Origin of the sequence: Limnobacter sp., from assembly GCF_036846585.1 — a bacterium.
GTDB lineage: Bacteria > Pseudomonadota > Gammaproteobacteria > Burkholderiales > Burkholderiaceae_B > Limnobacter.
This window is the reverse complement of the sequence record NZ_DAIUBR010000015.1, coordinates 1-57,671: the sequence shown is the minus strand read 5'-3', so window position 1 is coordinate 57,671 and position 57,671 is coordinate 1. Positions and strand designations below refer to the sequence as shown.

General features: G+C 53.9%; 55 protein-coding genes (1 of these 55 running past the window's edge). 31 read left to right on the top strand and 24 right to left on the bottom strand.

The genetic code is table 11. From position 1 onward, the window contains the following. Both V7028_RS08775 and V7028_RS08770 read right to left on the bottom strand, forming a co-directional pair. On the bottom strand, positions 1–836 hold the 5' portion of the coding sequence (locus tag V7028_RS08775) for a PepSY-associated TM helix domain-containing protein (RefSeq protein ID WP_334119704.1). 757 nt of this gene lie to the left of the window's left edge; only the first 836 of its 1,593 coding nucleotides appear in the window; the start codon lies at positions 834–836; its stop codon lies off the left edge, out of view. After that, the gene (locus V7028_RS08770; RefSeq protein WP_334119703.1) at positions 833–1,114 is read right to left on the bottom strand and encodes a hypothetical protein; all 282 of its coding nucleotides are present in this window, start codon (positions 1,112–1,114) and stop codon (positions 833–835) included. Before V7028_RS08770 ends, V7028_RS08775 begins: the two co-directional genes overlap by 4 nt. 128 nt (positions 1,115–1,242) lie before the next feature. On the opposite strand from V7028_RS08770, the gene V7028_RS08765 reads away from it, so the two are divergent. From V7028_RS08765 to V7028_RS08750, 4 genes are read left to right on the top strand one after another with little or no spacing between them, the layout of a single operon-like run. After that, on the top strand, positions 1,243–2,412 hold the full coding sequence (locus V7028_RS08765) for an imelysin family protein (RefSeq protein WP_334119702.1): 1,170 nt from the start codon (positions 1,243–1,245) through the stop codon (positions 2,410–2,412). A gap of 13 nt (positions 2,413–2,425) precedes the next feature. Next, positions 2,426–3,841, top strand: coding sequence for a di-heme oxidoreductase family protein (locus tag V7028_RS08760; RefSeq protein WP_442918716.1), 1,416 nt, complete (start codon positions 2,426–2,428; stop codon positions 3,839–3,841). After that, positions 3,841–4,881: an imelysin family protein gene (locus V7028_RS08755; protein WP_334119701.1), complete on the top strand. Its 1,041-nt coding sequence runs from the start codon at positions 3,841–3,843 to the stop codon at positions 4,879–4,881. Before V7028_RS08760 ends, V7028_RS08755 begins: the two co-directional genes overlap by 1 nt. Position 4,882: 1 nt before the next feature. Further along, the gene (locus V7028_RS08750) at positions 4,883–5,962 is read left to right on the top strand and encodes a DUF1513 domain-containing protein (RefSeq protein WP_334119700.1); all 1,080 of its coding nucleotides are present in this window, start codon (positions 4,883–4,885) and stop codon (positions 5,960–5,962) included. Here the strand turns inward: V7028_RS08750 and V7028_RS08745 are convergent. Then, a complete protein-coding gene (locus V7028_RS08745) occupies positions 5,955–7,739 on the bottom strand; it encodes a pyrroloquinoline quinone-dependent dehydrogenase (RefSeq protein ID WP_334119699.1) in 1,785 nt (594 codons plus the stop codon). The two genes, V7028_RS08750 and V7028_RS08745, sit on opposite strands and share 8 nt — an antisense overlap. Positions 7,740–7,900: 161 nt before the next feature. On the opposite strand from V7028_RS08745, the gene V7028_RS08740 reads away from it, so the two are divergent. After that, on the top strand, positions 7,901–8,056 hold the full coding sequence (locus tag V7028_RS08740; protein WP_334119698.1) for a hypothetical protein: 156 nt from the start codon (positions 7,901–7,903) through the stop codon (positions 8,054–8,056). 14 nt (positions 8,057–8,070) lie between these two features. On the opposite strand, the gene V7028_RS08735 is transcribed toward V7028_RS08740, so the two are convergent. The 3 genes from V7028_RS08735 to V7028_RS08725 all read right to left on the bottom strand — a co-directional run bounded on the left by V7028_RS08735 (position 8,071) and on the right by V7028_RS08725 (position 11,470). After that, the gene (locus V7028_RS08735) at positions 8,071–9,291 is read right to left on the bottom strand and encodes an MFS transporter (RefSeq protein ID WP_334119697.1); all 1,221 of its coding nucleotides are present in this window, start codon (positions 9,289–9,291) and stop codon (positions 8,071–8,073) included. Positions 9,292–9,350: 59 nt separating this feature from the next. After that, positions 9,351–10,295: an AEC family transporter gene (locus V7028_RS08730; RefSeq protein ID WP_334119696.1), complete on the bottom strand. Its 945-nt coding sequence runs from the start codon at positions 10,293–10,295 to the stop codon at positions 9,351–9,353. 95 nt (positions 10,296–10,390) lie between these two features. Then, positions 10,391–11,470 (bottom strand): tartrate dehydrogenase, encoded by a 1,080-nt coding sequence (locus V7028_RS08725; RefSeq protein ID WP_334119695.1) that lies wholly within the window; start codon positions 11,468–11,470, stop codon positions 10,391–10,393. 106 nt (positions 11,471–11,576) lie between these two features. Here V7028_RS08725 and V7028_RS08720 point away from each other — a divergent pair, with 106 nt between their 5' ends. The 3 genes from V7028_RS08720 (at position 11,577) to V7028_RS08710 (ending at position 14,114) form a co-directional block, all read left to right on the top strand. After that, positions 11,577–12,473 (top strand): LysR family transcriptional regulator, encoded by an 897-nt coding sequence (locus tag V7028_RS08720; protein WP_334119694.1) that lies wholly within the window; start codon positions 11,577–11,579, stop codon positions 12,471–12,473. Positions 12,474–12,535: 62 nt separating this feature from the next. Beyond that, a complete protein-coding gene (locus V7028_RS08715) occupies positions 12,536–13,696 on the top strand; it encodes an NAD(P)-dependent oxidoreductase (protein WP_334119693.1) in 1,161 nt (386 codons plus the stop codon). Beyond that, positions 13,689–14,114 (top strand): hypothetical protein, encoded by a 426-nt coding sequence (locus V7028_RS08710; RefSeq protein ID WP_334119692.1) that lies wholly within the window; start codon positions 13,689–13,691, stop codon positions 14,112–14,114. The genes V7028_RS08715 and V7028_RS08710 overlap by 8 nt, the downstream gene beginning before the upstream one ends. A gap of 71 nt (positions 14,115–14,185) precedes the next feature. Here V7028_RS08710 and V7028_RS08705 read toward each other — a convergent pair whose 3' ends face one another. Then, entirely contained in the window at positions 14,186–15,262 is a 1,077-nt protein-coding gene (locus V7028_RS08705) for a substrate-binding domain-containing protein (RefSeq protein ID WP_334119691.1), read from the bottom strand. Between the two features lie 93 nt (positions 15,263–15,355). Between V7028_RS08705 and V7028_RS08700 the strand changes: the two genes are divergently transcribed. The 5 genes from V7028_RS08700 to V7028_RS08680 all read left to right on the top strand — a co-directional run bounded on the left by V7028_RS08700 (position 15,356) and on the right by V7028_RS08680 (position 21,710). Continuing rightward, positions 15,356–16,180, top strand: coding sequence for a quinoprotein dehydrogenase-associated SoxYZ-like carrier (locus tag V7028_RS08700; protein WP_334119690.1), 825 nt, complete (start codon positions 15,356–15,358; stop codon positions 16,178–16,180). After that, positions 16,177–17,154 (top strand): quinoprotein relay system zinc metallohydrolase 1, encoded by a 978-nt coding sequence (locus V7028_RS08695; RefSeq protein WP_334119689.1) that lies wholly within the window; start codon positions 16,177–16,179, stop codon positions 17,152–17,154. The genes V7028_RS08700 and V7028_RS08695 overlap by 4 nt, the downstream gene beginning before the upstream one ends. A gap of 301 nt (positions 17,155–17,455) precedes the next feature. Beyond that, positions 17,456–19,207, top strand: a complete 1,752-nt coding sequence (locus V7028_RS08690; protein WP_334119688.1) for a PQQ-dependent methanol/ethanol family dehydrogenase — start codon at positions 17,456–17,458, stop codon at positions 19,205–19,207. 443 nt (positions 19,208–19,650) lie between these two features. After that, positions 19,651–20,388: a hypothetical protein gene (locus V7028_RS08685; protein WP_334119687.1), complete on the top strand. Its 738-nt coding sequence runs from the start codon at positions 19,651–19,653 to the stop codon at positions 20,386–20,388. Positions 20,389–20,888: 500 nt separating this feature from the next. Next, positions 20,889–21,710: a hypothetical protein gene (locus V7028_RS08680; RefSeq protein WP_334119686.1), complete on the top strand. Its 822-nt coding sequence runs from the start codon at positions 20,889–20,891 to the stop codon at positions 21,708–21,710. A gap of 415 nt (positions 21,711–22,125) precedes the next feature. Here the strand turns inward: V7028_RS08680 and V7028_RS08675 are convergent, their stop codons facing one another. From V7028_RS08675 to V7028_RS08630, 10 genes are all read right to left on the bottom strand, one after another. Further along, positions 22,126–23,433 (bottom strand): OmpP1/FadL family transporter, encoded by a 1,308-nt coding sequence (locus V7028_RS08675; RefSeq protein ID WP_334119685.1) that lies wholly within the window; start codon positions 23,431–23,433, stop codon positions 22,126–22,128. Positions 23,434–23,562: 129 nt separating this feature from the next. Further along, complete coding sequence (locus V7028_RS08670; RefSeq protein WP_334119684.1) at positions 23,563–24,378, bottom strand: ABC transporter permease; 816 nt, start codon at positions 24,376–24,378, stop codon at positions 23,563–23,565. Continuing rightward, entirely contained in the window at positions 24,372–25,157 is a 786-nt protein-coding gene (locus V7028_RS08665; protein WP_334119683.1) for an ABC transporter ATP-binding protein, read from the bottom strand. The genes V7028_RS08670 and V7028_RS08665 overlap by 7 nt, the downstream gene beginning before the upstream one ends. After that, positions 25,154–26,350 carry a pyrroloquinoline quinone biosynthesis protein PqqE gene (gene pqqE, locus V7028_RS08660; RefSeq protein WP_334119682.1) on the bottom strand — a complete coding sequence of 399 codons (1,197 nt, stop codon included), beginning with the start codon at positions 26,348–26,350 and terminating at the stop codon, positions 25,154–25,156. Before pqqE ends, V7028_RS08665 begins: the two co-directional genes overlap by 4 nt. Further along, positions 26,347–26,631, bottom strand: a complete 285-nt coding sequence (gene pqqD, locus V7028_RS08655) for a pyrroloquinoline quinone biosynthesis peptide chaperone PqqD (protein ID WP_334119681.1) — start codon at positions 26,629–26,631, stop codon at positions 26,347–26,349. Before pqqD ends, pqqE begins: the two co-directional genes overlap by 4 nt. Continuing rightward, on the bottom strand, positions 26,628–27,344 hold the full coding sequence (gene pqqC, locus V7028_RS08650) for a pyrroloquinoline-quinone synthase PqqC (RefSeq protein WP_334119680.1): 717 nt from the start codon (positions 27,342–27,344) through the stop codon (positions 26,628–26,630). Before pqqC ends, pqqD begins: the two co-directional genes overlap by 4 nt. After that, positions 27,341–28,273 (bottom strand): pyrroloquinoline quinone biosynthesis protein PqqB, encoded by a 933-nt coding sequence (pqqB, locus tag V7028_RS08645; RefSeq protein ID WP_334119679.1) that lies wholly within the window; start codon positions 28,271–28,273, stop codon positions 27,341–27,343. Before pqqB ends, pqqC begins: the two co-directional genes overlap by 4 nt. A 72-nt stretch (positions 28,274–28,345) precedes the next feature. Beyond that, on the bottom strand, positions 28,346–28,420 hold the full coding sequence (pqqA, locus tag V7028_RS08640) for a pyrroloquinoline quinone precursor peptide PqqA (protein ID WP_083797182.1): 75 nt from the start codon (positions 28,418–28,420) through the stop codon (positions 28,346–28,348). 263 nt (positions 28,421–28,683) lie between these two features. Beyond that, entirely contained in the window at positions 28,684–29,874 is a 1,191-nt protein-coding gene (locus V7028_RS08635; RefSeq protein ID WP_334119678.1) for a porin, read from the bottom strand. A 358-nt stretch (positions 29,875–30,232) separates the two neighbouring features. Then, positions 30,233–32,650: a sigma-54-dependent Fis family transcriptional regulator gene (locus V7028_RS08630; RefSeq protein ID WP_334119677.1), complete on the bottom strand. Its 2,418-nt coding sequence runs from the start codon at positions 32,648–32,650 to the stop codon at positions 30,233–30,235. A 323-nt stretch (positions 32,651–32,973) separates the two neighbouring features. On the opposite strand from V7028_RS08630, the gene pedF reads away from it, so the two are divergent. From pedF to V7028_RS08595, 7 genes are all read left to right on the top strand, one after another. Beyond that, positions 32,974–33,429, top strand: coding sequence for a cytochrome c-550 PedF (gene pedF / locus V7028_RS08625; RefSeq protein WP_334119676.1), 456 nt, complete (start codon positions 32,974–32,976; stop codon positions 33,427–33,429). 24 nt (positions 33,430–33,453) lie between these two features. After that, positions 33,454–34,326 (top strand): substrate-binding periplasmic protein, encoded by an 873-nt coding sequence (locus V7028_RS08620; protein WP_334119675.1) that lies wholly within the window; start codon positions 33,454–33,456, stop codon positions 34,324–34,326. 237 nt (positions 34,327–34,563) lie between these two features. Continuing rightward, positions 34,564–35,037, top strand: a complete 474-nt coding sequence (locus tag V7028_RS08615; RefSeq protein ID WP_334119674.1) for a 4Fe-4S dicluster domain-containing protein — start codon at positions 34,564–34,566, stop codon at positions 35,035–35,037. A gap of 18 nt (positions 35,038–35,055) precedes the next feature. Beyond that, positions 35,056–36,903: an aldehyde ferredoxin oxidoreductase family protein gene (locus V7028_RS08610; RefSeq protein WP_334119673.1), complete on the top strand. Its 1,848-nt coding sequence runs from the start codon at positions 35,056–35,058 to the stop codon at positions 36,901–36,903. Further along, the gene (locus tag V7028_RS08605; protein ID WP_334119672.1) at positions 36,900–38,273 is read left to right on the top strand and encodes an NAD(P)/FAD-dependent oxidoreductase; all 1,374 of its coding nucleotides are present in this window, start codon (positions 36,900–36,902) and stop codon (positions 38,271–38,273) included. Before V7028_RS08610 ends, V7028_RS08605 begins: the two co-directional genes overlap by 4 nt. Continuing rightward, a complete protein-coding gene (locus V7028_RS08600) occupies positions 38,240–38,491 on the top strand; it encodes a MoaD/ThiS family protein (protein ID WP_334119719.1) in 252 nt (83 codons plus the stop codon). Before V7028_RS08605 ends, V7028_RS08600 begins: the two co-directional genes overlap by 34 nt. 4 nt (positions 38,492–38,495) lie before the next feature. Beyond that, positions 38,496–38,798, top strand: coding sequence for a hypothetical protein (locus V7028_RS08595; protein ID WP_334119671.1), 303 nt, complete (start codon positions 38,496–38,498; stop codon positions 38,796–38,798). A gap of 417 nt (positions 38,799–39,215) precedes the next feature. Here V7028_RS08595 and V7028_RS08590 read toward each other — a convergent pair whose 3' ends face one another. From V7028_RS08590 to V7028_RS08570, 5 genes are all read right to left on the bottom strand, one after another. After that, complete coding sequence (locus V7028_RS08590; protein WP_334119670.1) at positions 39,216–39,611, bottom strand: DUF1850 domain-containing protein; 396 nt, start codon at positions 39,609–39,611, stop codon at positions 39,216–39,218. Then, complete coding sequence (locus V7028_RS08585; protein ID WP_334119669.1) at positions 39,608–41,707, bottom strand: TRAP transporter permease; 2,100 nt, start codon at positions 41,705–41,707, stop codon at positions 39,608–39,610. Before V7028_RS08585 ends, V7028_RS08590 begins: the two co-directional genes overlap by 4 nt. Positions 41,708–41,793: 86 nt before the next feature. Continuing rightward, positions 41,794–42,750 carry a TAXI family TRAP transporter solute-binding subunit gene (locus tag V7028_RS08580; RefSeq protein ID WP_334119668.1) on the bottom strand — a complete coding sequence of 319 codons (957 nt, stop codon included), beginning with the start codon at positions 42,748–42,750 and terminating at the stop codon, positions 41,794–41,796. A 139-nt stretch (positions 42,751–42,889) separates the two neighbouring features. Beyond that, positions 42,890–43,513, bottom strand: a complete 624-nt coding sequence (locus tag V7028_RS08575) for a response regulator transcription factor (protein WP_334119667.1) — start codon at positions 43,511–43,513, stop codon at positions 42,890–42,892. Then, a complete protein-coding gene (locus V7028_RS08570; protein ID WP_334119666.1) occupies positions 43,503–44,675 on the bottom strand; it encodes a sensor histidine kinase in 1,173 nt (390 codons plus the stop codon). Before V7028_RS08570 ends, V7028_RS08575 begins: the two co-directional genes overlap by 11 nt. A 208-nt stretch (positions 44,676–44,883) precedes the next feature. Here V7028_RS08570 and V7028_RS08565 point away from each other — a divergent pair, with 208 nt between their 5' ends. The 6 genes from V7028_RS08565 to V7028_RS08540 all read left to right on the top strand — a co-directional run bounded on the left by V7028_RS08565 (position 44,884) and on the right by V7028_RS08540 (position 51,061). Continuing rightward, a complete protein-coding gene (locus tag V7028_RS08565; RefSeq protein WP_334119665.1) occupies positions 44,884–47,367 on the top strand; it encodes a TonB-dependent receptor in 2,484 nt (827 codons plus the stop codon). A 109-nt stretch (positions 47,368–47,476) separates the two neighbouring features. Continuing rightward, positions 47,477–48,451: a hypothetical protein gene (locus V7028_RS08560; protein ID WP_334119664.1), complete on the top strand. Its 975-nt coding sequence runs from the start codon at positions 47,477–47,479 to the stop codon at positions 48,449–48,451. A gap of 116 nt (positions 48,452–48,567) precedes the next feature. Further along, positions 48,568–49,218, top strand: coding sequence for a MotA/TolQ/ExbB proton channel family protein (locus V7028_RS08555; protein WP_334119663.1), 651 nt, complete (start codon positions 48,568–48,570; stop codon positions 49,216–49,218). 5 nt (positions 49,219–49,223) lie between these two features. Continuing rightward, positions 49,224–49,832, top strand: coding sequence for a hypothetical protein (locus tag V7028_RS08550; protein ID WP_334119662.1), 609 nt, complete (start codon positions 49,224–49,226; stop codon positions 49,830–49,832). Further along, entirely contained in the window at positions 49,829–50,344 is a 516-nt protein-coding gene (locus V7028_RS08545; RefSeq protein WP_334119661.1) for a hypothetical protein, read from the top strand. Before V7028_RS08550 ends, V7028_RS08545 begins: the two co-directional genes overlap by 4 nt. A gap of 3 nt (positions 50,345–50,347) precedes the next feature. After that, positions 50,348–51,061, top strand: coding sequence for a hypothetical protein (locus V7028_RS08540; RefSeq protein ID WP_334119660.1), 714 nt, complete (start codon positions 50,348–50,350; stop codon positions 51,059–51,061). 19 nt (positions 51,062–51,080) lie between these two features. Here V7028_RS08540 and V7028_RS08535 read toward each other — a convergent pair whose 3' ends face one another. After that, positions 51,081–51,617 carry a hypothetical protein gene (locus tag V7028_RS08535; protein ID WP_334119659.1) on the bottom strand — a complete coding sequence of 179 codons (537 nt, stop codon included), beginning with the start codon at positions 51,615–51,617 and terminating at the stop codon, positions 51,081–51,083. A gap of 61 nt (positions 51,618–51,678) precedes the next feature. Then, entirely contained in the window at positions 51,679–52,287 is a 609-nt protein-coding gene (locus V7028_RS08530; protein ID WP_334119658.1) for a TetR/AcrR family transcriptional regulator, read from the bottom strand. A 93-nt stretch (positions 52,288–52,380) separates the two neighbouring features. On the opposite strand from V7028_RS08530, the gene V7028_RS08525 reads away from it, so the two are divergent. From V7028_RS08525 to V7028_RS08505, 5 genes are read left to right on the top strand one after another with little or no spacing between them, the layout of a single operon-like run. Further along, positions 52,381–53,280, top strand: a complete 900-nt coding sequence (locus tag V7028_RS08525) for an SDR family NAD(P)-dependent oxidoreductase (protein WP_334119657.1) — start codon at positions 52,381–52,383, stop codon at positions 53,278–53,280. Positions 53,281–53,292: 12 nt separating this feature from the next. After that, on the top strand, positions 53,293–54,219 hold the full coding sequence (locus V7028_RS08520) for a hypothetical protein (RefSeq protein ID WP_334119656.1): 927 nt from the start codon (positions 53,293–53,295) through the stop codon (positions 54,217–54,219). Between the two features lie 17 nt (positions 54,220–54,236). Further along, positions 54,237–55,718, top strand: a complete 1,482-nt coding sequence (locus tag V7028_RS08515; protein WP_334119655.1) for a flavin-containing monooxygenase — start codon at positions 54,237–54,239, stop codon at positions 55,716–55,718. Positions 55,719–55,752: 34 nt separating this feature from the next. Then, a complete protein-coding gene (gene chrA, locus V7028_RS08510; RefSeq protein WP_334119654.1) occupies positions 55,753–57,123 on the top strand; it encodes a chromate efflux transporter in 1,371 nt (456 codons plus the stop codon). Between the two features lie 25 nt (positions 57,124–57,148). Beyond that, a complete protein-coding gene (locus V7028_RS08505) occupies positions 57,149–57,559 on the top strand; it encodes a PaaI family thioesterase (RefSeq protein ID WP_334119653.1) in 411 nt (136 codons plus the stop codon). Positions 57,560–57,671: the final 112 nt, after the last annotated feature.

The window sequence follows — 57,671 nt, the reverse complement described above, 5'->3', positions numbered from 1 at the left end:
GCGGGTTCGCCCAGTGCGGCACTCCATGCGGCTTCGCGTGCCTGAACCAGTGCGGGAATGCTTTTAAGTGCTGCCAATTGTTGACTTTTGTTTTCGACAAAGCCGCTGGGGGGCAAGTTGATGAAACCGCTCATCGCTTTTTGTGAGGCGGCTTTGTTCCCATCAAAGGCGGTTAGTGTGGCCCACTGAAAATAAATTGAGAATAAAATGAGCAGACCCGAGAAGGTCATGACGATGTAGAAGGGCAAGGCCACAACGCTGCTCAGGTTGTGTAAATCCAGCAGGCTTCGCACCTTGTGTTTTTTTGGGCGAAACAGAAAAAACTCGGCCAGCAGTTTGCGGTGCAACACCGCGCCGCTGACCAGCAAGGTCAACATGGCCAGCCCCGCGATCCCCAGCATGTAGTAACCCACATTCATCCATGCAATGTTGAATTTGTAGTGGAATGGAAAGAAAAATCCGGTGCCGCCCAGTGTGTGTTCGCCCGGCACTGCCTTGCCGGTGTCGGGGTCGATGTGATAAGTCGTCAGGTTGTTGTTGGGTTCGGTGATTCGTACCGACGGCATGGGCGTGCGTGCGGTGGGCAAGCGCACGCGAAGGTTGGCAGATTCGGGTGCCAGTGCATGCACTTTCAGCAACACGGTTTCAAGTTGGGCGGGTGTCAGGCTGCAGCATGGGCTTTGAACACTGCGGCTTTCAGGGTGCATCCAGCGATCAAATTCCTTGTCGAAAACTGTCAGTGTTCCCGTCCAGAATACGGAGAACAAAAGAAAACCAATGACAAGACCAAACCAAGTGTGAAACCAGGCCATGTGTTGCCGAATGGAGGGTGTCATGGAAAGTAGATCACGATTGCGCACAACAGGCCCAGCAACAAGCCTTTGGCGCCCAGCCAGGCCAGGTTGGCCGTGCAATAAATCCACAGCATCCAGGCGGGCATTGCCAGGTAAGCAGCCAGCAAGCCGAGGGTCATGGCTTCGCTTTGCTCCATGCCGAACCTGAACAGCCCGATGGCCAAGGCGGCAGCCAGCAGGTTGGCCAGGGCCAGGCCTGCAGGAAAAGCCAGTATCAGGCGATAAACGTTCACGGTGAAGCGTTGGGCGGTGGGAGTCACTTGCGCGGATGCTGCTGTTTTGAATGTTTTGAAGTGTAATTCAATCACTTATTAATTGCAAATCATTCTCATTAAGATTAACATGTTGCCTTGATTTGATTTGATTTGTTAAAAGGTTTTATTTATCCATGAAACTTGTGCAGTTCCGATTCAAAAAGCAGTGTCTTGCCGCTGTGGTGTTGTTTTCCGCAACTTCCCTTGCCTGGTCGGCACCAGCCACAGATGATGTGGTGAAGGGCTACAGCAAGTTGGTTTACGCCAATTACACCGACGCACTGACTGCAGCAAAAAAAATGCAGACCGAAGTGGATGCGTTTTTGAATGCACCTTCCGAAGCGGGCTTGGATGCTGCGAAAAAAGCGTGGCTTGATGCGCGCGAGTTTTATGGACAAACCGAGGCATTCCGATTTTATGGCGGCCCGATCGATGATGAACATGGACCCGAAGGGCAGATCAACGCCTGGCCCATGGACGAATCGTATGTGGATTATGTGCAAGGCAACAGCAACAGTGGTTTTGTCAACAATGTGAAGTTCAATATCACGCGCGCCGCCTTGGTGGAACAAAACGAACGTGGTGGTGAAGAGAACATTGCAACAGGCTGGCACGCCATTGAGTTTTTGCTGTGGGGTCAGGATTTGAATGACGGTGGCCCTGGCAATCGCCCCTACACAGACTATGTGAAAGGCAAGGGCAAGCATGCCGAGCGCCGCGCAGCTTATCTGCGTGAAGTGACTGCTTTGTTGATCCATGACCTTGAACATGTTCAGTCTGCCTGGTTGCCGGGCAAATCCGATAACTTCCGCGCTGCTTTCGAGAAAGACGGCAAAGAATCCATTCGCAAAATACTGGTGGGTCTGGGGTCGTTGTCGCGCGGTGAATTGGCCGGTGAGCGCCTGGAAGTGGCTTTGTTCAGTCAGGATCAGGAAGATGAGCATTCCTGTTTTTCCGACAACACCCATCGCGATGCAGTGACCAATGCGCAAGGCATTTTGAATGTGTGGACAGGCACCTACAAACAGGCCGGTGGCGCTGTGCTGAAAGTACCATCCCTTGCGGAATTGGTGACATCGAAATCTCCGGATGTGGCCAAGCGCACCACTGCACAGATCCAGAATTCGGTGAGTGCAGCCACAGCCATTCAAGCGCCTTTTGACCGGGAAATTATTGGCGGCGCTGATGCACCTGGCCCCCGGCGCATCAAGGCCACCGTGGCCAGCCTGGTGGAACAGAGCAGCCTGCTTGTCGAGTCAGCCAATGCCTTGGGTATTACCCGGCTTACATTGACCCAGCCATAAGGTGACAGACACAGTGAGTATCAAGAAACTTACCTTGGTTTGCCTGGCCACGCTGCTTGCAGGCGGTGGGGCGTGGGCTGCTGCGCAAAGTATGACGGCCCGCACAGCGGGCGACGCAACGGTGTTTGCCGATGGGCGCAACGCGTTTTCATTTCCGGCTGCCAATTTGCCCAACGAAGAACGCACCCGCTTTGCAATTGGCAATTCGTTTTTCAAACGCAACTGGGTTCAAGCCCCGGCATCCACCACAGCGCGCGATGGTTTGGGTCCCCACTTCATTGCCCGTTCATGTGGTGGTTGCCACGTGCAGGATGGTCGCGGCAAGCCACCGGAAATTCTGAACCGCTTGAACACCGGGCAACCAGTTGATTTGCTGTTCCGGATTTCCATTCCTGGCACAGGGCCACACCATGGCGTGGTGCCCGAACCCACCTACGGGGACCAGTTGAACAATGCGGCCGTAGACGGTGTAAAGCCTGAAGGGAAAATCAATATTGAAACGACGCCATTGCATGGCAAATATCCCGACGGCACGCCTTATGTGCTGCAAAAACCAAGGTATACATTCACGAATTTGGCCTATGGCCCCATGCACCCCGAGGTGATGATCAGCCCGCGCATTGCGCCGCAGGTTATTGGTTTGGGTTTGCTGGAAGCGGTTGAAGAACAGGATGTACTGGCCAATGCCAAGCAACAGGCCGTGCGGCCCGATGCCATCAAAGGCATGCCCAACCGGGTGTGGGATGCGTACGCACAACGTGAAATGCTGGGGCGTTTTGGCTGGAAGGCCAATGTGGCCAGCCTGGCCCACCAAACTGCTGGGGCATTTCTGGGTGACATTGGGATTACTTCCAGTTTGTTTCCGGTTGAAAACTGCACCAAGGCACAAACGGATTGTTTGAATGCGCCCCACGGTTCCGGCAAAAGCGAACCCGAGTTAAGCGACAAACTGTTCAATGAAATTGTGTTTTATCAAGCGGTGCTGGCGCCACCGGCGCGCCGCAATGTAGACGATGCACGTGTGTTGAAGGGCCAGAAGTTGTTTGATCAGGCGCAGTGTGCCGTGTGTCACCGGTCTTCCTACACCACAGGCAAAGTACCGTTTCCTGCCTTAAGCAGCAAGGCCCTTGAAGGGCAGGAAATTTGGCCCTACACGGACTTGTTGTTGCATGACATGGGCGAGGGCCTGGCCGACAATCGACCTGATTTCAAAGCCAATGGCCGTCAATGGAAAACGCCACCCCTGTGGGGAATCGGTTTGATTCCCGATGTGAACAACCACATGCGCCTGCTGCACGATGGTCGAGCCAACGGCGTTGAAGAGGCCATCCTTTGGCACGGTGGTGAAGCGGAGCAAAGCAAAAAAACATTCATGAATTATTCAGCGCAAGACCGTGTTTCACTGATCCGTTTTGTGGAGTCCCTGTAATGAAAAGTGGTTTGTTTCGCGCATTGGGCTCGATAGTGATTGGTGGTGGGGTGTTGCTGTTCAACACTTCAGCCGTGGCTGCCAAGCCCGTGGACAGAAGCACCATGCTGTTTCCGTATTACGAAGTGCCCGAGGTGCTTGGCAGTGCGGTGAATCACCATTACCGAAAAGACACGGCAGCCTTGCTGCAAGGTTTGAAGCAACTGGACAATTCAACTGCCCGGTATTGCAAGGGCGGTGTGGGCCTGAACGCGCTGAAGAAACATTATTCGGAAGCCTACCTGGCGTGGCTGGAATTGTCGGCCGTGGTGATCGGCCCCTTGCTTGACAACAACACGGTGCGACAAATTGATTTTCGCCCCCTGCGCGAGAAGCTGCTGGAGCGTGCCATCAAAAAGCAACCCAAAGGGGCGCAGGCAATGGCCCTGGTGGGCAGCCCGGCAAAAGGCTTTCCGGCTTTTGAACATTTGATGGCACATTCTTCTTTCAGGCCGGGGTCTGCTGAATGTGACTACGCGCAAGAAGTGGTGAAAGACATTCAGCGCACTGTGGGCGATCTGCAGTGGAACAAATTGCCTGACAGCATGCAACTGTATTTCAACCAGATGGTGGGCGCTTTGCACAACCTGGGCTGGGAGCGAATGGAAAAACCGTTGTTGAAAAACAAGGATTCGCGGGCTCAACAAGGCGCAAGTGAATGGCCTTTTTCTGCCATGGGTTTGACCACGCAGGCTTGGGCAGCGCAGTGGCGGGGCATTGAACATGTGCTGGTTTTAAACAGCGCAACGGTTCCACAAGCGAACCGGCATGTTGTGCCCCTGGAGGCTTATTTGCGCGGGCTGGGCCAAATCGAATTGGCCGATACTTTGGTCAAGCACAGTGATGCAGTAGACAAGGCGCTGCAAGCCAATGACATTGCCAAGCCCGCCACCATTGAACGATCGGTGAAAGCATTGAAGGTGTTGAAAGGTTTTATGGAACAGGATGTTGCCAAAGGCTTGAAAGTGTCGATCCAGTTTTCTTCCTCGGACGGTGATTGAATTGCAGGCGCAACGTCGGCATTTTCTGCGAACCTTGAGTGCGGCCAGTGTGTTGCTGGCCATGCCGTCCATGGTTGCGGCAGTGAATACCCCCCATCTTTCCCTTAATTCGACATCGGCCAATTTGCTGGCTGCATGGCAATTACCGAGTGGCGGGTTTCAGGCCGGCGTGTTGAATGTGGACCCTGCACAGCCGAACTTGTTCACGGTGCAACAGGCGGTTGATTTGCCCACGCGCCCCCACGGGCTGATGCATTTGCAAGGCGACGACTATTTGGTGATTGCGCGCCGACCTGGTGACTGGATGATGCGCTTGAACATTCGCACAGGCGATGCATCCCGAACCTGGCAAGATGCCGACCGCCAGCTCAATGGCCACAGCGCAGTACATGGCATGCATGTTTACACCACGGAAACCGACATGCTGGGCGGCAGCGGGGTTCTGGCAATGCGCGACAAAACCACACTTGAATTGCTGGACGTGTGGCCCACGCACGGGCACGATCCTCATGAAATGCTGGTGTTGCCCAATGGCGGCCTGGGCATTGCAGAACCCTTTTTGCTGGTGGCCAATGGTGGTATTCAAACCCATGCGGACATGGGGCGCACGCAGCTGAATTTGAATCAAATGGATTCGTCGCTTGTGGCTTTAAAACCGGCGACAGGCAAGTTGTTAAAGCAGTGGGTGATTGACGACACGCAACTCAGCTTGCGGCACATGGCCTTGCACACGGATGGTGTGGTGGGCATTGCCATGCAGGCACACCATGGCAGTGCTTCAAGAAAAAATGAAGCACCCGTGCTGGCATTGCTCAGTGAACAGGGTTTGCGCACTGTGCCCGAATCAGCAGGCATGAAGGGTTACGCGGGTGACATTGTTGCAACGCCCCAAGGCTTCGTGATCAGTTGCACCAATAGCAACGCAGCACTGCATGTCAGTGTGCAGGGGCAACGCCTGGCCGAATTCGCAGCAAGCTCAGCTTGTGCGCTGGCTGCAAAGGCCGACCGTGTGTGGCTGGGGCACCTGCCCGCCGGTTTGGCTGACACACTGGAACTGGACAATCACTGGCTGCTTATTTAGTTGTCAGCGCCCAGGCCTTGATGGTTTGCCCCTGCTTGAAACCAAACAATTTGTTGCCGCCCACGGTCACGGCCAGGTACTGTTTGCCCTTGACTTCATAGCTGATGGGTGGCGCATTCACGCCCGCTGAATTGCCCTGTTGCCACAGCCGTTTGCCGGTGTTTGCATCCAGCGCAAAAAATTCACCGCTGCCTTCACCAGAAAACACCAAACCTGTTTGTGTGCTTAACACGCCGCCGATCAAGGGTGCTTTTACCTTGTGTTGCCACAGCAGTTTGCCTGTGTCCAGGTGAAGGGCAGACAACAGACCATACTTCTCGCCGTCTTCAATTGGCGACATGGATGAATACTTCAGGGCGGGTTTGTTGCCCTTGGCTTTCAATTCATGCAACTGGTATTTCACAGGCCAGTGAATGCCGGCGATAAATACCATGCGGCGTTGTTCATCCACGGAAACTGGCGACCAGTTCGAGCCGCCAATCACACCGGGGTAAATCACATTGCCTTGTTCAGTGGGCAAGGTGAACATGTTGTTCTGCGGCACAAAGGCTTCGCTTTTGAACAGCAGTTCGCCGGTGGTGCGGTTGTGCACATAAAACCAGCCTGTTTTTCCGGCCTGCCCAACAGCCTGAACCTGCTTGCCTTTCACTTTGGTGCCGAACAACACGGGTGGGCTGGCCACGTCGTAGCCCCACATGTCGTGCGGCACTTGCTGGTAGTGCCATTTCAACTGGCCAGTGCGTACATCAAGGGCCACCAGCGAGGCCGTGTACAGGTTGTCGCCGGGCCGTGAAGAGCCTTCCATTTGCGGTGACGGGTTGCCCGTACCGAAATAGAGAATGCCGTTTTCCCGGTCAATTGCGGGTGTGCTCCAGGCCGAGCCGCCGCCGAACTGCCATGCATCGGGGTACTTCGCTGCTGCCGCTTTTTCCTGTTCAATGTCTCGGGGCAGTACCATGCCGTCCGGGGTTGTCTGGGTGAACTTGCCTTCCCAGCCCGAGTCGGGAACCGTGTCGAATTTCCAGGCCTGCGCCCCAGTGTTGACATCGTAAGCGGCCATGAAACCACGGCGCCCGTAGTTGCCGGCAATGCCCACCACAGCACCCAGGGGTGCATCCGGGTCGGGGGAATCCAGGTGCAAACCGTAGCCCACGCCGGTAATGCCCACAATCACTTTGCCATCAAACACCATGGGTGCCATGTTGATGCCTGCACCTGAGGCACCAGACACCTCGAGCTTGCCACCCTGCGTGTCCAGTTGCGAACCCAGGCTGGCAGCGTCTTCCTGCACACCTTGTTCGCCTTGGGTTACATCAATGTCCCACAGCTTTTTGCCCGTGCGTGCATCCAGTGCCAGCAGGCGTGAATCAACTGTGCCCATGAACACCTTGCCACCACTGACTGCCACACCACGGTTGGCCGGGCCGCAACACATTTTGCGGCTTTTCAAGCGGTCGTGTGTGTAACGCCAGATCAATTTGCCGGTGTCGGCGTGTAGCGCCACCACGTGGTTAAAGGGCAGAGAAACATACATCACCCCTTCCACCACAATTGGTGTGGCCTGAAAGCTGGACGACACACCCGTGTCAAATTCCCAGGCTGTGTCCAGTTGCGCAACGTTGGCTGGCGTAATTTGTGAAGATGCTGTGTGCCGCTGGTGATCCCAGTTGCCGCCGAATACGGGCCAATCCCCGGCCATGGCCTGCGTGCAGGACAGGCCGATGCCCACCAGCAGTGGGTTGATAAAAGTGCGGTTCAGGCTGTGGCGCAGGTTCATTGGGTACTTCCTTGTTGCTTGATAACCCAACGACGCAAGCAAAGATCAAACCACTCGCACTGTTGCAATCTGGGGCAGTGTTGTGGTGTCACAAAACTGTCATCCAAAGTGCATGCGCCAGCGTGTATATTGCGCGTACGCGATTCTATTAGTAAGTGATCATGAAACAACAACTTGAATTGTTGAAAGAAATTGAAAGCAAGCTTGAAGAGCTGAGTAAAGACAAAGACCTCAAAGACAAGCGCCCACTGGAAGTGAAAGAAATCAAGGGCCTTCGCATGGTGGTGTCGTCAATTATTCGCCGCATGGCAAGCTGAATATTCAGGCAAACCTATCGGTACACCTTGATTTGCCGGGCGATCAGCACTGCAATCACGTTGAATACAATGGCTATCACACTGCACAGCCAGTAGTTTTCAATCAGCCCTTCCGCATTTCTTTCGATCAGATGCCCGCCAACAAGGGCTGCCAGTCCCATGGCGGCCGACTGCATGGACGAATTCAGCGTCATGAATGTGCCCCGGTTTTTCGGGTTGCCCGCGGCGCTGACCATGGCCATGCCCGGAATCATTCTTCCGCTGACAAATACGAAAAAGCAGGTGGTGATGATCAGGATTGCGATCTTGCCCATGCCCTCTGTTTGTGTGATCAAGGCCATGGGAATGATTGCAATGGTGGCGATGATCTGCAGCATTTTGAGTTTGCCGATTTTGTCGCTCAGTTTGCCGATGATCTGCGCGCTGAACAGGGTGGCTGCGCCACCGGCCAGATAAATCAGCGGAATTTCGGAAGGGGAAAGCCCGGCGTTTGTCTGCATGTAAATCGTGATGTACGGGATGATTGAAAACCCGGCGAAGATCATGCAAAACGAGAAGCAGAATGCAATCAGGTGGTTGGGGTCGCGCAGCACTTGCGCAATGCCTTGCAACGGGCCAGTTTCACCCCGCGCATGCAAGTGGCCCTGCAAAGTCGGAATGACGTACACGGCCGCCACCACCAGCACGAAGCTGATGCCTGCAATGCCGAAAAAAGGTGTGTGCCAGCTTGAATTGGCCGCCACAAACAAACCCAGTGGCACACCCATGACGGTGGACACGGAGAACGACGTCATGATGACGCCCATCGCCTTGCCCCGGCGGGCGAAGGGCACCACGTCGGCCACAATGGTCTGGATCATGGCCGACAAGATGCCCCCGAACAAACCTGCTGCAACACGCGCACCCATGAGCGTTTCGTAGGTGGGCGCCAGGCCGCAGGCCAGCGTTGCAACAGCGAACAGGAAATACAAAACAAGCAGCAGGCGGCGGCGCTCGAACCGATCAATGTAAAGCGATGCAAACAGGCCCGATGCACCGGCCGCGAAGGTGTAAGCCGACACCAGCAAGCCGAACTTCGCATCGGAAATGGCAAAGGCCTGCGTCAGCTGCGGACCCAGCGGCATCATGATCATGAAGTCGAGGATGTGCGTGAACTGAATCCCTGCGAGAATCAGCAACAGCGCCCATTCCCGGCCTGTGCTGATATTGATGTCCCATGTTTTGTCCGCGTCCATGTACTGCTACCTGCTGATTGAATTCATGTTGTGCTGATCAGGCAGTTTAACGCGCGCTCCTAGTGCCCCAAGGCGATGAGCGCATAAATACCGATTGTCATGGTGGCAATTGACACCAGTGTGGTCAGTGCAATGATGTTGGCTGCAAGTTTGCCATCACCACCCGCAGCCACGGCCATGGCAAAGCTTGCCGCGGCGGTGGGGCTGGAAAAAAACATCCACAGGATAACCAGTTCGCGGCCTTCAATGCCCACTACCCAGGCGGCCATGCAGGCCAGCATGGGCAGTATTGCGACTTTGATTGTGCTGGATTGAATGGCTGCCACACCCGAGGCCTTCACCCCGGCCAAGGACAAGGTGCCACCCACGCAGATCAGTGCCAGGGGCAAGGTAAGACCTGCGAAATATTGTCCGGATTTCAACAGCCAGTCGGGAATGTACAGTTTGATCGCGCTGGCAGCCATACCCAACACCACCGCAATGATCAAGGGGTTCTTCAGCAATTCCCTGCCCACCATGGCGGGGCTGAATTTCAAGGTGGGGCTGTAAATGGACAGGATGAGCACCGACAGCACGTTGAACAGCAGAATGGTGAAGCCCACCAGTACGCCACCGACTGACAGGCCATAGTCGCCGTAATAGCTGGCCACCAGTGCGAAGCTGACCACGCCACAGTTGCCGCGAAACGAGCCCTGTACAAACACCCCGCGCTGGCTGTAGGGCGTGAATTTGCTCGCCCACCACCAACTGGCCAAAAAGCCGGCGAGCGTGGCGGCGCACAAAAAGAAAACCAGCTTTGCATTGAATGCGCTTTGCAAGTCTGCCTGCCAAATTGACAGAAAGAACAGCGTGGGCATGGTGGCTTTGTAGGTCAGCGTGGAGGCTGTTTGAATAAAAGAATCGTTAATCAGTTTGACTTTGCGCAACACCAACCCCATGAAAACCATGGCAAACACGGGTGCGGTGACTCCCAGAATTTCCGAGAGCACATTGAATTGGTTCATGGGGACAACATGTGTTGAGTTGCCCCCATTATTTCACCGATGAATTCAGGGTCAATTGTGGATGACCCTTGGCAAGCGGCAGTAAAACTGCGACTTTATTGAACGCACTCTGCGATTGCTTTGCCCACATCGGATGTGGTGGCATTGCCGCCCATGTCGGGTGTGCGGGGTCCTTCCACCAACACCGTTTCGATTGCTTTCAGAATGGAATCGTGGGCTGCCTTGTATTTGGGGTCGCCCTTGCCGATGGAGTCAAGCATCATCGCGCCCGACCAGATCATGGCAATCGGATTGGAGATGTTCTTGCCGTAAATGTCGGGTGCGGAACCGTGTACTGGTTCGAACAGAGAGGGAAATTTTCCTTCCGGATTCAGGTTGGCCGAAGGGGCAATGCCAATGGTGCCAGTGCAGGCGGGTCCCAGATCGGAGAGGATATCGCCGAACAGGTTGGACGCAACCACCACATCAAAACGTTCCGGGCTTAGTACAAAGCGTGCCGCAAGAATGTCCACGTGGTACTTGTCCCAATGCACGTCGGGATACTGTTTGCCCATGGCTTCCACACGTTCGTCCCAGTAAGGCATGCTGATGGCAATGCCATTGGATTTTGTAGCCGAGGTCAGGTGCTTTTTGGGGCGGCTTTGCGCCAGGTCAAAGGCGTATTTCAGAATTCGGTCGGTGCCCTGGCGTGTGAACACAGCCTCCTGAAGAACCACTTCGCGTTCGGTGCCTTCAAACATGCGGCCACCGACTGATGAATATTCGCCTTCCGTGTTTTCACGAACCACGTAGAAATCAATGTCGCCCACTTTTTTGTTGGCCAGCGGGCATGGAACGCCAGGCATCAACCGCACGGGGCGCAGGTTTACATATTGATCGAATTCGCGGCGGAATTTCAGCAGTGAACCCCACAGGGAAATGTGATCTGGCACTTTGTCGGGCCAACCTGCAGCGCCGAAGTACAAGGCATCGAAGGACACGAGCTGGTCAAACCAGTCGCTTGGCATCATTTGGCCGTGTTTCAGGTAGTAATCGCAGTGTGCCCAGTCAAACTGGGTGAATTGAAGGTCCAGATCGTAGCGACGCGCAGCCGCTTCCAGCACTCGCAGGCCTTCCGGGGTTACTTCGTTGCCAATGCCATCGCCGGCCAGTACTGCAATTTTTCGGGAGTTCATGAGCATTCCTGATTGAATATTAGGTTGAAGCCTAAAGTATATTGATTAACTTGATGGTTGATAATACTGTTATAAGTTAAATAATTGTCAAGTGATAGGTTAATTAATGAAGTCAAAACCACCCTCCCTAGAAGAACTGGATCTGATGCTTGCCTTGTGCCGGCATGGCTCCCTGTCTGCATGCGCGCGGGAAATGGGGGTGTCAACAGCCTACATCAGCAAGCGCCTGGCACAGCTTGAGCAGCGGTTGGGACTGAAGTTGTTTCACCGAACAACCCGTCGTTTGTCCTTGACTGAAGTGGGCGAAACCTGTGTGGAATGGGGGCAGCGTGTGCTGGATACTTCCCAGGATTTGATGGATGCCCTGTCGGCTGAACGTTCTATTCCGAGGGGTTTGTTGCGGGTGTGTTCGAGCACGGGATATGGTCGGTCGCGCTTGGCGCCAGCTTTGTCGGAACTGGCCCGGCAATATGCCGAGCTGGAAGTACAGCTGGAGTTGATTGACCGCCCGATTGATTTACTCACTGAAGGCTTTCACCTTGACATTCGGCTTGGGGAAATTACGGACTCTGGTTTGATTCGCCGACGCATTGCGGGCAACCAGCGCATTCTGTGCGCCAGCCCGGCCTATTTGAAACAGGTGCCTGTGCTGCAAGAATTGGCTGATTTGCAGAATCACCAATGCCTTGTGATTCGCGAGCGCGATCAGCAGCCGGGGCGCTGGGTGCTACAAGGGCCACATGGGGAGGAAACAGTGCGCGTGCGTGGTGCCCTGTCGTCGAACAACGGCGAGTCTGTTCGGCAATGGATCCTGGATGGCCATGGCGTGGGCTTGCGCAGCGCGTGGGATGTTGCACCTTACCTGCGTAACAAAAAGCTGGTTCGCGTGTTGCCGCAGTATTGCCAGGAAGCCAATGTGTATGCCGTGTACCCATCGCGTTTGGCCAGTTCGGCGCGTTTGCGGGTGTGTGTTGAATTTTTGGCAGACCGACTGCGGAAGTGAACTTACTGTTCCTCCAGTGTTACTAAAGCGACCTGTTCAAAATTACATACAAAGAGATCTCCATGCATCCCATTTCAAACAACGCCGGTTATATTTCCCCTCTCGTGAACGCACCCGGCACCGCGCTGCGTTCCGGCACGCCTTCCCAAAACAACGCTGGTCAAATGTTGCCTTTTGGCAATGCCTTGCTGCATGTCGGGGCCCGCGATGACGTCGCACCCATTCATGTATTGTTGGCCGAAGCCATGGGGCCCGTGGCCTCGGGCCGTATACAGGGTCTTTCACCCACGCAGGCTCAGGTTACGTCGGTGCCCCAGAGCAATCCGGATGCTTTGACTGACACTGTGCTCGATACCATGAAAGGTCGCAGTACCGACCTGTTGGTGGTGCGCGGCAATTGCAAGGTTGATCAGGCGTTTCTTGACCAGTTGGCGCCGCAAGAACGGCCCTCGTTTGTACTGAGGGCGGGTACCGGCATGGACAATCTGGACATGGATTGTCTCGATGCGCTGGGTATTGCCTACAGCAACACACCCGATGTAAACACGCAAAGCACGGCTGAACTTGCTTTGGGTTTGATGCTCGCGGTAAAACGCAAAATTCCGCAGGCCGATTCACAGATGAAGGCTGGGCAGTGGAACCGTGCCGCCTTGACTGGTTCTGAGCTGGGTGGCAAAACGCTGGGCATTATTGGCGTAGGCCGCATTGGTGGTGTGGTCGGCGCGGCAGCGAAGGCATTGGGCATGGAAGTGATTGGGCTGGCGTCAGCTCGCCGACAGCAAAGCGATGCCGATCGCCCTGCTTATTTGAAAGCATATGTTTCGCTGGATGATTTGTGCACGCAATCGGACGTGCTCACCGTACATGTACCTTTGAACAATTCAACCCGTGGCATGATCGGAAAACCACAACTTGAGCAGCTTTCAGGCCGCAATGCCGTGGTGATCAATGTGGCACGAGGCGGTGTGGTGAATGAAGAAGCATTGCTTGATGCGCTGGATAAGGGTCTTATTGCTGGTGCAGGTCTTGACGTATTTGTTGAGGACCCTGCACCGCGCGGCAGTGTGAGTGATCGCCTGGCGCAACATCCTCGTGTGGTGGCGACCCCGCACGTGGGTGGGCAAACGCTTGAGGCCAGTGAAAAAATGGGCGATGCAGTGGTTCAGCAGGCACAAAAAATGTTCTTGCAACGCAGTGTGTCTCAAGGTGGCTTGAATGGTTGAAAGGGGCAGTAGTGCGCAAGCCCTGTTTCGCGAACTGGTCGGGCGCGTTGGCAATGCAACAGGCAAAGCTGTGGGGAAAAATCAATCGGTTTTTGAATGGGAGGATGCCAGCCTTGAGTTGGTTCCCATTGCCTGGAACAACAGCAGCCCCGCAGTGCTGTTTGTTTTCACGCTGACCGGGTTCAGGGTGGGCAGTGCAGCCACCTTGGCCCAACTTTTACACCTTAACCGTCAGTTGCTGCATGATTGTGAATTGCCCGCCTGTTTTTGTCTGGATGAGTCGGGTTTGCATGTGCAGTTTCAACAGCGCATGCGGCTGGATGAAATGCCATTGTGGGCTTTGCAACGGTACGTTGAAGACTCTCTTTCGCGGCTGCGGGATTTATTCGTCGTGGTGGTGACACCCGGAAATGGTTAAATTATGCAAAACCTTGCATAACTTTGTTGCGCTGCACAGTTTTGGCACACCAAAATGAGGGAGGAAGTGGCTTATTTCTCCTGAATTTCATTCAGGAACACTTCCAGTGCCTGAGTTCTGCCCAAGTGCGTTGCCCTGTAGCCCGCCGCTTGCTCGACCTGGGCCAACACTTCCGGGCTGGTCAGCCAGGGCAACATGATTTCCATGGCAGGGTAGTTCAGGTCGCTGTTGTGCAGCACCAAAAAGTACCTTTCTTTGGACACTGAGCGGAACTGCAAGCCATAGTGCTCCGCTGCTGCCCGAATGCCCAAACCCAAATCACCATGCCCGGCCGCAATGGTGCAGGCCACGGCCAAGTGTGAGTTTTCTTCATGATAATAGCCCGGTAGTTCTTCCGGGTTCAGGCTTGCTTTCGTAATCATGGCATTTAGCTGGTGGTGTGTAGAGGAAGCCGAGTTTCGGTTCACCAGCAGCGCCCGCCGCATGGCAACATCGTCCAGCGTGGGTGGACTTGCAACGGGGCGGCTCATCCAGCCGATGTCGCGTTCAAACAGTTCAACAACCGACAGGTTGGACCCGCGCAACCAGCGCCGCATGATCTGGTGCACGTGGGAATGCTCTTCCTGCCCTACCGGCAAGTGGCAGCCTGCCACACGCACTTCACCGCGGTGCAGGGCAGACAATGCGGCAATGCTGCCAGACCATCGAAGCGACACTTGCAGCTTTTTGTACAAGGCGGTGTTTTGAAACAAGCCCTGCAGCACCATGTCGTCGCTTAAAGCCAGGCTGATCCACGGTTTGTTCTGGTCAACGTCCAGCCACTCGGCGTTCAGCTGTTCGCCAACCGTGCCAAGGTCGGGTGCAACGCGCACATTGCCTTGTTCAACCATCCAGATCAGTTTGTGCCCAAACCGCGTAAGGCAGGCACCGGCGCGCCCGTGTGTTGCCACCAGGTCTTCACCCAGCATTTCGTTGTATTGTTGAATTTGTGACCACAGGGTGCGGTAAGAAACACCGAGCGATTTGCAGGCCAGCGAAATCGAGCCTTTCTCGTCGATTGTTTTTAATGTCGACAGCAGGCGTTGATCCAGTTCAACGGTTTGACCATCGTCTTTTTTCCAGCGGGCGGATACTTTTAAGTTGAGCATTTGCGAATATAGGCACATCGATTGCTTGCATTCTGACAGATTGCATATGGCAGGAGACAGGTAATCATGAAGTACGGTTGTTCCATTACAAGAATGAATTCAAATTGGGCCTGCGCACTTTGCGCAGGTATTGCTTTGCTGGCAGGCAATTTCTTTGCCACCCCCGTGCAGGCAGCACCGTCAGAAATGGGTTCGGTAAAAGGAGATTTAACGGGTGGGGACCCGCTGGGTTCCATGCAGTGGCCCGACATGAAGGGGCAGTTTTTCGAAACAAATGAAAAAACAGTGTTCGATTCTCGCATCAAGGTAACAGTGCCCCTGTTCGCCGAAGACGCCATGAATGTGCCGGTGTCATTCGATGCATCTGCCATAGGCAAGGTGAAAAAAATTGTGGTGCTGGTGGACCGCAACCCCATTCGCAAGGTTCTTGAATTCATACCCGAACAAGCCAAGCCTGCCCTGAATTTCCGGTTCAAGCTGGAACAGGCCAGCCCCATTCGTGTGGCTGCGCTTGGAGAGGACAATGTGTGGCATGTGGGTTACGCATTTATTGAGGCGTCGGGTGGTGGGTGTACCGTGCCGGGTGCCACCCGCGCGGATGGCACTTGGCCCCAAACCCTGAACCGGGTTGCCGGGAAAATGTTTGATGCCAACCAGTTGCGTGACGACGCCCGTTTGCGGGTGCAGGTGTCGCACCCCATGGACACAGGTTTGGTGGCGGGTGTGCCTGCCTTCTACATTGAAGAAATGATTCTGCAAGACAAAAACAAACAGGTTTTGGCCAGGTTGTATCCCTTTGAGCCAGTGTCCGAGAACCCCCTGTTCTCGTTTGACTTTGATAAAAAACCAGCGGGCCCCATCAGTTTGGTGGGGCGAGACAACAATGGCAACCGGATTGATGCAAAGGTTACACAATGAAATTGAAGTGCTTGATTGCAATGGCGCTGATCACGATGACAGCCGCAGGGCAGGCACGTGCCGAATTGCCCAATGTGGCCCAGCCCACACCCGACAAAGCCACGCTCAATTACGGTTTGAAGGCCACCAAACTGGCCGGTGGCTGGTACGTGATTGCAGGGGCCAATGATGATTTTTCGCAGGCCAACGGTTGCAACATCATCAACACCGGGTTTTATGTGGACGAAGCCGGGGTGTATGTGATCAACACAGGCACATCGCGCCTGTACGGCGAGCAGCAACGCGCCCTGATTGATTCAATCAGCAATGGCAAGCCCGTCAAGCAGGTGGTGGCGTTGAACCTGCATCCGGATTATTTTTTGGGCAATCAGGCCTACCCGAAAGAAGCACTGGCTGCCACCAAGGTAACGGTTCAGGGCATCAAGGCTGAAGCGGCGTTGTATGAAACCAACCTGTACCGTTTGTGCGGCGACTGGATGAAGGCCACGGAAAGTGCATTGCCTACGCAGACCATTGCGCCAGCCAGCTTGAGAGGTTTTGGCCGCAAGGCAATTGAGGCCATTGAACTGAAAGGCCATACTGATTCGGATCTAGTGTTGTTTGACCCTGAAAGCAAGGTGATGTGGGCCGGCGGCCTGGTGTTTTACAAGCGCATTGTGACCACACCGCACGCCAAACTGAAACCCTGGATTGCAAGCCTGAAAAAGCTGCAAGCCATGAAACCCAAGGTGGTCGTGCCAAGCCACGGCCCGGTGAGTTGGGGCAGTGAGGCGATTGACCAAACCCTGGATTACCTGAGCTGGCTTGACAAGCGTTTGGCCCAGGCCGCCGACATGGGCGAGGAAATCAATGATGTGATGAACAAGGGTGCGCCCGAACGATTCAGAAACTTTGCGGCTTACCCGGCCGAGTTTTATCGCAACGTGACGAACCTGTACCCGGTGTACGAAAAGGAAGCCTTGGGCGGCTTCTGAGGATTAAGTGTAAGGGTTAGTACTGTGCCAGTTGTTTCAAAAAGAGACAGTTTGTGTGTCACTGAACAGATGTGCTGTTCCAATGTCACAAAACTGTCTCTTTTTTTGCTTGTCGCATTGAACCAAATCACATGAAAGAGGGTGTTTTCATAACATACTGATTTTATTGAATAAAAAAATTATATAGAAGAATTATTCTACTTGGCATGAAGCTTGCGCTAGGTTTGCATTGGGTAGCCCCGACTCTGCAAACGAGGGGCGAGAACCTCAAAGTAACGGATGATGAGAGGAGAAACAAAAAATGCGCAAAACTCTGCTTAGCGCGATGGTAGCAACCGCACTGGCGATTCCCGCAGTGGCTTCTGCCGCTGTGACAGACGCAATGATTCAAAACGATGCCAAATCCACAGGCGACATTCTTTCCTGGGGCATGGGTACAGAGGGTCAGCGTTACAGTCCATTGAAAGACATCAACGTATCGAACGTGGGCAAGCTGGTTCCAGCCTGGTCCTTCTCGTTTGGTGGTGAAAAGCAGCGCGGCCAGGAAAGCCAGCCTGTGATTCACAACGGCAAGATGTTTGTAACGGGTTCCTATTCACGTATTTACGCTTTGGATGCCGCCACAGGTGCGAAACTGTGGAAGTACGAGCACCGCCTGCCAGAAGGCATCATGCCTTGCTGCGACGTGGTGAACCGTGGTGCAGCCTTGTATGACAACCTGGTGATTTTCTCAACACTGGACGCACAATTGATCGCTTTGGATCAAGACAGCGGCAAGGTTGTGTGGAAAGACAAAATTGACGACTACGCTGCTGGTTACTCCAACACAGCCGCTCCGATCATTGCCAAAGGTTTGGTGTTGACTGGTGTGTCTGGTGGTGAATTCGGTGTAGTAGGTCGTGTTGAAGCGCGTAACGCCAAGACTGGTGAGCTGGTATGGATTCGTCCAACCGTTGAAGGCCACATGGGTTACAAGTTCGACAAAGACGGCAAGAAAATTGAAAACGGTATTTCCGGTACCACCAATGCCACCTGGAAAGGCGACATGTGGAAAACTGGCGGCGCGGCTACCTGGCTGGGTGGTACATACGACAGCAAAACAGGCCTGGCCTACTTCGGTACGGGTAACCCTGCACCGTGGAACAGCCATCTGCGCCCTGGCGACAATTTGTACTCTACATCCACAGTTGCTGTGAACATTGATTCAGGCAAGATCGAGTGGCACTACCAGTCCACACCCAACGATGGTTGGGATTACGACGGTGTGAACGAGTTCGTGACCTTTGATCTGGATGGCAAGCGCGTAGGCGCCAAGGCCGACCGCAACGGCTTCATGTATGTGAACGACGCCAAAACCGGCAAGTTGCAGAACGCCTTCCCATTTGTGAAGAAAATCACATGGGCCAAGGGCATCGATTTGAAGACAGGTCGTCCGATTTTCGATCCAGCAAACCGCCCTGGTGACCCCACAAAAGTAGATGGCAAGAAAGGTGAGGTTGTATTCTCTGCACCATCATTTTTGGGTGGCAAGAACCAGCAGCCAATGGCCTACAGCCCTGACACAGGTCTGTTCTATGTTCCCGCCAACGAATGGGGCATGGAGATCTGGAACGAGCCAATCACCTACAAGAAAGGTGCGGCTTACCTGGGTGCCGGTTTCACCATCAAGACATTGCCTGGCTTTGACTACATCGGCGCATTGCGTGCGATGAACCCCAAGACCGGCAAGATTGAGTGGGAAATTACAAACAATGCTCCGTTGTGGGGTGGTGTTTTGACAACTGGCGGCAACCTGGTGTTCTGGGGTACCCCTGAAGGTTACCTGAAGGCAGCTGATGCCAAGACAGGCAAGGAAGTGTGGCAGTTCCAGACAGGTTCCGGCGTGGTTGCTCCTCCCGTGACCTGGAAAGGCAAGGATGGCGCGCAGTACGTGGCCGTTGTGTCTGGTTGGGGCGGTGCTGTTCCCCTGTGGGGCGGAGACGTAGCCAGCAAAGTGAACTACCTTGAACAAGGTGGTTCCGTGTGGGTATTCAAACTGTTCGACGGTAAGTGATCAGTTTGTAAAAAACATCAAGCTGCCCCGTGTGGGGCGGTTTGATGGGTAGTGAAGTAGTAGAGCGTTTTAAGAAGTGTTGTCATTTTCACCCCCTGAGTTTACTGCCTGCTCCGCAGCGAACTTATGACGCAGACGGTTTGATCAAATTGCTCCTTGGGACCTTTTTCTGGCATTGATTGGGAGTCGGAAAAAGTTGTGGCGATTTGAGAGTCTCCTAACGAATGCGTCTTTTCTGCCCGGCCATGTGCCGGGCATTTTTTCGTGCATCATCATTCCGGGTGATCAAACAAGGCTGTTTTTTGGATTTCACGAATGCAGATTGATAATCGACGGGTTTCCTTTATTGGCCCTCGACCATGCATTCCAACATCACACCCCAAATTCGCCAAAAAATTCTTCAGTCCACCAATTCAGTCATCGAGCTTCGGCCACTGGGTGTTGTGCTTGCCATTGATGGCAGTTCAGAGGTACTGCGAAAGCCACACACAGCGCCAATTCAAAATCAGTACATTGTGGTGGATGTAAAAACCGGCAAGCCGGAAGTTTCCGGCCGGGAAGTGTTGGCCGAGGGTGCAATGACCGCAATTAACTGCACAGCGGCGGTGGTTGCGGGAATTGTGACGTTTGGGGGTGGTGCAGGTGCGCCATTTTCAGGCGGCGCTAGCCTGGCGGTATCGGCTGTAGCTGGTGCAGCTACCTTGGCTACAGGGGCAAGTTGTATTAATTCAGGTATGAGAACTTTTAACGCAATTGTTTCGCCTGGGACGAACCAACTAATAGACGAAATGCCGGCTTACAAAACTACTTTGCAGATTCTGGATGGTGTGTCGCTTTTGGGTGTGGGTGCATCTGCAGTCGCAGCTCGACGCGCTGTCAAAGTATTAAGTAATGCTGGAGTGAACATTCCTGCGGCTTTAACCGGCAATATCAATAGACAACAGGCAGCTTTGTTGACGAAGGAGATGATCAAACTTCGCAGGCCCAATGTATCCAACGGCGAATTGAAAAAACTGATTCGAAGTGGCAAAGAGCCCAAACGCTATTCAAGGCAAGAAATATCACTTGGTGCGCTTAAAAGCTTGAAAGACTCGATTGCTACTGGACTTTCGTTTTTGTCCAGCACTTTTGACGGTAATGTGAAAGAGCTCAGTATTTACGTGGTCGACCTCGCATCATGAGGATTAAGCTACCGGTTCCTTATGTTTGGTCCATTTACATCGTTAGCACTGGTCTTGCGCTCTCACTAAATTTTGCTGTTTTAGAAGATCTGTTAATGGATCTTGAATGGTGGGGAGTTCAGATTGCCATAGGATTATTGTCGTTGTATTCATATTTGACAGCGCGTCAGCTTTACACACACGGGCGAATGTGGCCTAAAAAAGCATTGTTATTTGTCTTTCCCTTGTCGTTTCTTCACTTGTTCCTAGATGTACCCACACCTTATGCGGTGGGGCTATGTGTCTTCAATCTGCTTTTCTGGTGGGTAGCGTATCGACTCAGCGGTCGCCTGGCTGCTGCGAGCCCATATGGCGGGCCGTCGGGATACTTGTAAGAACGCTTGACGCGACGCCGGGCATTTTTCCGTGCTTCATCATTCTGAGTGATAAGAGAGCACAATTTTTTGCTTTTTGAAGCAAGGCATTGATAATCGGCTAACTTCAGCCACTTGATTTCTATCATGCCTAACGCGATTACACCGGTAATTCGCCAGAAAATTCTCCAAACCACCAATTCGGTTATTGAATTGCGGCCACTCGGTGTGGTGCTTGCTATTGATGGAAATGCGGAAGTGCTGCGAGAGCCGCAAACTGTACCAGTGCATCACCAATACATTGTGGTGGATGTAAAAACTGGCGCACCGGAAATTTCCGGACGAGAGGTGCTTGCCGAAGGTGCCATGACCGCCATCAATTGCTCGGCCGCTGTGATTGCCGGGGTTGTGACTTTCGGTAGTGGCGCGGTGGCACCAGTAACGGGTGGAACCAGCCTCGCTTTGACTACTGTTGGCGTGGCAGCGACCGGTGCGACCGCAGTGAGTTGCGCAAACTCGATATTTCGAACCATCAATGCACTATTTTTTCCAGGTGAAAATCAAATCTTGGACAAAATGCCTGCCTACAGTACTACGTTGCAGGTTCTTGATGGCGTGTCGCTTTTGGGGGTGGGCGCATCAGCCATTGCGGCTCGTCGTGCGGTCAAGGTGCTCAGTAATGCAGGTGTGCATATTCCTGCGGCCTTGACAGGCAACATCAACAGGCAGCAAGCGACCTTGTTGACAAAAGAAATGATCAAGCTTCGCCGCCCCAACGTATCCAATGGCGAATTGAAGAAACTGGTTCGAAGTGGCAAAGAGCCCAAGCGTTACTCTCAGCAAGCGATTACAGCGGGTGCAATCAAAAGCTTGAAAGATTCGATTGCTGCAGGCTTGTCGTTTTTATCCAGTACTTTGGACGGTAATGTGAAGGAAATCAGCATTTATTTAGTGAATCTCAACTCATGAAACTGGAAATTTCCACACCCTATATCTGGTCCTTTTATATCGTATGTACCGTCATTGCCTTGACTTTTAATTTAGCAGCAATTAAAGCTTTCCTTGGTCAGTTGCCTTTTCTATTGTTTATGGGTGGAATGATTTTTTGCAGCTTATATGCAGTCTTGACTGCTAGGCAACTGTATACCTACGGGCGAATTTGGCCTCAAAAAATAATCTGGTTTTTGTTTCCTGTTTCATTCCTGCATTTTTATCATTCTGCCCCGCTGTCGTGGATATTTGGAATCTTTGGGGTCAACTTATTTTTCTGGTGGGTTGCGTACCGGTTAAGTGGCCGATTGGCCAAGTTGAGTCCATACGGAGGGCCGTCGGGATACTTGTAAGAACGCCTGACGCGACGCCGGGCGTTCTTCAGGTGCAATCTTTAGAATTTGTACGACATTTGCCCTGACAAAATGAAAGCATCGCCCTCGGCTGTACCCAGTACACGGGTTTGTTGGCCGGCAGCCGGGTTGCCTTCGGTGCTGTCGATTTTTGCCTTGTCGGGCATCACGTACTGAAAGGCCACATCGAAGGTGGTGGCTTTGTCGAATTTGTATTGCGAACCTACAGCCAGCGTGAAGCGGTTTTCATCGGGCAAACGGACCTTGCGGCGCTCATCGGGCATGGGTGTAATGTCGTAAGCCATGCCGGCTTTCAAATTGATGGTGTCGCTGTACTTGTAAATACCACCCATGGCAAAGCGCCAGCTGTTTTTCCATTCGTAATCCTGCACGGTCAAGGGTGTTGCACCGGCTGGCGCGTTCTGTCGCTGGAAGTCCAGTTTCTTGATGGTGCTCCATTCGGTCCAGGTGGCGTCGGTCAGCAATTGCCATTTTGGGTTCAGCTCGGTGACTGACGAAATGGCAAACGATGCAGGCAGGCGGATTTTCGATGCAAGTTCGCTGTTTGCAAACAGCGTTGCAGCAGGGCCGGCGGCTGGGCGGTTGTCAAAGGTCACGTTGCCTTCCAGGTCATGCTCAATGGCTGAACGGTAGGCCACGCCCACGCGGGTTGCTGGCGTAAGCTGTCCCATTACACCCAGGTTAAAGCCATAGCCCCAACCGTCGCCTGAAATCGTGGTCAAACCCTCGGTACCGCCGAAAGGCGCATAGTTGATTTGTGAGCTAAGTTTTGCATCCAGTTTCTGCGCGGAAACACCTGCCCCCACAGACCAAAGTTCATTGACCTTGTAGGAAGCGGATGGGTTGATGTTCACCGATTTGATGTCGGATGTAACACCTTGAAAACGCCCGTACCAGTCAGGCTGAAAATCGGTTTTCAGGCCAAACGGCGTGGCCACTGACAGACCGAAATTGATTTGCTCATTGAACGGAATCACCAAATGAAAATTTGGAATGTAACCTTCATCACCGAACTCCCCTGCGTTGCTTCCCAGTGGGCGACCCGGGGCGGCTGTGCTGCCTTCGTTGTTTACTTCACCGTTCAGGTCGATGTAGTGTGCGCCCAATACCAGCTGGCGTTGTTTCAGGCGGCTCATGCTGGCCGGGTTGAACCAGGCGGCGCTGGCATCTTCACCAATGGCTGCTTTGCCGGCATAGGCCACGCCTGCGCCGCTGGCATTGTGCTCGTTCAACGCAAAACCGCCAGCGCTGGAAAGGCCGCTGAAGCCCAGTCCAAGGGTGGCTACTGCACAGCGAATGAATTGCAATTGAAGGGGATTCTGTTTCATGTCGTCCTCGATTGATCCGTTTGTTGGAATGGATTATTTGTGAGGGCAATTGTAAGTAAAAATACGAACGTTCGTGCTAATAAAATGTAGAGTTGTTCTCTACAATTACTACGTATGTATTGTTTTATTTTATTGATTCAAGGGCACGGCTGCGCCGCTTTTGGAGAATTTCCAGGTGGCCACAGCCAGCATTGCAACAGTGGCTACCGCAAGAACCGATGCACTGAATGTCAGGCTGAATTCGGCATGGCTTGTGAATGCATGGCGAAGTAAATCTACGCAGTAGGAAAACGGATTGAGCATGGACACCCAGCGTGCCAGCGCGGGCATGGGGTCGATGGGGTACAGCGCGCCACTGAAAAAGAACACGGGAAAGATGACAAAGTTCATCATCACCGCAAAGCCGTCGATCGATTTTGCGAAGGTGCCGCACAACACGCCCAGTGCCGCACAGGCCAGCGCCGCCAGCGCAGCGCCCGGAAGCAGCACATGCAGTTGTGGCCACAGCGTGCGGCCAACCCAGGGCAACATTTCCTGCAAATCGAAACCCAGCGGAAACAGCAGGGCATACAAGCCTTCAAGCCCCAACAACAGGGCGATTAACAGGCCCATTTGCACCAGTGCACCAATGGCTGCCCCCAGCGTTTTTGCAATTAATATGTGGTGGGTTTTTACCGGTGCGGTAACCAACAAACGCATGGTGCCAGCGTCTTTGTCCAAAGCAATGCTTAAGCCACCCACCATGCCACCAAACAGCAGGGTCATGCCCACAATGCCGGGCAGCAGGCGGGCGGTGTAGTCGCCCCCGGCAAGCGCCTGCATGCCGCCACCGATGATCCACAACCACAGCACGGGCCGCACCATGGCAGCGGCCAGGCGGTCGCGTTGCTTTAGCAGTTTTTGGCTTTCGCGGCTTATTACGGCCCAATAAAAATGCATCAACATGGTTTGTTGGCTCCGCCATTCATTTTCCAGACAAACCAGTCGGCCAGGGTGGCGGTGCGTACGCTGGTCACGCTTTGGTCGGGCAGTTCATCCAGCGCTTGCGCGGGTGTACCCAGCCAGCTCAATTCGCCCTGGTTCAGAAAACCCACGCGGTCGCAGGCGCTGGCTTCGTCCATCAAATGGGTGGCCACGAATATGGTCAGCCCATCAATGGCTTGAAGGGTTTTCAGGGTGTCCCACACGGTGTTTTTCGAAGGTACGTCCAGCGCGGTGGTGGGTTCGTCAAGGATCAATACGCCCGGTTGGTGAACCATGGCGCGTGCAATGTCCACAAGCCTTTTTTGCCCGCCAGACAAACTGCCCACGGTGCGCTTTAACCAGGGTTGTATGGGAAAGATGGTGTACAGGTGGGCCAGGTTGGCCTGGGTTTGTGCCTTGTTCAGGCCTTGCAGGCCCGCTGCAAACAGCAGGTTTTCTTCCACGGTCATGAATCGGTCCAGCGACACCGATTGAAACACGAAGCCCAGGTTTTTGCGTGCAAGGTGGGCGGCCCTGCGGGTGCTGTACCCCAGCACGGAAAGTTCGCCTTGGTCGGGTTCTATCAAGCCGGCGATCAGGCTGATCAGGGTGGTTTTTCCTGCACCATTGGGGCCAAGCAAGCCAAACATTTCCCCGGCCAGAAGGTCAAGGCTGACGCTTTTGAGGGCAGGCTGCCTGCCCCAGGAAAAATACAGACCTTGTGCGTGAAGGCGAATGGTGTCGGTGGCGCTGAGATTCAAGTGTTGTTTTTGCTCAGATGCAAGCTGTTGTGGTCGCTGCGATACCATACCACGGGCACCTCGGCGGCTTCAGCCAGAATTTGTTGTTCCTGCTTCTGAACCTTGAGGTAATCGTTGGGGTCGTCGCGGCGCTGGGCTGCATCCACAAACGCCACCACCTTTTCATGTTCTGGCGATTTGTGGCACACCGGGTCGGCATTGGTGGCGTCGCCGGTGATCAAATAGGCCTGGCAGCGGCAACCGCCGTAGTCTTTGGCTTTGTCGGGGCAGGTGCGGCAGGGGTCTTTCATCCATGCATCGCCACGGTAACGCGTGAAGCCGTCGCTTTCGTACCAAATGTGTTCAACCGTGCTGGTTTTCACATTCGGAAATTCAAAACCCGGTAGCATGCGGGCAGCCTGGCATGGCAGGGCTGTGCCATCGGGGCTGATGCTGAGAAATACATTGCCCCAGCCGCTCATGCAGGGCTTTGGGGTTTTCTCGAAATAGTCGGGCACCACAAACAACAGCTTCATGGTGTTGCCCAGTTTTTCGCGCCATGCTGCCACGCGCTCTTCAGCGTGCTTCAGTTGTTCACGGGTGGGTATTAGCGCGGCCTTGTTTTGAAACGCCCAGCCGTAATATTGCGTGTTGGCCAGTTCAAGGTATTCAACGCCCAGTTTCACCGCCAGCTCGATGATGGAATCAATGTGATCCAGGTTCAGCCTGTGCAGCACCACGTTGAGTACCATGGGCCAGCCTGCTGCTTTTACGGCAGTGGCGATTTCCAGTTTTTTTGCAAAAGTTTTGGTGTCGCTTAATGCATCGTTGGCAGCCTGGGTGGCGTCTTGAAAGCTGACCTGAATGTGGTCAAGCCCGACGGCCTTGAAGGCATCAAGGCGGGTGGGTTTCAAGCCGATACCGGAGGTGATCAGGTTGGTGTAAAAGCCCAGTTCATGGCCATAGGCGACCAGTTCTTCAAGGTCGTCGCGCAGCAGCGGCTCACCACCAGAAAAGCCCAGTTGCACGGCACCCAAGGCACGGGCCTGCTTCATGGTTTCTTTCCATTCGGCGGTGGTCAATTCCTTGGTGTTGGTTTTGTAGTCAACAGGGTTGTAGCAGAACACGCAGTGCAGCGGGCAGCGGTAGGTCAGTTCGGCCAGCAGCCACAGGGGGCCGGCAGGCCGGGTAGCGGGTTCTGCGAGCGCGTTCATGCGTCGTCAAGCCAGTTACGGCGCACGGCTTCTTCAAGCATGCTTTGCACATCCGCTTGCAGGTTTTGAGCGTTGAACTTGGCTTCCAGTGTGGCCACGATCTGCACCACTGTGCGTGTGCCATCGCACAGCAACAGAATTTCGCTGGCGGACTGGTTCAATTTCACCATGCCCTCGGGGTACAGCAGCACATGGGTTTTTTGCGCGTCTTCATATTGCAAACGGAACAAGCGGTTCAGTTTGGGGTGTTGTGGCAATGTGGGTGTTGTTTCAGTATTCATTTGCTGGGCTTCTTTGGTTTGTCGGGATAGGCCAACGCAATGGCGTCGGACATACTCCACAACACATCCAGTTTAAATTGAAGTATTTCCAATGCGCGTTCCTGTTGTGCGCGTGTCTTGAAATAATTCAATGTGACTTCCAAACCGTGTTCCACATCACGTTGGGCCAGGCTGATTCTGGACCTGAAATAATTCAATCCTTCCGATGCCACCCACTTGTAGTCTTTGGGCCAGTTGCTCAGGCGTTGCTTGTGAATTTCAGGCGCAAACATTTCAGTCAGCGATGAACACACGGCTTCCTGCCAGGGCGCACGGCGGGCAAAGTTGACATACGCATCCACTGCAAAGCGCACGCCGGGTAGCACCAGTTGTTGGCTCCACAGCACGTCTTTTTCTATACCCACGGCTTCGCCCAGGCGGCTCCAGGCCTCAATGCCACCGGCATTGCCTTCCCAGCCATCGTGGTCAAGAATGCGCTGTACCCAGCGGCGCCGTGTTTCGCGGTCGTCGCAGTTGGCCATCACAGCCGCGTCTTTTTGCGGAATGCACACCTGGTAATAAAACCGGTTGGCCACCCAGCCGCGCAATTGTTCGCGGCTTAACTTGCCTTCCCGCATGGCCACGTTGAATGGGTGGTGAATGTGGTAGCGGTCGCCCTTGGCACGCAGGCGTTCCTCGAATTCTTTTTTGCTCCAGGCTTTGTTGTTGCTCATGCCAGAATCTCCATGCCGTCATAGGACACTTCAATTCCATTGTCGGCCAGAATGGCCCGCTCGTCGCCGTGTTCGTACAAAATCGGATTCGTGTTGTTGATGTGAATCAGGATTTTGCGCTGGTTTTTGAACTGGCGAAGCTGGCTGATCATGCCCGATCCCCGTTCGCCCGGCTTGTCGGTTTGCGGCAGGTGGCCCATGTCGGCCGCCATCTTTTGTGAGAACCCTTGCGTGACCATTTCATCCTCGGTCCAGAAGGTGCCGTCGACCATCAACACGTCAGCTTGCTGCATGAATGGCAGAATTTCGGCCGTGATTTCACCCAGCCCCGGCGCATAGAACACTTTTTTTCCCGTGTTGGTGTCTTCGATCAACAAACCAATGTTGTCGCCACGGCGTTGCGCGTAGCGGCTGGGGGAATAGGGCGGCGCCTTGCTGATCAGGGGGATCGATTTGATCTTGATGGTGTCCAGCGGGCTGATCGAAAACGGATCGTCACATTCGGTGCACAAGGGGGTCCACTTCACCCCGCAATAAAAGCCCAGTGTGGGCACCAAGGGCAGGCCGTTGGTCAGGTCTTCCCAAACGGCGGGGGGTGTGTGCAGGCGCATCGGGGTTTTGCCCTCGCGCATCATCAGCAAACCAGTGGTGTGATCAATCTGCGCGTCCATCAGAATTACGGCGGAAATGCCGGTGTCGCGCGGACCACGGTTGGGCTGAAGCTCAGGTGTGTTTTTGATTTGGGTCAGAATATCAGGCGACGCGTTCACCAGAATCCAGTTGGCAGATCCGTCCGATATGGCAATCGATGATTGGGTGCGTGCGGTGTACCCGGGCGTGTTGGCACGCACTGCCTGGCAGTTGGTGCAGTTGCAGTTCCACTGTGGGAACCCTCCGCCTGCTGCGGAACCCAGAACTTTGATTTTCATAATTGCTTTTTTCAGGGGTAAAAAAAACCCCGCCAGCCTGCAAGGCTGCCCGGGGTCGTGCAAACCGTCAAATTAACGGTTTGCAATGTACATGGTGATTTCAAAACCGAAACGCATGTCAACAAATGATGGTGTAGTCCACTGCATGAAATATCCTCCTTGTGCTTTATTAAAATGCACCGCATCCCGAGGGGATCCGGTGAAGAACCTGGCTTGCGCCGTGTTGTTCGTCCTCGATATTTAAATAGCAATTCCTGTGCCGTGCACTGGTATTTGTCGGGAATTTTGTGATGTGGAAAATGAGGGGGCTTTGGGTGTTCAAACTGTTGCAGATTGAAACACAAAGCAAAAAGGCGCAAACCTTGTGGGTTCGCGCCTCAGGATAATCGTTAACGGAGGGTGGTTAACGATTAGAAGAACAGGATTGCGCCTACAGCGATGGTGTTTTCTTCGCCTTTGGGTGTGCCTGCCGGAGCAAATCGATATTGCTCTTCACGGGTAATGTATTCGCCAGCAATTGTCAGGCTAGGTGTCAGGTTGTGGTACACGCCCAGAACCATCTGAGTTGTTTCTTCCAGCATGATTGCGGAATCATTGCTGGTCGCGTCAAGTGTTGATGCGCCGTAGTTTATACCCAGTTTGGTATTGCCAATTTTGTAGGTGGCTTGAACCAGGTAGCCATCGGAATCACGTTCCAGACCTTGTGTGTCAGCACCACCAAAACCGATCAATGTAGTACCCAGACCTTCGCCTGTGAAATAGTTACCCACCAGGCCCAGGTTGCCGAAGTTCAAGGCTGCGCCCACTTCGTAGCCAGCGATATCGCTTTGGGCGTTATTGCCTGTCGTGGCAGGATCGTCTGCCAGTGTGTCTCGGCCTTGATTAACCAAAGCACCCCAGATTTTGCCTGTATCGCCCAAGCTATAGCTTGCCAAGGCCTGCAGTCCGGCAGAATCGGCTTCACCACGAGGCGTCTTGGGCTGGAATACACCTGCTGACAGGCTCAAGTTACCAATTGCGGGTGCAGTGTAGGTGATCTGTGGTTGAAATTCGGTGTAGATGTAGCCAGCGCCGATTGAACCCAAAGTGGTGTTCAACGCACCATTGAAACCGGAGCCACCACCCACAGCCAACAGGGACATGTCGTTCAGGATGGCATTCTGACCGAACAGGCCGATGTCACGACCAGCCTTGATGGTACCCATTGTTTCGTTGCCGAATTGGAGGAACACACGGCGCTGGTCGCCGACCAGTTGACCGGAAGTGCCAGTGCTAGCACCCGTGAATGTCGTGCCTGGGTCGATCGAAATCACTGCTTTCAGGTCGTAACCTGCTTGCTTGGTTGATGCCGAGAAAATGATAAAGCCGGGCAACAGACCGTTTTGGATCGAAGTACGATCCTGGCCGGTCGCTGTCCCGCCACAAACGCCCAATGCGCCGTCAGCCGCTGCACCTGCGTTGTCGCAACTTGTTGAGTTGTAGTATGCGTTCACTGAACCAGAAATGTCCATTTCCCATTCACCGGCCTTGAAGCCGATTGCGTGTGCCGAAGTCCCCATTGCAGCCAAGATGGAAGCTGCTACTAATTTTTTGCTGATCATGTGATCAACCCTCCAGTTTTAGTTTTAAAAGTTGTTGCTTGTTTGTCTTCTAAAGCTCGCCAGCGAACTGCAGAGTAGAGCTGGCTTGGAATGTATTAGGGCAAAAGCCATGCCAGAACGTAAGTCATTGTTTTTGTGTGATTAAATTGAAATGTAGGTTTTTTGATGACACTGATGTGAAATACAGTTGGTACGCGTCAGGCGGTGCGCTTTGAAACAGGTTTGTTTGCGGCTGGAGCAGGTGGGTGACAGTTTTGTGACAGGTGTTCGGCGACCTTTGGACAAGAAAAAAGCCACCCGGATTCCGGATGGCTTTTGGATGCATTTCAGATCGCCTGGTCTACAAGGCGGATGCCGCTTATTTTGCGTTCAAGCGCCTGTAAATTGTGTTTCTCGAAATGCCCAGCATTCTGGCTGCAGCGCTTACGTTGCCACGGCAGGTTTCCAGTGCTTCCTGAATTGCCCGTGATTCAAGATCATCCAGGTTGATGGGGTTGTCGATTGGCGCACGCGCCGCCGATTGACGGGCACCCAGATAGCCTTGCGCCCTTGCATCATAGGCACGGGTGTCGAACCCGTCGTCTTTGACGTGGGGTGCCGGCGACACAGATTGCATGGTGTGTTGCCAGGCGTCGAACCGACCTTCGCGGAACTTGCTGAACGTTTGATCCAGTCCGTGGGGTTTGTTGGCGGCTCCACCAGCATGCCCCCGGTGAACCTGAACATCAAACAGGCTGGCTTTGTTTCCTGGTGTCAAACCTTGGGCGGTGCTGCCTGCCAAAGGTGGTTTTGGATTAAACCCGGCGCCTTTTGCTTGTACTGAAAAATTGCTGCGAACGCTGAATTGCGGGCGGTTTTGGGTTGTTGGTGCCGCACGTTCTGGCGCTGCTGTCGCGGGGATTGCTTTGTGTTCTGCGGTTTCGGCTGGATAACTGGCTTGCTGCGGTTTGGTGTCCAGGCGCAGCGCGTGCCACTCGTCCAGAAAGTCATCGGGCAGGTGGTCCCATTCGATGGTTTCGTGTTCATCCGTCATCACGCTGGCTGTGCGCAAAATATTGGTCAATTGGCGAATGTTGCCGGGCCAACTGTGTGTGGTGAAAGCTTTCATCACCTCGGTGGACACGCGGATTCGGGGGTTGTGCGATTCGTTTTCCAGAATGCGCTGGATGATCTTCTGAAGATCAGTCCGTTCACGCAAGGCAGGCAGGCGAACCACCAAACCATGCAGGCGGTAATACAAGTCTTCGCGGAAGTGACCTGTCGCAATTTGGTCGCGCAGGTTGCGGTGTGTGGCGCAAATGACCTGCAAATTCACCGGGATGCTTTTCTGGCTGCCCAGTGGCGTAACAACCCGTTCCTGTAGCACGCGCAGCAAACGGGCCTGCAGTGAAATGGGCATGTCGCCAATTTCGTCCAGAAACAGGGTGCCACCGTTGGCTTGCAGAATACGGCCTTGCGAGCCCTTCTTTTTCGCACCAGTGAATGCGCCGTCTTCGTAGCCAAACAATTCCGATTCAATCAGTGTTTCGGGTATGGATGCGCAGTTCACTGCCACGAAGGGTTTGTCTTGCCGGGGTGAATCGTTGTGAATGGCCTGGGCAAGAATTTCCTTGCCGGTGCCGGTTTCGCCAAGGATCAAGATGGGAATGTCTTTGTCGATTACCTTGCCCACTTTCTCGATGATTCTGGCTACTTGAGGGTCGCCCGTGTTCAGGTATTTCAGGCTGGAAAGGTGGCGGCTTTTCTGGCAGGTTGTATTCGCTTTTTGTGGGGCAGGCACCTGGTTTTGAACCACGGCTGCTTCAGAATTGTTTTTAACCAGGCCCACCGAATCAAAAATGCGGCCACGGCCCACACTGCCCAGGCTTGCACGCGCGGTAACCTGGTTGCCGTTGTGCAAACACAAGATGAGTGGAATGGGGTTGCAGGTGCGGTAATGGTCGATCAATGCTGACAAGGGCATGCCGAACAGCGAACTGAACGTGTGGCTTTTCAGGGCGTTGCTGGACATTCCGAATTGCACCATGGCTGCGCGGTTGGCGGCCAGGAATTTGCCCGAAGGTGAAAACGCTGCTGCGCCTTCCACCACGGAGCCCAGAAATTCGCCGCGCTGGTGAAACTGCACAATGATCGCGTCTTGAAATGAACTGTTGAACAAATGGTTTTCAATCATTTGTGCCGACATGCGCACCAGGCCCATGGTGTGGCGGTGATAGCTGCGGTAGTCGCCGGTTACGTCCAGCACACCAATGGCCACGCCATTGGGATCGAAAATTGGGGCGGCAGAGCAGGTCAGGAAGCGGTTCACGTCCAGAAAGTGATCTTGCCCATGTACCACAGTTGGAATTTCTTCAATCAGGGCTGTGCCGATCGCGTTGGTGCCTTTGTGTTCTTCGCTCCAGGTGACGCCAGGGGCCAGGGCTACTTTTTGCGCTTTGACCAAAAAGTCATCGTCGCCCAGTGATTCGATAATTGTTCCGCTGGCATCGGTCAGCAACACCATGCTGTGGGTGTTCACCACTTGTTCGTACAGCGTTTCCATGAAAGGCAGTGCGCACGATTTCAAGCGGTTGTTCTTTTCGATCAGTTCTTTGAGGGAGCTGGACGCAGGGGGGGACATGTCCACTTTGGACGATGTGTCCAGCCCGGCGGCCGTGGATCGCTGGTGCGCCCGGCGAATAAACTCCAGGTGCCCTTCGGTGCCGGGGTCAATCAGTTCAATAACCTGCGCATTGGACGCAATGCCGCCGCCGTCCCGCTCGGATAAGAATGTCATCCATGTCTCCTGCTTCTTGTAGTGTAATGCTGCGTTTTATAGGTATGTTATTTGATGCAACTTGTATTGGCACTGAACGTATTGATTTGTTTTTGTGTTCCAGCCCTGTGTTGCCTTATGCAAGCGCTGTGCCAACTCATTCCATGGTGTGTCAATTTGAAACACCAATTGATGAAAATTAGCACATAAATTCTTTGCGGGCCATACAGTTCGCGATTTGTCACAATTGGTAAAACCAATTCACAAATTCAAGGGAATAGGGTGGCATGGGGATTGCAGTAAGCTGAGGGTGTTGAATCATTCTTAGAAATACAGGAGTTGTGATGTTAGTTCGTAAAGCCCTCGTGGCAACCATTTTTTCCATTGCTGCATCCGTGGCTATCGCGCACGGCGATGTCACCCCGCAGGTTGTTGATGTGTCTACTTTGAAGCCCTTGGGTGACGACATGCTGGAAACCAATCCGTACGTGGGCGACAAAGAAGCCATTCGTGTGGGCAGTTCTGCCTACAACCAGAACTGTGCTCGTTGCCATGGTCTGGAAGCGATCAGCGGTGGCATTTCCCCGGATCTGCGCAAAATGAACGCGGAATGTGATTCGTTTGCCGGAAAGAAAGCGAAGGAACAATGCAAAGCCGAGATGGATGTGTACTTCCGCAATTCCGTGCTGGGTGGCAAGGTTCGCGGTGACCGCGTTTACATGCCGGCATTTGCGGGCATCTTGAGTCAGGAAGCCATTTGGGCCATCAAGGCCTACGTTGAAACACGCTCGTTCGAATAATTCCACCCCGGCAGGAGGCAATTCATGAACGCGTCTGTACAAGCGTGTAGATTCCCCTTTTTCAAGGCATTGGGGGCTGCGGTTCTCGCCCTTTCATTTCAGGTCGGCGCAGTGGCGCAGGAATTGAGCGACTGGGCCAAGGTTCAGGCCTCTGGTGTATTGACCGTGGCCGTTTACAACTACCTTGCGCCTTATTCTGACCAAGGCAAAGGGATTGATGTAGACATTGCCCGTGCGCTGGCCACCAGGCTGGGGTTGGGGTTGAAAGTGCGCGCGTTTACCGAAGACGAAGAATTCGGCGATGACCTGCGCAACATGGTGTGGGGTGGGCACTACCTGGCGGGCGGGCCCGCAGATATTTTGATGCATGCGCCCGTGGATGCCTACATCATGCAGAAGGAAGACAAGGTGTTGTTCTTCTCGCCCTACACGCGTGACGATATTTATGTAGCGCGCAACACCAAAAAGCTGCCCACGCTGGACAGCCTTGCGTCGTTTTCCGAGGCGGGCAACAAGATAGGCGCCGAAGCGGCTGCCTTGCCCAGCATCATGCTGGCGGGCGCAGATGGTGCGGCGTATGCCAATAACCTGGTCAATTTCAAGACCCCGAAAGAAGCCGTGGATGCGATGGTCAGCGGTGAATTGGTTGCGGTGATGGCCACCCGCGCCGAGCTGGAATGGGCCTTGCACCAGCACCCCGACAGGAAGGCGGATTTTTACGTGTCAAAGGTGCCCCACAATTCGTTGCCCCCCAAGGGTTGGGCTGTGGGCATGGCCACCAAAAAGACCAACAAGGAACTGGCCGAGAAGTTGACCGTGGCCATGAACGAGTTGAAAGAATCGGGCGAACTCGAGAAAATATTCGCCAAGTACGGCGTGAAATACATGCGCCCTTGATTCGGTTCAGGGTGTGTGTTGTGAAAGGCCCCGCCGTTGAGCGGGGTTTTTTATTGGTACATGTGTTTCAAAATGAAACGCATGTGATTTCAGGTGTTGGGCCGTTGCGCTGAAATTCAGAAAGTTGTTGCCGCAACCTGTTCAAATTCTCTTTTCTGGTTGGCAGGCTTATTGCATAAGTAAACACCGTATGTAATGCGAAGAACCAATTAAACCAAAAAAGCGAGGAACAACGGGATGCAAAAATCTCTTCACATCACGCCCGACAAGTGCACGGGCTGCCTGCAGTGTGAAATGGCGTGTAGCTACGAGAACTACCAGGTTTTCAACACGTCCTTGTCGCGAATCAAGGTATTCGATTTTCACCACACTGGCAAAAAAGTGCCTTACACCTGTACCCAGTGCGACGAGGCGTGGTGTTTGCATGCTTGCCCGGTGGAAGCCATCACCATGGACAAACTCACAGGCGTGAAAGTTGTGTCGGAAGACACCTGCGTGGGTTGCAAGGTGTGCACGATCGCCTGCCCGTTTGGCACGGTCAATTATGTTCAGGAAACCGGCAAGGTGCAGAAGTGCGACCTGTGCGGCGGCGACCCCGCTTGCGCGACCGCATGCCCAACCGGCGCGATCACTTTCGTGGATTCCAACTGGACTGGTTTGGACAAGATGAAGCAGTGGGCTGAGAAACTGAGCAATCAGGCTCACGCATAAATTAAGGGAGTAATACAAATGGCATGGACCGGTAAAGTACTGCGCGTGAACCTGACAGCAGGCACCTGCACCAGCGAAGACTTGAGAATGGATTGGGCGAAAAGCTACCTTGGCCAGCGTGGTTTGGCCACCAAGTATTTCGTGGAAGAAGTGAATGCGAAAGTGGATCCACTTTCACCAGAAAACAAAATCATCTACGCCACGGGTCCGCTGACTGGCACCATGGCCTCCACTGGTGGACGTTACTCCGTGATTACCAAAGGCCCGTTGACTGGCGCAATCGCCTGCTCAAATTCCGGTGGTTACTTTGGCAATGAATTGAAAAGCGCGGGTTGGGACATGGTGATCATGGAAGGCAAGTCGCCCAAGCCTGTGTACCTGTTGATTGAGAATGAAAGTGCAAAGTTGATGGACGCTTCTGACCTGTGGGGCAAGAGCGTGTGGGACACAGAACCCGCCATCAAAACCAAGCACCAGGACCCGCTGATGCGCGTGTGTTGTATCGGCAAGGCCGGTGAGAACCAGGTGTTGTATGCAGCCATTGTGAACGACTTGCACCGTGCTGCCGGCCGTTCAGGTGTGGGCGCTGTGATGGGCTCCAAGAACGTGAAAGCCATTGCCGTTCGCGGCACCAAGGGTGTTGGCAACATTTCCAACCCCAAGGAATTCATGAAGGTGACCTACGAGAAGAAAAAAATTCTCGCCGAGAACGCGGTAACAGGTACAGGCTTGCCCACCTACGGCACGCAAGTGTTGATGAACGTGATCAATGAAATGGGTGCCATGCCCACGAACAACCACCGTGATGTGATTTTCGAAGGCGCCAAAGACATTTCTGGCGAAAAAATGCACGAACCCCGCAAAACCGACGGCAAGGCCAACCTGGTGACCAACCAGGCCTGCTTCGGTTGCACCATTGCCTGCGGCCGCATTTCAAAAATCGACGAAACCCACTTCACCGTGGAAAACAAGCCCCAGTACCACGGCGCTTCAGGCGGTCTGGAATACGAAGCGGCATGGGCTTTGGGATCATCGAACGGCGTGAACGATCTGGAAGCACTGACCTACGTGAACTTCCTGTGCAACGAACACGGCATTGACCCGATTTCACTGGGTGCCACAATTTCTGCTGTGATGGAACTGTATGAAATGGGCGTGTTGACCGAAGCACAGCTGGGTTGCAAAGCCCCGTTTGGTTCTGCACAGGCGCTGGTGAAGTTGAGTGAAGACACCTGCAATGGCGAAGGTTTTGGTGTTGAAATTGGCCAGGGCTCCAAGCGTTTGACTGAGAAGTACGGCCACCCGGAATTGTCCATGAGCGTGAAGGGCCAGGAATTCCCGGCCTATGATTCCCGCGGTATTCAGGGCATGGGCCTGGCCTATGCAACTTCCAACCGCGGTGCCTGCCACCTGCGTGGTTACACGGTTGCTTCCGAAGTGTTGGGCATTCCTGTAAAAACAGATCCCTTGACCACCGATGGCAAACCCGCCTTGGTCAAAGCGTTTCAAGATGCGACAGCCATTTTTGATTCTGCCGGTATTTGCGTGTTCACCAGCTTTGCCTGGACACTGGCCGACGTGCAGCCCCAAGTGGCCGCTGCCTGCGGCGATGAATTCGACATGGCCAATCTGGAAACCATGGGCGAGCGCATCTGGAACATGGAACGCCAGTTTAATCTGGAAGCCGGTTTCACCAAGGCCGACGACGACCTGCCCGCACGTTTGAAGAAAGACGCCGCCAAGGTAGGCCCCGCCAAAGGCCTGGTCAACGGCATCGACAAAATGCTGCCCGAGTATTTTGAGCTGCGTGGCTGGGACACCGAAGGTCGCCCAACTTCTGCAACACTGGAGCGCTTGGGGCTATGACCGCAACTACTCCTACAAGGCACGTTATCCTGGGTAACGGGCCTGCGGGGGTGGTCGCTGCCGAGCAAATTCGCAAGCAGCGACCCCGCGATTCAATCGTGATGGTGGGTGCCGAACCGGAACCCCCATACTCCCGCATGGCCATTCCCTACTTGCTGGTTGGCAAGGTGGGAGAGAAGGGCACGTACCTTCGCAAAGACCCAGACCATTTCAAGAAGCAGAACATTCAGGAAATTCGTGCGCGCGCCACCCGGCTGGATACCGCCGGTAAAAAAGTGATGCTCGACAATGGCGATGTACTGGAATATGACAAGTTGCTGATTGCAACGGGCGCACGCCCCATTTCGCCACCCATTCCCGGTGTGAATTTGCCCGGCGTACACCCGTGCTGGACCCTGGAAAATGCGCGGCAAATTATCGAGCTGGCCAAGCCCGGTTCACGCGTGTTGCAAATGGGTGCGGGCTTCATTGGCTGCATCATCATGGAAGCACTGGCCTTGCGCGGCGTGAAGTTGACCGTGGTCGAAATGGGCAACCGCATGGTGCCCCGCATGATGACCGAAGGTGCGGGCTCGATGATTCGCGACTGGTGTATCAAGAAAGGCGTGAACGTGCATTGTTCCACCCGCGTGGAGGCCATTGAAGTGGGCAACCAAGCTGCGCAACAAGGCTTGATCAGCAAGATTGGTTCTGCGATTGGTTTTGGCACGGCAGTGGCTGCGAAAGATGGTGCACCTTTGCACGCAAAGCTTTCCAATGGCGAAGTGCTGGAGTGCGATTTGGTGATTTCCGCCACGGGCGTGAAGCCCAACCTTGATTTTCTGGAAGGCAGTGGCCTTGAAGTGGATCAAGGCCTGTTGGTGGACGACCACATGCAGACCAACATTGCCGACGTGTATGCGGCGGGCGATGTGGCCCAGGTTCGCGATTTCTCCACCGGTGAGAAAACCGTGAACATGATTCAACCTGCTGCTGCGGACGATGCACGCATTGCAGCCCAGAACATGATGGGGCAGGGCACGGAAACACAGGGTAGTTTGGCGATGAACGTGCTGGATACCCTCGGCTTGATTGCTGCTTCTTTTGGGCAGTGGTGGGGCGCAGAAGGCGGGCAAAGCGTCGAGTTGCAAAACAAAGACCAATTTACCTACCTGCGTTTGGAATTTCTTGGCGATGTGCTGATTGGTGCAACCAGTTTGGGGCTAACGAATCATGTTGGCGTCATGCGGGGTCTGATTCAGGGCAAAATCCACTTGGGTGAATGGAAAGACCATTTGCTCGAAGATCCAACCCGATTAATGGAAGCCTATTTGGCTTGCGCTCAGTCACAAAGTACATGGAAATTACCTTCAAGCTCTTTGCAACACTGACCGACTATTTGCCAGCGAACCGCGCAGACAACGCGGTTCGCCTTCAAATTCAGCGAGGCAGTACCGTGCAACAAATTATCGACCAGTTTCACTTGCCCGAAAAGTTGACCCACCTTGTGTTGGTCAACGGCGTGTATGTGGACCCGGCCGAGCGTGCCAGTAAAGTATTGACCCCCGACGATGTGCTGGCCATTTGGCCACCCATCGCGGGCGGTTAGTTTTATGGCTATTTTCAACACCGACAAGGCATTGGACATGTCGTGCACCGAACGCGAATTGCGCCGGTGGGTGCACATGATTGCTGAGCTGTTTCCGATGATTTCGGAACAGGCTGATCATGCGGATTTTGAAACGCAGGGCGGCACAGCGCGAATTGCCTGGAAAGAATTGCCAGACCGAGTAATTGCTTTGGTGCGCCTGAAACGCATGGAAGTGACACTGGCGTTTTCTGACGGAGTGCCGGCCGATGCAAGGGCGCATTTTTCCAAGCAGTTTCAGATGCACACGCTGCGGGGCGGGGGCTGAGGGCTGGTGCTTGGTGTCTGGCGAGGCTTGGGTGCAGTACCGACGACTGGCCTAAGCAATGCTTCTGATTCCGGCTTGATGCTTCTGGCTTGGGGCATGCGAAACGCCAAAGCGTCTTCGCATCGACTCCTTGCGGAGTCGCCCCGCGCTGCGAAGCCGCCGGGAAGCCTTGGCGAATCACCTGCGTCGTTGTCGGCGCTCTCAGGTGGCAATGCCCTCGCAGCGCCAATCAAGAAAACCTGCCCGTTTGAATTCAGCCGCCACGGTCGGCCAAAGGCCGACACCGAGACTCGGCCCGCTTTTTTGCCGAGCGAGGTGAGCCAGGGTGAATCTCAAAAAGGGAAGACAGGTTTTCTGGCGCGAGAGGGTATGCAACTGAGCAAGCGGAGCAAAAGACCAAGCGCTTTTACACGTGGATCACGGGCACGGCTTGATCGTAAAAGACTGAACGCCTTTGTCTTCAAACTTCGCAAAGCCAATGCATTCGCCTGTTTCGCGAGTCACCGCATCCAGCGCACAAAGCATCCAGTTGTCGGGAGTCAATTCAGAATTCGCCAGTGATATGGCAGGTATGGTCACTGGTGATTCAGGTTTCCAGCGATACCAGCCATTGTCAAGAACAGCATTCGGTGCCGGGTCAATTCCAGCACCGCTGCCTTTCACAAAAGTTTCTTGCAACACCAGTTGTTCATCGCGAACCTGCCAGTGCTCAACCCACTCGGTTTTCTCCACAGAGTGTGTCCAGCTCAGGGAGAACAACAGGCCTGCCAGGCAGGCTGCTGATTTTCCGGCGATGAAGACACACACACTCATGCAGTTTGTAATTTGTTTTTGACAGAACGCGCGTTGCGCAAGGTGAGGAAACCGAAAACAACTGCCAGAGCAAAGCCAATTTCATCGGTAACAGGCAGCGCCGCAATCAAGGTGAATGACGAGACCATGGCCAGTACCCGCAACCAGACAGGCAGCTTTGCACCCAGGAAGCCAATGACTGCTGCACCCCACAGCGCAATTGCGATCACGGTTTTAAACACGATGTAGATCACAGCTGGAACGTAGCCTATATCAGCCGCCAAAGGTCCTCCGTCCTGAAGCATCAGGCTTGGGGTGTAAACCGCCATGTAAGGAATTACAAAGCCAGCTGCCGCAATTTTCACCGCTTCCAGGGAAATGGTCAGTCCACGTTCCTTGGCAATCGGTGCGGCTGCAAAGCAGGCCAGGGCTACAGGGGGGGTAAGGTCAGCCAGAATGCCGAAATAGAACACGAACATGTGGGTGACAATCAGAGGTATGCCCAATTGTTCCAGAGCCGGCCCTGCAATGCTGGACGTGATGATGTAGTTGGGAATAGTTGGAATACCCATGCCGAGCAACAGGCAGGTCAGCATGGTCAACACCAGTGACAGGAACAGGCTGTTCTCCCCCACGCTGACCACGAACTGGCCAAAGGTGTTGGCGGCGCCTGTCAGGGTCATCGTGCCGATGATAATGCCCACCATGGCACAGGCGACACCCACAGGCAGGGCCGACTTTGCACCATCGGCCAGTGAATCGCGGCAGGCAACCAGTGTTTCACGTCCACCTTTTTTCAATGCGTTGATCGCGATCAGGGCAATGATCGCCCCTGCGATAACCCAAATGCCAAATTGCAGGAATGCCGCACACACAACGCCCAAGCCTACCCAGAACAGAATCCGGATCACTGTGCTCGACAAACCAATCGCAATGGATGCACCCAGAATAAGAACCACCGTGAAGGCCAGCCCCACTGTGCCGGCGAACAGGGGTGTGTAGCCACCCACCAACAACCAGACAAGTGCCGCCAAAGGAATAACCAGATACCACTGTTCTTTCACAGCCTTCCAGGGGTTGGGCAGATCTTTTTTGTCCAGGCCTTTTAGGCCGTGTTTCCCTGCTTCCAGGTGAACCATCCAGAAAGCGCCGAAGAAATACAAAATGGCTGGAATGATGGCTGCCTTTACAATCTCGGAATATGGGACACCCAGTGTTTCCGCCATGATAAAGGCCACGGCACCCATCACCGGGGGCATCAGTTGCCCACCCATTGATGCGGTCGCTTCAACGCCACCGGCAAATGCAGCCCGGTAGCCAAACCGCTTCATCAATGGAATGGTGAACTGGCCTGTGGTCACCACGTTGGCCACACCGGAGCCTGAAATTGTGCCCATGAGTGCAGAAGACACCACCGCAACTTTGGCGGCGCCACCTTGTGCGTGGCCCACCAGGCCGAGCGCGAAGTCGGTGAATAGTTTGATCATGCCGGCTTTTTCCAGAAAAGCGCCAAACAGGATGAACAGGAAAATATAGGAAGCCGACACATAAGTTGGAATGCCGTAAATTCCCTCGGTGCCATAGGCCATGTGTTCGATGACTTGATGGAAGTCGTAACCACGGTGGTCAAATGGTGCAGGCAAATATTGGCCCAACAGGCAATACGCGAAAAACGTGCCGCAAATGATGGGCAAAGCAGGTCCCATCAACTGCCAGGTCGCCACAAATACTGTGGCAAGTGCGATTACGCCGAGATAAATGTCCAGTTCCGTGGGGTCTCCGGCACGAACCAACAATGGTTCGTATTCAACCCACTGGTAACCCGCGATGACAACAGCCGACAAGGCAAGTGCCCAGGCGATTGTCTTGAGCGCCACATGTTTGTTGATGGCGATCAGGGGGAAGGTCAGCAGCAGCAAGAAACCGACGTGGCACGCGCGCTGAACCTGGCTTGGCAAATCGAACAGGTGTGCTGCGGTAGCAATTTGAAAAGTCGAGAAAGCAACAGCTATCCAGAACAAAAATCGACCTTCAAACGACTTGGAAAACCCCGCAGAAGTGGGGTCGTGGAAACCAGGAGCGGCTTCGGTTGGTATGGAGTTGGGTATATTGGACATAGACAAAAAGCCCGGAACGGGCTGCGCGGTAACTGAGGTTGCAAGCCACACCCCGGCGGGGTGTGGCGACTACACGTGCGGTTTGATTACTTGATCAAACCTTTTTCTTTGTAGAACTTTTCTGCACCGGGGTGCAGTGGAACAGGCATGCCTTGAAGGGCATTTTCAAACTTGATGGCGTTTGCAGCTTTGTGTGCCGAACGCAATGCAGGCAGGTTTTCCCAAAGCAGCTTGGTCATTTGGTAGGCGGTTTCATCAGAAACTTCCGAATGCGTGATCAAGAAGTTCACAACAGCCGCTGTGGGTACATCTTTGTCCTGACCCTGATAAGTGCCTGCTGGAATGGTGCCAGGCACATACGGCGCGCCAAGCTTCTTAACCACGTCGGCGGGCACAGCCACCATGTTCACTTCCATGGACGATGACAGGTCTTTCAGCGAAGCCACACCCAGACCGGCAGATTGCAATGTTGCATCCAGTTGGCGGTTTTTCATCAGTTCAACTGATTCGGCATAGGGAAGGTATTCGGTTTTGCCCAGATCCTTGTAGGTCATGCCGGCTGCGCCCAAAATTGCGCGGGCATTCAATTCGGTGCCCGACTTGGCGGCACCCACTGACAAGCCTTTGCCTTTCAGTTGTTCAAGCGATGTAATTCCCGATGCTTTGGACGCCACAATTTGAACGTAATTGGGGTAAATCGCGGCAATGCCACGCAGTTTGTTCAGCGGTGTTTTGAAGCCAGCCTCTTCGTTGCCTTCCCAGGCCAGCTTGACCGAGTCACCCAGAGAAATACCCAATTCGCCGCGGCCTTGCTGCAGCAGGTTCAGGTTTTCAACAGACGCTTTGGTGGCTTGCACTTGGGTGCGCGCGCCCTTGATGTTGTCGCCGTACACTTTGGACAGGGCTACACCGATTGGATAGTAGATGCCAGATGTACCACCTGTCAGAATGTTGATGAATTCTGCTTTGGCTGGGGTTGCTGCGAAGGCCAAGCCAGTGATGGCAGCGGCCAGAATTGCAGTTTTTGCTTTGCGAAGCATCATGCGGGATTCCTCCTGAGAAGTGATGTCATGTTTTTGGTTGTGCAATGAATATCCCCGAGAACGTTGCATGTTGCAAGGCGGATATCCCTATATTTCCCTAAAATACGGGAAAATACGAATGAGGAAAACGTGAGTATGCTTAGTCACCAAAGCCCGGTGGTTTGCGGGCAAACCCCTGGCTCCAGGCCCAAAACGCAAGCTCAAAATCGGTTTGTACGCCTACTTTCTGGCGAATCTGAGACAGGTTGTTGCTCACGGTTTTGCTGCTGATACCCAAGCTGCCTGCCACTTGGTCGATTGTGTGCCCCTCGACCAGAAGGCGAACCACATCCACCTCTCGTGGTGTAAGTCCGCTTGCCTGGGCCTGTACATCTGTAGACACATAGGTTTGTTCACCCAAGGCTTTGCGAATGCCCAGTATTAGTTCATTGGGGTCGCTGGACTTGGTCACGTACGCGCGTGCACCCTGTTCAAGGGCTTTGGCGGCCACCACCGGGCTGTCATGCATGGAAAGAACCACCAGGGCCAACGTTGGCCATTTCAGGCGCACACGTTTGATCAGTTCCAGGCCGCTTTGCCCTGGCATGCTGATGTCCAGTACCAGCACGTCACAGGGCTGGGTTTTCAGCAAGGCAAATGCCATGTCGGCGTTGCCTGCTTCGCCAACCACCACCATGTCACTTTCAGAATCGATGAATCGTTTGTAACCCGATCGCACGGCGGCGTGGTCGTCCACCAGAATGATTCTTGACTCAAGTTGCATCCTGTTCTCCGGTCATTGGCAGGTAACAGGTCAGTACAAAGGTGTCACCTTGCACTTTCCAGTGTACGCGCCCGCCCAGGCTGCTGATTCGTTGCCGGATTCCGGTCAGCCCCAGCGATGGGTTGGTCGGGCCGCTCTTTGTCACGCCATCGTTCTCTACAATCAAAATGAATTCCATGCTGTTTGAATCGAAGCCGGTCAGCACTTTGACATTTTTGGCCTGCGCGTGTTTTGCGGCATTGGTCAATGCCTCTTGCAGGGTGCGGTAAACGGCAATCGGCGCTTCCTGATGCAATTCGGGGGTGTTGGGGGCCCAGGCGAAATCGACATACCAGCCGTGTCTGCGTGCCCAGTTGTCCAGCAGGTCGAGCGCGGCATCCCGCAGTGAAACCTCCAGCAGCAAATGCGGCTTCAGTTCACGCAGGGAACTGCGCAACCAACCCATCATTTCCTGTGCCTGATCGTGCACGGCCTTGGCTGCCTCCTGCGTGTTGGCTTGCGTGCTTCTGACCAGAAAAGCCGAGTTGACTGAAATGGAAGTAAGTGACTGGCCGAAGTAATCGTGCAGGTCCTGTGCAATGGTTTGCCTTTCTTTTTCCTGCACATCAATGACATGGTTAAGCAGTTCGCTGCTTCTTTTTTGTTCCCGTTCAAGGGTGTGGATCAATTGCGACACGCTGAGGTGAATGCTTTGCAGTTCGTCGATTTTGAAATCCTGAAGCCGTGGAGAGGCCGGGGCCGAGGTCGACGGGTTTCGTTCGGCTTTTTCATAGTCGCCAAGCCATTGAACCAGTTCTTGCAAGGGTTTGTTCAAGGCGGGCTTGAGCGAATACCACACCACCGCACCGCTGCCCGCTGCCATCAGCAACAGCATGGTGCCAAGCAGCAACAGTTCCCGTCGCGTTTCCTTGCGTTCCTGCCCGGCTTTGCCTTCGGCCAGTTGTTGCCGCAGCCTTTGCAGTTCCAGGTTGCCAAGGGGTTCGACTTTGTTCAGCGCTCCATGCAGGTCATCGACCAGTGCCGAGGCGGCCGTGTATTCGGCCTTCACATCGCGTTGACCCATGGTGAACACGATGATCACGCAGAACACGGCCCACAGGCCCAGCCAGATGAAAAGGCGTCTTACCAACAACTCGCGAAGCCGCATTGTTTGTTTACCCATAACGAATTGCCACAATGTGCACCAGAAACCGCACCGGTGAAAGAGGGAAGATGCTTTTCGGGAAAACTTCCCTGTTCGATTTTGACAGAATAATTGAACATGTCCTTGAACAGATCAAGTTGCGTGGTTGCCTGGCCAGTCCTCATGGCGTGCAGAGCAGGCCAACTACGTGGCTTCACAATAACAATTCATCCTGAAAGGCAAGTTCATGGTCGCGCGTCACCCGTTTCACCTGTGCAAAAGTGTTGTTGCACTGTCTGTTTTTTCTCTGTTGACCCCTGTGCTTGCACAACAACTTGATGAAGTTGAGGTTATTTCCACCACGCCTTTGCCCGGTGGATCCATGCCTGTGGAGAAGGCGCCATTCAGCGTCAAGAAAGTGGAACGGCTGGAACAAAACGCGGATCGCGAATCGATCAGCCGCAGCCTGTTTCGTGGCATCAATGGTGTGCAGGTGACTGACAACCAGGGCAACCCTTATCAGTCGGATGTAACGTATCGAGGTTTTTCTGTGACACCCCTGTTGGGGACGCCCCCCGGTTTGTCGGTGTATGTCGATGGCGTGCGCCAGAATGAAACCTTTGGTGATGTGGTGCGCTTTGATGCCATACCGCAATCGGCCCTGAAAGAGGTCACCGTGCTGCCGGGCACCATGCCGCAGTTCGGTTTGAATTCACTGGGCGGTGCCATCGTGATGCAAACAAAAAGCGGGCGCGACTTTCAGGGCACTCAACTGGATGCCGAGCTTGGCGATTTCGGGCGCACCCGCTTTGGTGTACAGAAGGGTTGGGTGGATGAATCCACGCAACGCGATTTTTATGTGAACTTCAATTCATTCAATGAAGACGGCTGGCGCGTGCTGTCGCCCAGTTCGGTCATGCAGCTGTTCGGCAAAATGGGTGTGGCCACCGACGATTCGCTGACGAATTTCAGCTTGTCGCTGTATGAATCTGATTTGAACGGCAACGGCGTGGTGCCGCGCAGTTTTTACGAAGAAAACCGGGCGCAGTCGTACACCTACTTTGACAACACCCGGAACACAGGTGGGCAGTTTGCCGTGGACTTCACGCGCTACCTGCAAAGCGGTGCGGAACTGACGGCGAATGCCTATTACCGAAGTTCCAAGTCCACCACATTCAATGGCGATGGCAACGAGAACGAAGACTACCGGTTTGGTGTGGCCGAGTTCGAGCCCGACCGTGCAGAAGTGGAAGGCAACCTGGGCCCTGGCACTTACAACGTGACCTGCAGTGCCCCGGCCTCCACGGCCTACGCACCGGGCACCGTGACCTTTGATGAAAACGACCCTGCTGCCATGGACCCCAACAGCGCCGATTGCCCAGGTGCAAACAACCGCGGCGTGTTGAATCAGGATGTGGTGGGGCTGGGGCTGCAATATGCCTTGGCCCCCATGGGTGCGCACAAGGTGTTGGTGGGCACACAGCTTGAATTTGGCAAGTCGGATTTTCGCCGCAGCTACGCCTTGGGCGTGTTCAATGCTGACCGCACGGTGCGCGAATTGTACGCACCCATTGAACAGGTGAATGTGGAGGCGAACAACCGCCAGTTTGGTGTGTATGCGCAAGATGTGTGGACACTGAATGACAAAACCACGCTGCTGCTGGGCGGCCGCTACAACCATGCATCGGTAAAAACCACAGACCGTTTAAGCCCCGTGTTGATCAATGAGGAAGGCGAGGCCGGCCCCGGTTTGAACAACGATTACACTTACCAGCGCTTTAACCCGTCGGTGGGTATTTCCTATCAAACCGCCGTGCGCAGCACTTGGTATGCCAGTGCAGGAACCAGCAACCGTGTGCCCACGCCGGTGGAGCTGGCCTGCTCCGACCCCGAATTTCCGTGCCTGTTGCCCAACGCCATGGCGGCAGACCCGTTTCTTGAGCAAGTCATTACCACCACAGTGGAAGGCGGCTACCGCACCCGTTGGGCCAGTGGCAGCAACCAGTATGGTTTCTCGTTCAACGTGTTTCGGGCCAACAACAAAAACGACATTCTGTTCGTAACAGATGGTGCGGGTTCAGGCGGCTTTTTCCAGAACTATGGCAAAACACGCAGGCAGGGCGTGGAGCTTGATTTTGATTGGGACACGTCTGTGTGGAACTTCGGTGCCAGCTACCAGTACCTGGATGCCACGTTTCAAAGCCCGGCACGTTTGGCCAGCGAAGGCAACAGCAGCGCGGTGGATTTGAATGGTGACCCAGCGGTGGAAGGTGGTTTTATTCAAGTGCAACCCGGCAACAAAATTCCGGGCCTGGCCGAACACAATGTAAAACTGTCGATGGGCTACAAGGCCAGCAATGCGACCACCCTGTTTGTCGACATGCAGGCACAAAGCGAACAATACGCACGTGGCAACGAGAACAATCAGCACCAGGCCGGTGTGGTTGATATTCCTGGCGAAGGGCCGGTTGAGTTCAAGGACAACGGGCGGGTTCCCGGATTTGCCGTGTTCAATCTGGGTGTGAACCATGCATTGAGCAAAAACCTGACCCTGATTGCGCGCTTGAACAATGTGTTTGATCGCGAATACTTCAACGGGGCGGTGTTGGGCGGCAATATTTTTGACCGCAACGGCACCTTGGTGGAAGACGAAGATGACATCACCTATGAATCATTTCTGGCACCCGGTACCCCCCGAAACGCGTGGGTGGGGGTGAGTCTGCGGTTCTAGCATTTTGCGGTGGCGCCTGAATCGGCTATCCTTTCGGGGTCGTGTCGATTCAGGCTTTGTACTGCATATGTTTCTCAAAAACAGAAGTTTCCTGTTTGCTTTTTTGTTCATGCTTTTTTCGCCGCAGGCCAATGCACAAGGCGATGCGTGCTGGCAGCAACACCGTGCCACCGTGTATGAATGGACCTGCGCTGCCCAAAGCTTGCCCCCCGAGGGGCAGGATTTCGCCCTGTCGATCGTGGTCGTCGATTCCCCGAAAACAATTCTGGTGATCGATTCTGGCGCCACCGCAGCGGTGGGTGAAAGCGCAGCAGCAGCAATTCGCTCGAAGTTTGGTACCAAACCTGTGTGGATTTTGAATACGCAGCCCAAGCCTGAACATGTGCTGGGCAATGTGGGCTTGCGTGCTCAGTTTGCCGGAACATTGCGCGAAGGGGAATCGTTTGCAAGCCGCTTGGTTGCTGGTAAAAAAACGGCTGATTTGATGCGTGCCCGTTGCCCTGCTTGCATTGAAAATTTTTCAGAACGCATGGGCAGCAACTCTGTAAAAGGGACCGAGTCGTTGGTGCCCGAGCGTATTCTGAGAACCAAAACAGGCCATTTGGGTTTGTTGAACGGCGACTGGACACCCTGGAAGTACCGGCTGTACCGAGACCTGGAAACCGAAGAAGCGCTGGTGCTGCGCAATCAGGAATTGAAGCTGTGGTGGGTTGGTTCGGCTGTTCAGAACCGCGACATTCCGGATTTGTACGATGGCGATGTGGTTGAACGCATCAATTTCTTGGGTCGCTTAAAGACACGCATGTCCGCAGACGACACCATTCTGACTTCCTTCGGTGCCTTGGGCCGTGATTGGGTAGAACGCAATTTGAACTACTTTGTACGGGTTCAACAAGAGGTGCTGTATGGCCTTGAAGAAGGTGTAAGTGAAGTGGAATTGATCGAGCAGATCAGCGCGAAGATCAGCGAATTTCAAAACCCGGTGTATGTTCAAACAGACTTGAAAGCCAGTGCCAAAGCGCTTGAAATTCACCAGTTGAATGTGCAGCGCATTTACCGCCAAACCGAGCCGCTTGCATTTTAGCCTTGGCATGGAATGCAGCTTGCTAGTAGCCTCTTGTTGTGGGGCGCAAATCCCCACGACCTTTCCCAAGTGTTTCAAACTGGGACAGGCCAACAATAACAAGGGGACTATTCGCGTTGAATACCAACAAAACACACACCCTGTTCTTGCTGTGGATGCTGTTGATCAGCCTGACCGGTTTTGGTTTTTACATGACCTGGCACAAGGGTTTGTTTCAATGGATCATCCTGACTGACAACACCCGCATTTGCGTGGTGATCGTGATTGCTTTTGTGGTGGGCAGTTGCCTTGCAGGTTGGCGCAGCCTTTTCCTCAGCAGGCAGGCGCATTACTTTGAGCAAATTCGCAGCGGTGTGGGTGAATTCAAACTGGGGCAATCCATTTGCCACGATTACCTGACCCACCCCTTGGCACATCCCAGTGAAGGCCAGTTGATGGCAGAAGTGATGGCCGAGCGTGCGCGCGGCACGCACCAGGTGGGCTGGTTTGTCACGGGCCTGATGATCAAGCTGGGTTTGCTGGGCACGGTGGTGGGTTTCATCATGATGCTGAGCAGTCTCGAAGGGCTTGAGCAACTGGACATATCCGACATCAAAACCCTGATGCAGCAAATGACCCAAGGCATGGGCGTGGCGATGAACACCACACTGGTGGGTTTGATTGGCAGCATTTTGCTGGGCGTGCAGTTTTTGTTGCTGGATCGGCATGCGGACAAATTGATTGCGGCCACCGTGGATTACGCACACCGAAATGTGAAGGCGGCTTAAGTCGCATGGCGCTTTTTAATCACAAACCAGACTTTGAACTGGATCCCTTCACCGACCTGATTTTCAACGCCCTGTTGATCTTCACGTTTCTGTTTTTGATGGCGTTGCTGCTGCTGAACCCGCCTGCAAAAAGTGGAATTATCGATCCGAAGGCTGAGTTTCTGGTGACCGTAAGCTGGCCCGACAACGACCCCAATGACATTGACGTGTGGGCCGCCGGACCTGCCGGTGCGCAAGTGTGGTTCATGCGCCCGCAAGACGGATTGTTGCACCTGGATCGCGATGACCGTGGCTTGGCCAATGACACGCAGGAAATAGAAGGGAAGGTGTTTGTGAACCCGTTGAACCAGGAAGTGCTGACCATTCGTGGTCGCCCGCCCGGTGAATACATCGTTAACCTGCATTACTACAAAACCGAAAACAAATTGCCGGTGCCCGTGAACGTTTACGTTGCGGAAGTGAACCCGAAACTGAAAGTGTTGCATTACTCCACAGTGAACCTGCAGCAAGAGGGTGACGAAGCCACAGCAGTACGATTCACGATTGACGCCAACGGCACAGTGAGCAACATCAACCAACTTGAAAAATCTTTGGTGAAGGCAGACGGAAAATGAATGAAGTGTTAGTGGGTTTGGGCATTGCCTATATTTTTCTGGCAGCTTTGTTGCTGCTGGCTTTGGTGTATGGCCGCATGGCGTGGACCGCCAAGCTGCTGTTGATTGTGGTGTCGGTGGGCTTTTATTGGGTCAGCTACATCAACTGGCAAAATGCGCAAGGCTGGCCCAGCCAGGCTGATCTGCCCAAGCGTTTTCTGTTTTATGCGGTGGTGGTTGAAGAACCCGACAAAACGGAAGGCATTGAAGGCCGCCTGTTTGTGTGGGCCAGCGACCTGGCTGGTGATCGGCCTTCCGACACGCCACGCGCTTATGTGCTTGCCTATGACAAAGACCTGCATGTGAAGCTGGATGCCGCGCAGCGACAAATGCGCAATGGCAATTTGCAGATTGGTGAAGTGGGTGGCGAATTGTTTGACCCACAGGCCACACGCGACAACACGCGAATAGCGGACAAAAAAATTGATCTGGAATTCACCGATTTGCCAGACCCTCAATTGCCGGAGAAGTAAGCCATGTTGAAACTTTTAAGTGTGGCTGCGCTGGTGTTGTCTGTGGTGTCGTGTTCCAAATTGGGAGGTGCTGACTACTTTCCGCTGGAAGAGGGAATGCACTGGCGGTATTCCCTGAACTATGTGAAGCCCGACGGCAAAAACAACGCGCAGCTTGAAATTCGCACCATGGGCGAATCGACTTTTAAAACTGAAGAAGGCGAGATCGAGGGGGCTATTCGCCGCACATCGGATGGCACTGACTATTTGATTCAGGAACGCGATGATGGTTTTTACCGGGTTGGCAAGCGGGTGATTGTTGAAACCAGGCCGCAGGCAGACAAGGGCGCAAGGTTGATCTTGCCAAAAGGGCGAAATCTGCGTGTGGGTTACACCTGGACTTTGAACACCAGCCCCTATGTGGCGCACTGGATGCCACCCTTCATCGAGGCCAACGCCAGTATCAAGCCCTTTGACATGGTGTATGAAATTGCATCGCTTGATGACACCGTGGAAACGCCCGCTGGCGTATTCCAGAAGTGTGTCCGTGTGGATGGCATGGGCAAGATGGTGTTTTATGCCGATGCCAGTGCGGGTTATCAGGAAATTTTGATTAACCACAGCGAGTGGTATGCACCCGGTGTGGGGTTGGTCAAACTGGAGCGGGAAGAACCCCTGAACACGTCCATCATGAAAGGTGGCAAGGTGAGCATGTTGCTCACCGGGTTTATTCCCTGATCAGATTGGCCGAACCTTTTTACTTGTTGAACAGCCCTGAAATCACCTGATCGCAAAAGCGTTCTCGTTTTTCACCATTCCCGGTCACGGTGCAGTGTTCGATCAGCACCTTGTCGCCCACCAGGCTGTGTGATTCCACGCGGTCGGCATAACGAAGAATTTCTTCGGTGTCCAGGCTGAATCTGGAATCCAGATCCATCTGGTTCAAATCCGGGCGACGCCAGTGCACGGTGAACAGTGGCTGGTTCTGGAACACTTCACCTTGCTGGTTTTGCAGTTCAGTCACCGCCTTGACCGACAAGGTGGGGTGGCTGTTGAATTCCTGCGCGTAGTAGCGCTTCATGTCGCGCATGATGTTGTACGCATCGGTGGCAAACAGGGTCACGATGCGGTTGCGTGTCACGAATGTCAGTTGCTCTGTGTTCAAACCCTGAACTTCAACAATATTGCCGTTGGCCAGTTTGTCCATGGAATCGGGAGCAGGCCGACTGCAGGCCATCAGCAAGGCAGTGCAGGCCAGCAAGGCAGCTTGAATGGGGCGCAACATTCGGCGCATCGACAGTCTCCGGTTGTGTGTTGTTGTGCCTGCAGTATAAGCGTGAACCTTGTCGGGTCGCTTACACCTGGATCAGTTCACGTTCCACATAATGCCCTGCCATGTCGGCCAGCCCCTTGGCCAGATCATCAAACGAAAATCCCGGGTTGGGGTGGTTCAGGTAACGGATCATGGTGGCCATGCCGCTGTTGATGAAAATGTAAGCCATGGTTTGCAGGTTGCTCAGCTTCAGGATTTCCGGGTGTTTGATGGCGTGTTGAACAAACAGGTCGGCCAGTGCACGATACACCTGCCCGAAGGGCACATGCTTTTCCATCAAGGCCGATTCACGGGCGCAGCGCAGGTACAGTTCATCGTCTTTTTTCAGGAATTCGGCGGTCTGCGCAATCAATTCATACACTGCATCGCGTAACGAAAGCCGAACAAGCGATGGTGCGGCACCCTGAATCAGGGCCACCAGCTCGTGGGAAAAGCGTTCGCCCATGGCGCTGAAAATCGCTTCTTTGTTCTCGAAATATTCGTAAATCGACCCCACGCCCACGCCAGCATATTCTGCAATTTGGCGCGTGGTTGCGCCTTCTGCGCCGTGTTTGGCCAGCGCAATGAATGCACCTTGAACAATGGTTTCAACGGTGTTCTGGGAGCGGGTCTGTTTGGGTTTTCTGGTCATGAAAAAATCCGAATTGAATCCGAACAAACGTTTGTTTTAATATGACATTGTTCAATGTCACGGTTGCGCTGTCAAGCGCTATGGGATTCATACATGTTCGGAAAGAAAATCAGCAAAGGTGCAAATGCAGTGGTTACCGGCGCAGGCAGTGGCATAGGCCGCGCGTTTGCACTTGAAATTGTTCGCCGGGGTGGCCGGGTGGTGTGTGCGGACATCAACATTGAACGTGCGCAGGAAACCGTGGACCTGATCATGGACATGGTGGCCGGCAAAATGAAAAACCCCGACCTGGTGTTCGTGGAGCAGGCCTGGGCCGTGAAATGCGATGTCAGCAAGCTGAAAGATGTCCAGGCGTTGGCCGACAAAGCTGAGCGCATATTCGGGGGCACTGAGGGTGGCACCGATGGCGACACCGCAATTGACCTGGTGGTGAACAACGCCGGTGTGGGTGCAGGTGGCAAACCGGTTGGTGAAACCACGATTGACGACTGGAAGTGGACCATCGGTGTGAACCTGTGGGGCGTAATCCACGGCTGCCATGTGTTTGCCCCGCGGCTGCGCAAAAAGGGCGCTGCGAAGAAGTGCGGCATCATCAACGTGGCTTCTACCGCAAGTTTTGCCGCCGCGCCTTTGATGAGCGCATACAACGTGACCAAGGCCGGTGCTTTGGCACTGAGCGAAACACTGGCTGCAGAAATGGCAGGCACAGGCGTGAATGTCACTGCGCTGTGCCCCACCTTTGTGAAAACCAACATCGCGAAAGACGGCCGCATTGATGCGGCTTCCAGCAAGTTTGCCAACAAGCTGATGGAATGGACCGGTGTATCGGCCGACGGTGTGGTGAAAGAAACATTGAATGCATTGGACAAGGGGCAACTGTATGTGTTGCCCCAACTGGATGCCCGAATGATTTGGCGCATGAAGCGCCTGATGCCCCGCAGTTATACGCGTGGTGCTGGTTTATTGGCCCGTGTGGCCGCAAAAGCTTTTTAAGGAGTATACAAAATGCCCCAACTCGATCTGGAAAAAACACTGCGGCGCATCAAAGACAACCAATGGGCTTTGGCCGACATTGATTGGGATGCGCCCGGCCGTGAAATGATTTCCGAAGAACAGTGGCCCAAGCTGAAAGCCTTCATGGCCGATTTAACCTGGATCGAACACATTGGCGCGCGTGGATTTGCCGCCATGGCCAAGAAAGCGCCGAACGACACTTTGAAGGAAATTTACACCTGGTTTCATGCAGAAGAGCAGCGCCACGCCAATGCCGAACTGGCTTTGATGCAACGCTGGGGCATGCTGGAAGAAGGCGAAATGCCGGAGCCGAACATCAACCTGCGCTTGACCATTGAATGGCTGGACAAGTACAGCGATGACATGCCGCTGAACGTGTTGGGCAGCGTAATTCCCATGCTGGAAGTGACGCTGGACGGTGCACTGTGCAAGTTCCTGCTGGATGAAGTGAAAGACCCGGTGTGCCACGACGTGTTCAAGAAAATCAACGCCGACGAGGCCCGCCATTTGGGCGTGGATTTCCATGTGCTGGAAATGCTGGGCCACGGGCCGATGTATCGCCTTGCTCTGGAATCAATTGCTACAGCCATCAACCCCAAATTGCTGCTGGGTGTTGCCGTGTACTTCCCCTTGTTGAACCGAATGCGCGACAACATTGTGACCATGGGTTTGAAAGAAGAAAAGCTGTACGAAGCCATGGCCAAGTTTGAAAAATACGGCGGCGAAACACCGGAAGGCCGGCGCAACCCCTGGTACCAAATCATGCGCATGCACGGTAATTGGGTGATCAACCGCAAGAACCGCTTTTACCATGCACCCGTGGATGCGGCAGTGAAAGCATCGAACTACATCCCGAAAAGCTGGTTGCCTGAAGTGCCAAGCTGGGTGAACAAACTGACCTGGCACACCACCGCCTGATTGAACTGGACGCTGCAATGACGAACAAAACTGATGTGTACGACACCCTGATTATTGGCGCAGGTTTTGCCGGCCTTGGCACTGCCATCAAACTGCGTGAAGCCGGTGTGCACAATATCGCTATTCTGGAGCGTGCTGCAGAAGCGGGTGGCACCTGGCGCGACAACCAATACCCCGGCGCAGCCTGCGATATTCCTTCAAACCTTTACAGCTTTTCATTTGCGCCCAACCCCAACTGGTCGCGCAGCTATTCGGGCAGCAAGGAAATTCTGGGCTATGTGCACAGCCTTGTGAATGATTTTGGCTTGGACACGCTGATTCAATACCAGCAAAATGTGAAACGTGTGGAACTGGATGATGCCCAAGGCGTGTGGATGATCCACGCCGACAGTGGCAAGGTTTGGAAAGGCAAAACCGTGATTATGGCCAGCGGCCCCCTGGCCAACGCAAGCTTTCCGGCAATTCGCGGCCTTGAAACATTCAAGGGCAAGAAAATTCACAGCGCGCAGTGGGACCATGATTACGATTTCACCGGCAAGCGCGTTGCAGTGGTTGGCACAGGTGCCAGTGCCATTCAAATTATTCCCGAACTGGTGAAGAAAGTGGACAAGCTGAAAGTGTTTCAGCGCACGCCAGCGTGGGTGATGCCACGGCCAGATTTTTCAACATCCCGGTTCAGCAAGAAGTTGTTTGCAAAACTGCCGTTCACCCAGAAAGCCATTCGTGAAGCACTGTACTGGACCCATGAAAGCATGGCGCTGGCAGTGATCTGGAGTTCACCGGTAACCCGAATCGGCGAACGCTTGGGCCAATCCTTTCTGCGTTCCCAAGTGGCGGACCCCTGGATGCGCAGGCAGTTGAAACCCGATTACAAACTGGGTTGCAAGCGCATCCTGGTGAGCAACGATTATTACCCCGCCTTGCAACAAGAAAACTGCGAACTGATTACCTGGCCAATTGCCAATGTTGTGGAGAAGGGAATACGTACATCGGAGGGCATTGAACACCGGGTCGACTGCATTGTGTTTGCCACAGGCTTTGATGTGCCAAAAAGTGGCACGCCGTATCCGGTTTGCGGTGTGGGTGGGCGTGAACTGGCCAGGGAATGGAAGCACGGTGCGCAGGCTTACAAAAGCATTAATGTCAGTGGCTACCCGAACTTGTACATCATGTTTGGCCCCAACAGCGGACCCGGCCACAATTCCGCTTTGGTGTACATGGAACAGCAAATTGCCTATGCGGTGAAAGGCATTCGCACCATTCTGGATTCGAATCTGAAAATGCTGGATGTAAAACCCGAAGTACAGGCCAGACACAATGCGGCCATTCAGAAACGGTTGGCGAAAACCAACTGGAATTCAGGTTGTAAAAGCTGGTACTTAACCGAGGATGGTTTTAACGCCACCATGTTTCCGGGCTTTGCCACACAGTACGCCGCGCAAATGGCGAAGTTCGATTTAAAAGCCTACCGCGAGGTGCTTACCGCAAATAAAGGCTAGAATCTTGGCATCCTTTTGATGCGATTTTGCCGCGATGTTTGCCACCCCAGTCCGCCCAGCCCAACCCGACACACACATACCACCGGAACCGGTCAGCCTGATGCAGGCTTTCTGGTTCTGGTTCAAGCTGGGCTTCATCAGCTTTGGTGGTCCTGCCGGGCAAATTGCGATCATGCACGAAGAGCTGGTGGAGCGCCGTCGCTGGATTTCCGAAAAGCGCTTTCTGCACGCCCTGAACTACTGCATGGTGTTGCCCGGGCCTGAAGCCCAACAACTGGCCACTTACCTGGGCTGGTTAATGCACCGCACGCGGGGTGGCGTGCTGGCGGGTGTGTTGTTTGTGTTGCCCTCGCTGTTCATTCTCATTGTCTTGTCATGGATTTACATTGCCTATGGCAATGTGCCCGTGGTGGCCGGTATTTTTTACGGCATCAAGCCAGCGGTTACCGCCATTGTGTTGCACGCGGCACACCGCATCGGTTCACGTGCATTGAAGAACAACTGGATGTGGGGCATTGCCGCGGCGTCTTTTGTGGCCATTTTTGCAATGAACGTCCCATTCCCGGTCATTGTGCTGGTTGCTGCCGGTATTGGTTTTTTCGGGGGCAAGTACTTTCCGGCCAAATTCAATGGCGTTGCGGCGCACGCCAGTGCAAAAAAATCGTACGGTGCTGCGTTAATCGATGACAACACCCCCACACCTGCACATGCCCGCTTCAGCAAAAAACGTTTGGCACAAGTGGTGTTGGTGGGTGCGCTGTTGTGGATTGTGCCCATGGGCTTGCTGACTGCAAGCCTGGGCTGGGCAAACACCTTCACGCAAATGGGCTGGTTTTTCACCAAGGCAGCTTTGCTCACTTTTGGCGGCGCGTACGCTGTATTACCTTATGTGTATCAAGGTGCCGTGGGTCATTATGGCTGGCTTACCCCAACGCAAATGATCGATGGCCTTGCATTGGGCGAAACTACCCCAGGCCCGCTGATTATGGTGGTAGCGTTTGTGGGTTTTGTGGGTGCCTATGTGCAGGCCACGTTTGGGCCGGAGAACGCATTCATTGCGGGTGCGCTTGCCGCAGCCCTTGTTACGTGGTTCACCTTTTTGCCCTCGTTCCTGTTTATTCTGGCCGGTGGGCCTTTGGTTGAAAGCACACACGACGATCTGAAGTTCACGGCGCCCTTGCTTGCCATCACTGCGGCGGTGGTGGGTGTGGTGGTGAATCTGGCATTGTTTTTCGGATACCACGTGCTGTGGCCCCAAGGCTTTGCGGGCGAATTTGACTGGGTTGCTGCGCTACTTTCAATCGGCGCCGGTGTGGCATTGTTTGTATTCAAGCGCGGTGTGCTTGAAGTGCTTGGTGCCAGTGCGGCATTGGGCCTGCTTTGGGTGTTGTTGCTCAAGGTGTAATTCTTCAACAAAACGGAGACGAAGTTTGATAACCAAAGAGATGATGAATGAATTCATCCACACGCAATTTCCGCAAAGCAAAATTACCGTTGAACATGTGGACGGCGATTCAGCCACCATTCGCCACAAAATTACCGAGGCCGAACTAAGGCCGGGCGGTACCGTGGCTGGCCCGGTGATGTTTCTGGTAGCCGATTGTGCGCTTTATGTGGGCATACTTGGTCGCATCGGTATTGTGCCTTTGGCTGTGACCACCAACATGAACATCAACTTTTTAAGAAAACCTTCTGCCGACCGCGACATTATTGGGGTGTGCAAATTGATCAAGGTGGGCAAAACCCTGGCCATTGGCGAGGTGTCCGTGTATTCAGAAGGCCTGTCAGACCCAGTGGCGCATGCTGTGGGCACTTACGCAATACCACCGAAGCGAGATTGATCCCTCGCCAGAAAGGGTAGGGGTGAAAAAATTTTCACTTCAACCCTAAAGAATCATTTTTTCCAAGCGTTAATGAATCACAAGGCAGCGCACGACAGTGCTTGACACTGAA

Bases quoted from the DNA above. Each gene is read 5' to 3' on its own strand.
- V7028_RS08605 (WP_334119672.1), top strand. From the start codon at position 36,900: ATGACCGCAACTACTCCTACAAGGCACGTTATCCTGGGTAACGGGCCT.
- V7028_RS08710 (WP_334119692.1), top strand. From the start codon at position 13,689: ATGGTTGAAAGGGGCAGTAGTGCGCAAGCCCTGTTTCGCGAACTGGTC.
- V7028_RS08740 (WP_334119698.1), top strand. From the start codon at position 7,901: ATGAAACAACAACTTGAATTGTTGAAAGAAATTGAAAGCAAGCTTGAA.
- V7028_RS08735 (WP_334119697.1), bottom strand. From the start codon at position 9,291: ATGGACGCGGACAAAACATGGGACATCAATATCAGCACAGGCCGGGAA.
- chrA (WP_334119654.1), top strand. From the start codon at position 55,753: ATGTTTGCCACCCCAGTCCGCCCAGCCCAACCCGACACACACATACCA.
- V7028_RS08615 (WP_334119674.1), top strand. From the start codon at position 34,564: ATGCAAAAATCTCTTCACATCACGCCCGACAAGTGCACGGGCTGCCTG.
- V7028_RS08715 (WP_334119693.1), top strand. From the start codon at position 12,536: ATGCATCCCATTTCAAACAACGCCGGTTATATTTCCCCTCTCGTGAAC.
- V7028_RS08515 (WP_334119655.1), top strand. From the start codon at position 54,237: ATGACGAACAAAACTGATGTGTACGACACCCTGATTATTGGCGCAGGT.
- V7028_RS08600 (WP_334119719.1), top strand. From the start codon at position 38,240: ATGGAAATTACCTTCAAGCTCTTTGCAACACTGACCGACTATTTGCCA.
- V7028_RS08680 (WP_334119686.1), top strand. From the start codon at position 20,889: ATGCCTAACGCGATTACACCGGTAATTCGCCAGAAAATTCTCCAAACC.
- V7028_RS08580 (WP_334119668.1), bottom strand. From the start codon at position 42,750: ATGATGCTTCGCAAAGCAAAAACTGCAATTCTGGCCGCTGCCATCACT.
- V7028_RS08545 (WP_334119661.1), top strand. From the start codon at position 49,829: ATGAATGAAGTGTTAGTGGGTTTGGGCATTGCCTATATTTTTCTGGCA.
- V7028_RS08585 (WP_334119669.1), bottom strand. From the start codon at position 41,707: ATGTCCAATATACCCAACTCCATACCAACCGAAGCCGCTCCTGGTTTC.
- pqqE (WP_334119682.1), bottom strand. From the start codon at position 26,350: ATGAACGCGCTCGCAGAACCCGCTACCCGGCCTGCCGGCCCCCTGTGG.
- V7028_RS08535 (WP_334119659.1), bottom strand. From the start codon at position 51,617: ATGCGCCGAATGTTGCGCCCCATTCAAGCTGCCTTGCTGGCCTGCACT.
- V7028_RS08595 (WP_334119671.1), top strand. From the start codon at position 38,496: ATGGCTATTTTCAACACCGACAAGGCATTGGACATGTCGTGCACCGAA.
- V7028_RS08745 (WP_334119699.1), bottom strand. From the start codon at position 7,739: ATGAACCTGCGCCACAGCCTGAACCGCACTTTTATCAACCCACTGCTG.
- V7028_RS08525 (WP_334119657.1), top strand. From the start codon at position 52,381: ATGTTCGGAAAGAAAATCAGCAAAGGTGCAAATGCAGTGGTTACCGGC.
- V7028_RS08610 (WP_334119673.1), top strand. From the start codon at position 35,056: ATGGCATGGACCGGTAAAGTACTGCGCGTGAACCTGACAGCAGGCACC.
- V7028_RS08730 (WP_334119696.1), bottom strand. From the start codon at position 10,295: ATGAACCAATTCAATGTGCTCTCGGAAATTCTGGGAGTCACCGCACCC.
- V7028_RS08675 (WP_334119685.1), bottom strand. From the start codon at position 23,433: ATGAAACAGAATCCCCTTCAATTGCAATTCATTCGCTGTGCAGTAGCC.
- V7028_RS08565 (WP_334119665.1), top strand. From the start codon at position 44,884: ATGGTCGCGCGTCACCCGTTTCACCTGTGCAAAAGTGTTGTTGCACTG.
- pqqD (WP_334119681.1), bottom strand. From the start codon at position 26,631: ATGAATACTGAAACAACACCCACATTGCCACAACACCCCAAACTGAAC.
- V7028_RS08700 (WP_334119690.1), top strand. From the start codon at position 15,356: ATGAATTCAAATTGGGCCTGCGCACTTTGCGCAGGTATTGCTTTGCTG.
- V7028_RS08540 (WP_334119660.1), top strand. From the start codon at position 50,348: ATGTTGAAACTTTTAAGTGTGGCTGCGCTGGTGTTGTCTGTGGTGTCG.
- V7028_RS08635 (WP_334119678.1), bottom strand. From the start codon at position 29,874: ATGATCAGCAAAAAATTAGTAGCAGCTTCCATCTTGGCTGCAATGGGG.
- V7028_RS08765 (WP_334119702.1), top strand. From the start codon at position 1,243: ATGAAACTTGTGCAGTTCCGATTCAAAAAGCAGTGTCTTGCCGCTGTG.
- V7028_RS08670 (WP_334119684.1), bottom strand. From the start codon at position 24,378: ATGTTGATGCATTTTTATTGGGCCGTAATAAGCCGCGAAAGCCAAAAA.
- V7028_RS08530 (WP_334119658.1), bottom strand. From the start codon at position 52,287: ATGACCAGAAAACCCAAACAGACCCGCTCCCAGAACACCGTTGAAACC.
- V7028_RS08630 (WP_334119677.1), bottom strand. From the start codon at position 32,650: ATGACATTCTTATCCGAGCGGGACGGCGGCGGCATTGCGTCCAATGCG.
- V7028_RS08720 (WP_334119694.1), top strand. From the start codon at position 11,577: ATGAAGTCAAAACCACCCTCCCTAGAAGAACTGGATCTGATGCTTGCC.
- V7028_RS08560 (WP_334119664.1), top strand. From the start codon at position 47,477: ATGCTTTTTTCGCCGCAGGCCAATGCACAAGGCGATGCGTGCTGGCAG.
- V7028_RS08590 (WP_334119670.1), bottom strand. From the start codon at position 39,611: ATGAGTGTGTGTGTCTTCATCGCCGGAAAATCAGCAGCCTGCCTGGCA.
- V7028_RS08725 (WP_334119695.1), bottom strand. From the start codon at position 11,470: ATGAACTCCCGAAAAATTGCAGTACTGGCCGGCGATGGCATTGGCAAC.
- pqqC (WP_334119680.1), bottom strand. From the start codon at position 27,344: ATGAGCAACAACAAAGCCTGGAGCAAAAAAGAATTCGAGGAACGCCTG.
- V7028_RS08620 (WP_334119675.1), top strand. From the start codon at position 33,454: ATGAACGCGTCTGTACAAGCGTGTAGATTCCCCTTTTTCAAGGCATTG.
- V7028_RS08695 (WP_334119689.1), top strand. From the start codon at position 16,177: ATGAAATTGAAGTGCTTGATTGCAATGGCGCTGATCACGATGACAGCC.
- V7028_RS08755 (WP_334119701.1), top strand. From the start codon at position 3,841: ATGAAAAGTGGTTTGTTTCGCGCATTGGGCTCGATAGTGATTGGTGGT.
- V7028_RS08550 (WP_334119662.1), top strand. From the start codon at position 49,224: ATGGCGCTTTTTAATCACAAACCAGACTTTGAACTGGATCCCTTCACC.
- V7028_RS08575 (WP_334119667.1), bottom strand. From the start codon at position 43,513: ATGCAACTTGAGTCAAGAATCATTCTGGTGGACGACCACGCCGCCGTG.
- V7028_RS08705 (WP_334119691.1), bottom strand. From the start codon at position 15,262: ATGCTCAACTTAAAAGTATCCGCCCGCTGGAAAAAAGACGATGGTCAA.
- V7028_RS08570 (WP_334119666.1), bottom strand. From the start codon at position 44,675: ATGGGTAAACAAACAATGCGGCTTCGCGAGTTGTTGGTAAGACGCCTT.
- pqqB (WP_334119679.1), bottom strand. From the start codon at position 28,273: ATGAAAATCAAAGTTCTGGGTTCCGCAGCAGGCGGAGGGTTCCCACAG.
- V7028_RS08690 (WP_334119688.1), top strand. From the start codon at position 17,456: ATGCGCAAAACTCTGCTTAGCGCGATGGTAGCAACCGCACTGGCGATT.
- pedF (WP_334119676.1), top strand. From the start codon at position 32,974: ATGTTAGTTCGTAAAGCCCTCGTGGCAACCATTTTTTCCATTGCTGCA.
- V7028_RS08520 (WP_334119656.1), top strand. From the start codon at position 53,293: ATGCCCCAACTCGATCTGGAAAAAACACTGCGGCGCATCAAAGACAAC.